The sequence below is a fragment of the Olivibacter sitiensis DSM 17696 genome, assembly GCF_000427965.1.
GTDB classification, from domain to species: domain Bacteria; phylum Bacteroidota; class Bacteroidia; order Sphingobacteriales; family Sphingobacteriaceae; genus Olivibacter; species Olivibacter sitiensis.
The window spans coordinates 1-57,671 of the sequence record NZ_ATZA01000011.1; the positions used below are offsets into that span (position 1 = coordinate 1).

General features: G+C 44.3%; 42 protein-coding genes (1 of these 42 running past the window's edge). 5 read left to right on the forward strand and 37 right to left on the reverse strand.

Translation table 11 applies throughout. The annotated features are described in order from the left end of the window. Window positions 1-510: 510 nt before the first annotated feature. The 5 genes from A37S_RS26160 to A37S_RS0107735 form a co-directional block, all read right to left on the reverse strand. The gene (locus A37S_RS26160; RefSeq protein ID WP_169719457.1) at window positions 511-1,854 is read right to left on the reverse strand and encodes a TlpA family protein disulfide reductase; all 1,344 of its coding nucleotides are present in this window, start codon (window positions 1,852-1,854) and stop codon (window positions 511-513) included. A gap of 17 nt (window positions 1,855-1,871) precedes the next feature. Continuing rightward, on the reverse strand, window positions 1,872-3,239 hold the full coding sequence (locus A37S_RS0107720) for a RagB/SusD family nutrient uptake outer membrane protein (RefSeq protein WP_084163794.1): 1,368 nt from the start codon (window positions 3,237-3,239) through the stop codon (window positions 1,872-1,874). Between the two features lie 11 nt (window positions 3,240-3,250). Next, entirely contained in the window at window positions 3,251-6,712 is a 3,462-nt protein-coding gene (locus A37S_RS0107725; RefSeq protein ID WP_028296500.1) for a SusC/RagA family TonB-linked outer membrane protein, read from the reverse strand. Between the two features lie 150 nt (window positions 6,713-6,862). Beyond that, window positions 6,863-8,068, reverse strand: coding sequence for a FecR family protein (locus A37S_RS23900; protein WP_051292816.1), 1,206 nt, complete (start codon window positions 8,066-8,068; stop codon window positions 6,863-6,865). A 70-nt stretch (window positions 8,069-8,138) separates the two neighbouring features. Then, entirely contained in the window at window positions 8,139-8,729 is a 591-nt protein-coding gene (locus A37S_RS0107735) for an RNA polymerase sigma-70 factor (protein WP_028296501.1), read from the reverse strand. Between the two features lie 553 nt (window positions 8,730-9,282). On the opposite strand from A37S_RS0107735, the gene A37S_RS0107740 reads away from it, so the two are divergent. Further along, window positions 9,283-10,203, forward strand: a complete 921-nt coding sequence (locus A37S_RS0107740) for a hypothetical protein (protein ID WP_028296502.1) — start codon at window positions 9,283-9,285, stop codon at window positions 10,201-10,203. Window positions 10,204-10,421: 218 nt separating this feature from the next. Here the strand turns inward: A37S_RS0107740 and A37S_RS0107745 are convergent, their stop codons facing one another. The 14 genes from A37S_RS0107745 to A37S_RS0107810 all read right to left on the reverse strand — a co-directional run bounded on the left by A37S_RS0107745 (window position 10,422) and on the right by A37S_RS0107810 (window position 28,262). Beyond that, window positions 10,422-11,609 carry a TlpA disulfide reductase family protein gene (locus tag A37S_RS0107745; protein ID WP_028296503.1) on the reverse strand — a complete coding sequence of 396 codons (1,188 nt, stop codon included), beginning with the start codon at window positions 11,607-11,609 and terminating at the stop codon, window positions 10,422-10,424. A gap of 21 nt (window positions 11,610-11,630) precedes the next feature. Further along, the gene (locus A37S_RS0107750) at window positions 11,631-13,007 is read right to left on the reverse strand and encodes a RagB/SusD family nutrient uptake outer membrane protein (RefSeq protein WP_169719458.1); all 1,377 of its coding nucleotides are present in this window, start codon (window positions 13,005-13,007) and stop codon (window positions 11,631-11,633) included. Between the two features lie 11 nt (window positions 13,008-13,018). After that, on the reverse strand, window positions 13,019-16,555 hold the full coding sequence (locus A37S_RS23905; protein WP_084163797.1) for a SusC/RagA family TonB-linked outer membrane protein: 3,537 nt from the start codon (window positions 16,553-16,555) through the stop codon (window positions 13,019-13,021). Between the two features lie 126 nt (window positions 16,556-16,681). Then, on the reverse strand, window positions 16,682-17,944 hold the full coding sequence (locus tag A37S_RS0107760) for a FecR family protein (RefSeq protein ID WP_028296505.1): 1,263 nt from the start codon (window positions 17,942-17,944) through the stop codon (window positions 16,682-16,684). A gap of 89 nt (window positions 17,945-18,033) precedes the next feature. Next, window positions 18,034-18,621, reverse strand: a complete 588-nt coding sequence (locus tag A37S_RS0107765) for an RNA polymerase sigma factor (protein WP_028296506.1) — start codon at window positions 18,619-18,621, stop codon at window positions 18,034-18,036. A 103-nt stretch (window positions 18,622-18,724) separates the two neighbouring features. Continuing rightward, a complete protein-coding gene (locus tag A37S_RS0107770) occupies window positions 18,725-19,465 on the reverse strand; it encodes a sugar transferase (protein ID WP_036601733.1) in 741 nt (246 codons plus the stop codon). 187 nt (window positions 19,466-19,652) lie between these two features. Then, window positions 19,653-20,567, reverse strand: a complete 915-nt coding sequence (locus A37S_RS0107775) for a glycosyltransferase family 2 protein (protein WP_028296508.1) — start codon at window positions 20,565-20,567, stop codon at window positions 19,653-19,655. Window positions 20,568-20,612: 45 nt separating this feature from the next. After that, complete coding sequence (locus A37S_RS23910; RefSeq protein ID WP_051292820.1) at window positions 20,613-22,109, reverse strand: right-handed parallel beta-helix repeat-containing protein; 1,497 nt, start codon at window positions 22,107-22,109, stop codon at window positions 20,613-20,615. Between the two features lie 24 nt (window positions 22,110-22,133). Next, on the reverse strand, window positions 22,134-23,180 hold the full coding sequence (locus tag A37S_RS0107785; RefSeq protein ID WP_051292821.1) for a glycosyltransferase family 4 protein: 1,047 nt from the start codon (window positions 23,178-23,180) through the stop codon (window positions 22,134-22,136). Window positions 23,181-23,226: 46 nt separating this feature from the next. After that, complete coding sequence (locus tag A37S_RS0107790) at window positions 23,227-24,411, reverse strand: O-antigen ligase family protein (RefSeq protein ID WP_084163807.1); 1,185 nt, start codon at window positions 24,409-24,411, stop codon at window positions 23,227-23,229. Then, complete coding sequence (locus A37S_RS0107795; protein ID WP_028296511.1) at window positions 24,411-25,622, reverse strand: glycosyltransferase family 4 protein; 1,212 nt, start codon at window positions 25,620-25,622, stop codon at window positions 24,411-24,413. The genes A37S_RS0107790 and A37S_RS0107795 overlap by 1 nt, the downstream gene beginning before the upstream one ends. After that, window positions 25,619-26,698 (reverse strand): glycosyltransferase, encoded by a 1,080-nt coding sequence (locus tag A37S_RS0107800; protein ID WP_028296512.1) that lies wholly within the window; start codon window positions 26,696-26,698, stop codon window positions 25,619-25,621. Before A37S_RS0107800 ends, A37S_RS0107795 begins: the two co-directional genes overlap by 4 nt. 152 nt (window positions 26,699-26,850) lie before the next feature. Then, window positions 26,851-27,228: a GxxExxY protein gene (locus A37S_RS0107805; protein ID WP_028296513.1), complete on the reverse strand. Its 378-nt coding sequence runs from the start codon at window positions 27,226-27,228 to the stop codon at window positions 26,851-26,853. An 83-nt stretch (window positions 27,229-27,311) separates the two neighbouring features. Further along, the gene (locus tag A37S_RS0107810) at window positions 27,312-28,262 is read right to left on the reverse strand and encodes a glycosyltransferase (RefSeq protein ID WP_028296514.1); all 951 of its coding nucleotides are present in this window, start codon (window positions 28,260-28,262) and stop codon (window positions 27,312-27,314) included. Between the two features lie 131 nt (window positions 28,263-28,393). On the opposite strand from A37S_RS0107810, the gene A37S_RS27450 reads away from it, so the two are divergent. Further along, complete coding sequence (locus A37S_RS27450) at window positions 28,394-28,570, forward strand: hypothetical protein (RefSeq protein ID WP_169719459.1); 177 nt, start codon at window positions 28,394-28,396, stop codon at window positions 28,568-28,570. A gap of 20 nt (window positions 28,571-28,590) precedes the next feature. Here the strand turns inward: A37S_RS27450 and A37S_RS28280 are convergent, their stop codons facing one another. The 3 genes from A37S_RS28280 to A37S_RS0107830 form a co-directional block, all read right to left on the reverse strand. After that, window positions 28,591-28,887 carry a type II toxin-antitoxin system RelE/ParE family toxin gene (locus A37S_RS28280; RefSeq protein WP_028296515.1) on the reverse strand — a complete coding sequence of 99 codons (297 nt, stop codon included), beginning with the start codon at window positions 28,885-28,887 and terminating at the stop codon, window positions 28,591-28,593. Further along, entirely contained in the window at window positions 28,874-29,104 is a 231-nt protein-coding gene (locus tag A37S_RS0107825) for a hypothetical protein (RefSeq protein WP_028296516.1), read from the reverse strand. Before A37S_RS0107825 ends, A37S_RS28280 begins: the two co-directional genes overlap by 14 nt. A 325-nt stretch (window positions 29,105-29,429) precedes the next feature. After that, on the reverse strand, window positions 29,430-29,726 hold the full coding sequence (locus tag A37S_RS0107830) for a hypothetical protein (RefSeq protein ID WP_157278501.1): 297 nt from the start codon (window positions 29,724-29,726) through the stop codon (window positions 29,430-29,432). A 177-nt stretch (window positions 29,727-29,903) separates the two neighbouring features. Between A37S_RS0107830 and A37S_RS0107835 the strand changes: the two genes are divergently transcribed. Both A37S_RS0107835 and A37S_RS0107840 read left to right on the forward strand, forming a co-directional pair. Next, the gene (locus A37S_RS0107835; protein WP_028296518.1) at window positions 29,904-31,436 is read left to right on the forward strand and encodes an MATE family efflux transporter; all 1,533 of its coding nucleotides are present in this window, start codon (window positions 29,904-29,906) and stop codon (window positions 31,434-31,436) included. 93 nt (window positions 31,437-31,529) lie between these two features. Then, complete coding sequence (locus A37S_RS0107840) at window positions 31,530-32,726, forward strand: polysaccharide pyruvyl transferase family protein (protein ID WP_028296519.1); 1,197 nt, start codon at window positions 31,530-31,532, stop codon at window positions 32,724-32,726. A 3-nt stretch (window positions 32,727-32,729) separates the two neighbouring features. On the opposite strand, the gene A37S_RS0107845 is transcribed toward A37S_RS0107840, so the two are convergent. From A37S_RS0107845 to A37S_RS0107880, 9 genes are all read right to left on the reverse strand, one after another. Further along, window positions 32,730-35,990: a glycosyl hydrolase gene (locus A37S_RS0107845; protein WP_028296520.1), complete on the reverse strand. Its 3,261-nt coding sequence runs from the start codon at window positions 35,988-35,990 to the stop codon at window positions 32,730-32,732. Window positions 35,991-36,179: 189 nt separating this feature from the next. Further along, window positions 36,180-37,217, reverse strand: coding sequence for a GntR family transcriptional regulator (locus A37S_RS0107850; protein ID WP_028296521.1), 1,038 nt, complete (start codon window positions 37,215-37,217; stop codon window positions 36,180-36,182). A 56-nt stretch (window positions 37,218-37,273) separates the two neighbouring features. Beyond that, window positions 37,274-39,184, reverse strand: a complete 1,911-nt coding sequence (locus tag A37S_RS23915; RefSeq protein WP_084163798.1) for a glycoside hydrolase family 127 protein — start codon at window positions 39,182-39,184, stop codon at window positions 37,274-37,276. Between the two features lie 23 nt (window positions 39,185-39,207). Further along, the gene (locus tag A37S_RS0107860; RefSeq protein ID WP_051292824.1) at window positions 39,208-40,881 is read right to left on the reverse strand and encodes an FAD-dependent oxidoreductase; all 1,674 of its coding nucleotides are present in this window, start codon (window positions 40,879-40,881) and stop codon (window positions 39,208-39,210) included. After that, on the reverse strand, window positions 40,868-42,346 hold the full coding sequence (locus tag A37S_RS0107865; protein ID WP_028296523.1) for a RagB/SusD family nutrient uptake outer membrane protein: 1,479 nt from the start codon (window positions 42,344-42,346) through the stop codon (window positions 40,868-40,870). Before A37S_RS0107865 ends, A37S_RS0107860 begins: the two co-directional genes overlap by 14 nt. Window positions 42,347-42,363: 17 nt before the next feature. Next, complete coding sequence (locus A37S_RS23920) at window positions 42,364-44,205, reverse strand: SusC/RagA family TonB-linked outer membrane protein (RefSeq protein WP_051292826.1); 1,842 nt, start codon at window positions 44,203-44,205, stop codon at window positions 42,364-42,366. Between the two features lie 139 nt (window positions 44,206-44,344). After that, a complete protein-coding gene (locus tag A37S_RS23925; protein ID WP_169719460.1) occupies window positions 44,345-45,931 on the reverse strand; it encodes a SusC/RagA family TonB-linked outer membrane protein in 1,587 nt (528 codons plus the stop codon). 196 nt (window positions 45,932-46,127) lie between these two features. Beyond that, window positions 46,128-47,300 carry a FecR family protein gene (locus tag A37S_RS23930; protein WP_084163800.1) on the reverse strand — a complete coding sequence of 391 codons (1,173 nt, stop codon included), beginning with the start codon at window positions 47,298-47,300 and terminating at the stop codon, window positions 46,128-46,130. Window positions 47,301-47,482: 182 nt separating this feature from the next. Next, the gene (locus A37S_RS0107880; protein WP_028296524.1) at window positions 47,483-48,061 is read right to left on the reverse strand and encodes an RNA polymerase sigma-70 factor; all 579 of its coding nucleotides are present in this window, start codon (window positions 48,059-48,061) and stop codon (window positions 47,483-47,485) included. Between the two features lie 394 nt (window positions 48,062-48,455). Here A37S_RS0107880 and A37S_RS0107890 point away from each other — a divergent pair, with 394 nt between their 5' ends. Continuing rightward, on the forward strand, window positions 48,456-49,796 hold the full coding sequence (locus tag A37S_RS0107890) for a sugar porter family MFS transporter (protein ID WP_036601737.1): 1,341 nt from the start codon (window positions 48,456-48,458) through the stop codon (window positions 49,794-49,796). Window positions 49,797-49,885: 89 nt separating this feature from the next. On the opposite strand, the gene A37S_RS23935 is transcribed toward A37S_RS0107890, so the two are convergent. The 6 genes from A37S_RS23935 to A37S_RS23955 all read right to left on the reverse strand — a co-directional run. Beyond that, window positions 49,886-50,536: an RNA polymerase sigma factor gene (locus A37S_RS23935; RefSeq protein WP_084163801.1), complete on the reverse strand. Its 651-nt coding sequence runs from the start codon at window positions 50,534-50,536 to the stop codon at window positions 49,886-49,888. A 170-nt stretch (window positions 50,537-50,706) separates the two neighbouring features. Beyond that, window positions 50,707-51,897 (reverse strand): glycoside hydrolase family 99-like domain-containing protein, encoded by a 1,191-nt coding sequence (locus tag A37S_RS23940; protein ID WP_051292834.1) that lies wholly within the window; start codon window positions 51,895-51,897, stop codon window positions 50,707-50,709. Window positions 51,898-51,910: 13 nt separating this feature from the next. Beyond that, complete coding sequence (locus A37S_RS23945) at window positions 51,911-52,882, reverse strand: RagB/SusD family nutrient uptake outer membrane protein (RefSeq protein WP_084163802.1); 972 nt, start codon at window positions 52,880-52,882, stop codon at window positions 51,911-51,913. A 13-nt stretch (window positions 52,883-52,895) separates the two neighbouring features. Then, complete coding sequence (locus A37S_RS0107910; RefSeq protein WP_166670819.1) at window positions 52,896-53,909, reverse strand: IS110 family RNA-guided transposase; 1,014 nt, start codon at window positions 53,907-53,909, stop codon at window positions 52,896-52,898. Between the two features lie 202 nt (window positions 53,910-54,111). Next, entirely contained in the window at window positions 54,112-56,421 is a 2,310-nt protein-coding gene (locus A37S_RS23950) for a SusC/RagA family TonB-linked outer membrane protein (protein WP_051292838.1), read from the reverse strand. A 216-nt stretch (window positions 56,422-56,637) separates the two neighbouring features. Then, window positions 56,638-57,671, reverse strand: partial view of a FecR family protein gene (locus A37S_RS23955; protein WP_051292840.1) — the 3' portion only. The gene runs 154 nt beyond the window's last position; 1,034 of the gene's 1,188 nt are visible here — the last part of the coding sequence; its start codon lies off the right edge, out of view; its stop codon occupies window positions 56,638-56,640.

The following is a 57,671-nucleotide window of genomic DNA, read 5'->3' on the forward strand; positions in this document are numbered from 1 at the left end:
TTTCCCGTTTGAATCAAGGAAGTTCACATCGAACTTCTCCTTTGATAAATCTATTCCATATACTTGCATAAACTTTACGTTTTATGCTCCGTATTGAGTGGCTAACATCGTGATAATGGGTTCTGCCCTAAATACTCTCTGGCTTTGACTCAATGAATCTGCTGTCCTTAATATGAAGCTTGGGTTCTACCCATGGTTTAAATAAAGTTAGGGCAGCAGATGGAGCTTTTTATCCAAAGATATACCTCACGATTTATTCTCATTGCTTGTCTTTATTCTTTAGAGTTCAAACTAACGATGATCTATATTTCGTCTCTAATCGAATATGCGTATTAATAACACCATGCAATAATACTAAAAAAAGGGGAAATCAGCTGTGAAGACGCGTAATTCTGCCTTTTAGAGAATATAAGGGATACTTTAGTCCGTAAAAAAACAATAAAAACAGCCCTTGCTTTACGAATAAAGCAAGGGACTGTAAACAAACACACATGAAAAAAAATCGGCAGGTTAATCCGTCATCCTATCCGTCGATGCCGACAGGTAACCTGGCTCCTCAATGACCAAAAAATCCAATTCCCGCTCTACCAGTACGAGGTCTAGCCCTTGCTTTTGAAAGCTCGCCCTGAACGCTTCTATGCTTGCATTGTCTTTCATGGGACGTCTGAGATCCACGTGTCCCTTGACGCCCGTTCCATCAACGATGATAGGACCGCCCTTATAGTTGAGGTTATTAATGATAATATCCAGCGGCATATTGCTGTAGACATACTCCTGGGCTTCGTTATCGACAGACATTCTCCTCGTATTGCCTTTTGTAGAAATGACTATTGTGTCACGGCCAGTCAGGGGTACCAACGCATAACAACTGGTGCGTATCTTTTCCAAATGACCATTCAGCCGCAAGTTGGTATTAATGGTTTGTAGAAAATAATGGGTCCAATCCTCTGTACTGGCATGCAAAGGAAGTGTTACCTCGATACAATATAAGTTTTTTTCTTCCCACCCCTTATCATAAACGGCTGGCCGCACATAATTTTCCATATCCTTTACCCGCCAAATAGTTCGGTTATCTGGATTGAAACGGAATGCGACCGCTCTTTGGTACAATTGTTCCACCGTGCTATAGGTGTAGTAAATGCGTTTGGTACCTAAAGTGGTATCCACTTCGTTACCAGCTACACCCGGCAAACCAGGAATATAGTGGGAGAAGCCCGTCTTGGCCATTAAAGGCTTCAGATCCCTCAGATTTCCGTTTTCGAATATCGGACGACTACGGTCAAATTGGATCTGGTCCTCCTTGTTCGTTAACGGCAGTAATCTTCCTTCGAGGACGCTTTTGATATTTGCGTAGGTGATATCTCTAAAATCGGTCGTATATAACAACTTCCCCTCAGGACTAATCCACACCTCATGCGGAACCATTCTATGAGGAAAAAGCTGATTAGCTACATAGGTTGAGTCTTTGGCTAGTGCAAAAGGGATTTGCAGGTCTAAACCCGACCACTTTTGCTTGATGAACTTGTCAACCGTCTCTATATCCTTATCATGGCAGAGTACAATGACTTGGATCTGGTTGCCGAAAACTTTTTGCAAACTATCCAATTTCGGAATACCTGGTATACAGCTTCCACACCAGGTTCCAAAGAAATCCAATATCACTAGCTTGCCTTTCAAATCCGACAAACTGACAGAAGTTTTCTCACTATTTACAAGGCCTTCCAACTTAAAATCAGGCACTTGTTCGCCAAATTTAACAGGCGCAAGACTTTGGTCTTGCGCGAGATTTATTTTTGGCACCCCCATGCAAAGGGCTACGGCAAAGCAGCCATATACTATTTGAATGATCTTCATATTGCTTTTCTTAATTATCAACGGGGATTTTGTTCCATTCCAGTTATTTCTACCACATCCTGCGGTAACAAAAGTGTCCAGCGCAGGTCGCCCGGAGGCAACGTATACTCCTGTCCATTGAGGAAACGCCTTAGGGTTATATTCCGACCTTCTTCGTTCAAACGCCTTAAATCGTTCCATTGGGTACCCCGAAATACCAGCTCCTTACGTCGCTCCTCTAAAATCTTGTCCAGTACCGCTTGACCGTCATTGGATGAAAAGGGGCTATAGGTGCCTGTCCTCCACCTTGTCTTCAGTAAATGGTTCAAATCTGTCAGTGCAGCTTGCACATCATTTGTCCTTGCTGCACATTCTGCGCGTGTCAAGTATAATTCGTCCGTAGCTAAGCCTGTAAATAATGCGGGACCATTACTATAACTTCCCTTAAACTGAATGGTAAAAACATCTATTTTATTAAAATACAGCTTTTTACGCATGTCATCTCCATCGTAGGAGATATAAAGAAGAGTATCCAAATACATGACCGATGGCGAGGCAATCGGATTGGCATAAAATAACATTTCGGAATTAAAGGCCGGCAAGGGATAATTGGCTGTGCTATCCAACAAATTGTAGTCCATTAATTCACGATTTAATGCCAATGCTTTATCGGCAACATCTCGCGCAGCGGGATAATCCCGCATGGCTAGGTAAACTCGGGCTAACATCCCATACGTAGCCGCTTTGGAAGGCCGCATGACATGCGCTGCATAATCCGGCAGTAAGAGAAGTGCCTCCTGCAAATCCGCCAATACCTGGTCATAAACTTCCTTTAAAGATGCACGGGTAGAAAGTTCATTGAAATCTGTGCCCATACGGATAGGTACTCCCAAATCCGTAGCGGCAGTTTCCGCATGGTAAGGTTTTGCCCATATGCTTACCACTTCAAAGAGCGCCCTCGCCCGCTGGAAATGGGCGGTTCCCTTTACATTATCCCAAGCATCCTGATTGGATGGCGTACGCGCTATACCATCTATATTCTCCAAAACTGTATTTGCATAGTTGACCAAGCGGTACGCAATGCCCCAGTCACCATTGTAGGCGTCCATGTCGTAGAGTTCCACATCGGATTTCCAATAATAAGTTTGCTTTTTCCACTCGCCATAAGTATTGACCCAATTCGCATCGGTCAGGTAATAATCGTCGCTTTGCCAAAGGCCTAGGATGGTAGATTGGTTCATCCACTGGTTCATATCCATCAAGGCCTGCAGCTGTTCCAAACCATTGGGTAATATCATAGAATCGCTCGGCTTAGCGTCCAAGTAATCGGAACAGGAGCTAAAACTTACCCCTGTCAAAGTCAGCAGACCAATAAAGTATCTATATCTATATGTTCCTTTTCTCATTTCTCAATTTACTAGAGGTTAACATTTATTCCGAAAGTAAGGGTTCTTGGACTTGGCAGGTTACTACCAATCAGATCTGGATCCAAATCGTGTTCATTTGCTCGCCAAAGGATGCCCAAATTGGTGACATTCGCCCGTAATTGCAATGACTGAAACGGAAATCTTTGTAGCTTGCTTTTTTGGATGGTATAACTGAGATCCATGTATTGCAAGCGAACATGGTCGCCCTTTTCCACCAGATCGGATGAACTGCCATAAAATGAATCTGCACTACTGTCATAGGGATATACAAAGGCTGGAATACGAGTAGTCTGTTCATCACCAGGTTGCTGCCATCTTTCATAATAATCTGCATGACCATACAGGTTAGCAATAGTTGAATAATTATTAAAAGAACTGCGACTAAAATAATAGTTAAGCTTATAGGTCGCATTTATGGTCAATGCAAACTCTTTCCATAGGAACGTATTGGTCCAGCCGCCATACCATTGGGGAATAATGGGCCCGTTATATTCCAACCCCGATAAATCTGTACCATACATAATATCCGAATAAGCCGTGCTTGGTTGCCCGTTTAAGTAGCCCTGAGGTTTCCCTTCAGCGTTTAAACCTGCGGAACGATAGCTGTACATGGCATAGATGGGCTTTCCTTCAACTAAAGGCATCATGCTTATATAATAGGAAAGATAGGTGTGCTCATATAAATATTTAGTTACTTTCCCTTTATTAAAACTAAACAACAAATTGCTATTCCAAGAAAAATCATGCGTATGGAAAACTTCTGAGGCCAAGTTTAAATCCACACCTTTAGTCGCCGTGTTGGCGACATTCCTTGTTACGTAATTCGTGCCTAATCCAGCTGTATAGTCTATCAAAGAATTACCAAAAAGGTCATCCCCTTTCTTGACATAATATTCCAGACTACCGCTAAGCAAATCATTTTTTAAGCGAAAATCCACCCCAAGGTTGGTAGTCCTGATGGTTTCCCATTTTAGTTGGGGATTGGCATATTGCGAGAAAGTAGCCGTGCGATAATTGGTATATTGCGCAATAGCCGAATATCGCAAGGTAGTAACACCTGATTTTCGCGTATCCACATTGCCGCTGTAACCATAAGTGGCTCGCATCTTCAGATATGGCAACCAATCACTATGGTAAAAAGCTTCGTCCGACAAATTCCAACTTGCCCCCATCGACCACATGGGTTGCCACTTCTCGTTGGTGTTAACCCCGAATAGGTTGGAGGCATCGCGTCGCATGCTTCCCGAAAGTGTGTACCGTTTTTTGTAGGTATAGGCGGCATTGGCAAATAAAGACACATAACGGTTCAAGGTACCTCCTTCGGAGGTATTGGCTGGTATATACGCATTTGCACCTGTAATGAAGTTTTTATATGGATTGACCACATCTGCTTTTCCCACCGTTTTCACCTCGTCGTCATAACCATATACTCGGTATCCATTGCTCCTGCCACGGATATCCCGCAGCTCCGCACCAGCCAAAGCATTGACATCGTGATCCCCAAACTGCTGATTGTAGTTCAATTGGCCGCGTACGTTGTGACTGAACAAGTTGGTATAGGAACGATCTACAATGCCTCCCAAAGGAACGTTTCTGGTTACATTGCCCGTATTGGAATCTATTTGGGTAAACTGGTTAATGAGATTACGTGTATAATAGCTATCCTCGTCTTGCATATGGATACGCTCCTGACGTTGGCGTTCATATTGGTATTGTACTTGTGCGCTCAGGTGCAGGGGCAAATCATATTTCAATTGCATATAGGGTCTAATATTTTCAATGATCGTCTCGTAGTAATCGTGCTGATAATTTGACAATGGATAAAATTTCCAATCAAGCAATTTGCCATTGCCTACCGTATCCAAATAGGATTGTCTATTTAGATAAAGTGGAGATTCATTCCCGTCCAAGTCTACAAAATGGGCATAATTGCTAAACCAAGCAGTTCCAGTGAGGCTACCCAAAGCGGTCCTACCCGTCTTGTCTTTTGAGCGGTTATAATTGAGCTGCAAATCTACCATGAGGTTTTTAATGGGGCGAAACGTATTGACCGATTTCAGGGTCAACCGTTGGTAACGTTCATCCAAATTGCCCACATTACGATCATAGCCGCCTGACAAAAGATAAGAAGCTTTATCCGTTCCCCCACTAGCTGTCAGGTAATGTTGCTGGTTGGTTCCTTTCTGCAAGTAATATCGGTCATACTGGTCTTTGATGTCGTATTGCGCCAGTTTATCCAGCTCAGCATCTACGTAACTTGCATCCACCTGGCCTAATTCCTGCTGTCGCAACAACTCATAGACGGGCGAGATATAAGGTTTTGAAACACTAGTGAAAAAGCTAGATTCAAAACCGTTGGCATACAATATTTTTTCGATATCGATGATGTCTTTGCTCTTTATCCACTTCAGGTAGTCTACATCCGGTTTGGACACCAATTGAACGTTGCTGCTGTAATTCAAATGGAAAGGAGTGTTTCTCTTGGCCCTTTTTGTTGTAATGACAATGACCCCATTGCCTGCGCGACTGCCCCAGATGGATGCCGCTGCGGCATCTTTCAAAATGGTCACACTTTCCACATCATTGGGATTCAAGGTATTGATATTGCCTTCAAATGGGAAATTATCAACGACAACCAAAGGATCTTTAAGGCCATTGATAGAGCTTATGCCACGGATAGTGTGATTGGGTCTTATCGTATTGGTATAAGCCTCGTCAAAAAGCACGCTGCTCACGCCTTCCAGCCTACGCCAGATATCGGTACTTACGCGCTGGGAAAGCGCTTTTTGGCTGACGACCTCAAAACTCCCCGTTGCCCTTTCCTTGGGAATCTGCTGGTAACCCGTGTTGACCATTACGGACACTTCCTCCAGTTCGCTGGATAGGGCCTTCAGCACGATGGTGCCTATATTTGCCACGGCAGATACCTTTTGAGAGATATATCCCACGAACGTAATCTCCAGCGTGGCATCCTCGGGTACGTTGTGCAGCAGGAACTCGCCCTGCCTGTCCGTAGTGGTTTGCAAGGTGGTGCGCTTGCCCTCGGCATTGAGCACGCGGATGCTGGCACCTTCCAAAGGGTGGCCCACGCTGTCCCGCACACGACCGCGCACCTCTGGGTAAGCCAGGATGAGGGAATTGGGAATGACAAGAGGTGTGGATTTTCGAGATAGTATAATGGTTTTGTCCTCCACTTTCGCTTCCAGCGGCTGGTCGCGGAAAATGGTATTCAGGAAATCGGCCAAAGGCATTTGCCGTGCATCCACCGTAACGGGGTGGGTACCCACTAGGATACTGCCGGCACCGAATACGGTGTAATCTGTCTGCTGGCGGATGGCCTGAAGTACGGCTTCCAAAGGAAGCTTTTTCCCTTTTAGGGTGATTGTTTGTGCGTTGCCGGCGGCACTAACATGCAGGAAACCGGCGAGTAAAAAGAGTATAAGTAGCCTCATTACTCTCAAAAAGTAACGTAATTTCATTAAATTTGTCAAGGTTTGGATAATGATTACTTTAACGGGTAAAATCCAGGCTGTTTAGGAGGGGTGTTGGAGCACCCTTCTTTTTTTTGAGACGCCAGCGAGACGTCTATGGCATTGCACTGTCTAGGGTGTACCTCCTTTCTTTCCAGTAATGATCAGTTTTTTACCTTTTTCAAGTCTGTATCCGATGTCGGCACTTTTTAGGGCACCTAGTACGATAGATAGGTTCGTATTTCGATAGGCATCCCCAAAGAAGGTTTCTCTGGGTACAGCTCCTTCGTAAACAAGCTCTAGGTCATACCAACGGGCCAGCTCTTTCATAACCTGTCCGAAAGATTTGCCCTCAAAGGAAAATTTGCCTTCTTTCCAAGCGGTAGCGGCGGCGACATCCACGGTTTTTACCTGAATCCCTGCTTCGCTAATGATGCTTTGCTGGCCGGGTTTTAACAGTTGTGGGTTGCCAGTTGTGAGTTGCGAGACTTTGACAGCGCCGCTCACCAGCGTGGTTTTGGTATCCTCCTCATCCGCATAGGCCGAGATGTTGAACTCCGTGCCCAACACCTGCACCTGCTGACCTCGTGTATTCACGATAAACGGAGTTGTGCGTGTTTGCCGATTGCCGACAGCCGGCAGCCGGTGGCTGACATCAAAATAGGCTTCGCCTTCCAATTCGACTATTCGTTCTTTGCCATCGAAGCGAGAAGGATATCTTAGCTTACTGTCCGCATTGAGCCATACCCTGCTGCCGTCCGGCAAGGTCACCTGATAGGTGCCGCCCTTGGGAGTATGCAGTTCCAGTACCATGCTGCCGTCCAACCTCCCCCTATCCCCTCCAGTGGGGGATAATGCTAACGAAGTGCCATCTGTATAACGAATATCCCCATCACCCACCACGATTCCGCTCTGGGCTTCGCTCAGTTCCACCGTGCGGCCATCGGCCAGGGTGAGGGTGGCGCGGTTGCCGCCTGGCAAGATATCTGCTGCTGCGTAATGCATTACGCCTGTGCCACCGCTATTCCCGTCGGCAACATAGAGATAGATCCCGATGCCTAGGGCCAAAAAGATGATGGCGGCTGCTGCGATATACCGCCACAAGTAAACGGAACTTTTCCTTCCCACCACCTGTTGGATAATGTGATTGCGCCTTTCATGAGGCAGCCGAAATGCTTTTTCTGCGAGAAAAGCTTCCCCAAGCGCCTGCCGAACAAGCTCTTCCAGCGAAGGGTCGTCGAGGTAGTTGGCCAACTCCTCTTCTTCTAGCCCAGACAAGTTATCGCTAAGATAGCACTCCAAAAGAAATTTCAGTCGGCCGACCACGCCATTTTCCATACCGCCGTTTTAGAAGTACGACGTACGAGCGGCAAAAAAGGGTAGGTCTATTTGGAAAAAAAATTAAAATTTATTGAAACATGCGAAAAATGATCCCCATATAGGCAAAACCATAGCGCACAAAATGATTTCTTATACTTTTCAGCGCCGCTTTCATATGGAAACGCACGGTATCTACCGAAATACCCAATTCGTTTGCCGCATCTTCGTACTTTAAGCCCTGTTGATGGCACAAATGGTAAACACGCTGTTGCTGCGGACTTAGCCCCGCAACGGCTTCATCCAAGATACGCTGCGTCTCCCGGAAGTCGAGCTGCCTGTCCAAGTCAAGCTGCTTCTCGCCCGTTTGGTTGGACATGGATTCATATGCCTTCACTTGACGCATTTGTTTCCGCAACACAGTATAGGCCTGATTGCGCACTAGTTGGGTGAGATAAGCTGCAAAGTTATGTATTGCCGGCAACTGCGCCTTGTTGACCCAAATCTTGACGAAGATATCCTGTACGATCTCTTCCGCCTGTTCGTCAGAACGCGTCAGCTTGCGCGCAAAACCATAAACATAAGGATGGTAGTGGTCAAACAGTTGGCAGAAGGCACGGTGATTGCCCTCGGACACGTAGACCAATACGCTCAATTCGTCATCTAACAGTTTTAGCGCCATGTTGTTTAATGGCGCTAAAAGTACAATTTATTTTTATAAGAGGATCCAAAGACTCCCTGCACACCCACAAATTAGCAGAGTAGCACAAATTGGGAAAAAACCATCCGGCTTCCTTGTAGCACAGACGTCAGATCCTGTACCCTATTAAGTACCGGCATGGCCCCACACCCTATCAATATGAAAAGGAACGGAAATATACCGTGCACTTTTCTTGCACGGAAAAACATTTATCTCTATATTGCATTGCCTACCTAAAGAAAACCAAACATTGGGCACTCCTTAACGTATATAGCACGCCTGTTTTGACGAGCTAGGCTAATATCAACGGGGTATTCTCTTCGTATCTTCTTCGAATTGAGTCCAGGGTGAGTCCAGTATAAGTCCAAGGTAAATCCAGCTTTTTCTAATAAAGCCTGTATAATCATAGGACTATTAGAAGAAGTAAAGAACTGTGAAGCAGAAGAAAGTAGGTAGTTATCTCCTACTTAGTCTGAAGCAATAAAAATCGGTAATGGAAAAGAAGCGAATAATGGGTTATAATAAGCTCTAGGCTATGGCGAAGATAAACAAAAAAGGGGATTTCAAAGGAAAAGTAGGCAATTTAGTCTATAGGGAAATCAACGGGAAAGCGATTGTGCAATCAGGACCCGGCAGGGTAAAACAGACTTTGGCATCCAAACTAGCCGCTCAGGAATTTGCCATGGCCAGCAATGCGGCTGCCATTTTGCGAAAGATAGGCATATTCCTGTACGAATACAGTGACGGTCAGGTCAGCGGCCGATTAAATGCTGTATTACGTCACTGCCTAAAAGAAGTAGATAGAGCGGTAGGTGAACGCACTGTGGCCGATATTGACCCGTCGCCACTGGCCGGCTTTCAGTTCAATATGGATGCTCCCTTCGAACGTTGTCTGAACAAAGCCATGCAGGTGAGCGTTTCCAAAGAGGGCAGCATAACGGTATCCATAACAAAACTCTCCCCCAATATGGATATCCCCTTTCTGGAGATTATGGCCAAAACCACGCTTACCGTAGCCTGTTCATTGCGGCTAGCAGCCATATCCGTAAACTATCGTGCTGGCGAGTGGAACATGCTTCAGCTGGATGAAATGGAGCTAGCCACTCGTACAAACTGGAAGCTAGGGCCGCGGGACATACACTGGACCTGCCTGAAAAGGCTGGAGGAAAAAGATTTCGTACTGCTTTATGGCTCGCTGCACTATTATCGGGAAGATTTTCTTGGACAGAAGAAATATGTGGCCGAACGCCAATATAGCCCTGCCGCCATACTAACGGCTTTCCGTGTGGACGAGCAAATATATATGCTCAACAAGGCCCTTACCGCTGAGGACGAGCAATACCTTCCATTTCGAGCAAAGGAAAAGTTTTATGATATCACCGACGAAAAGCTACGCATAATGGCGGATATCCAGGCAAAAGAGGAAAAGAAAAAGAAGAGGAAAAAGACAAGGTAAATTAATCGATCCATGGATTTACCCCCTTGACACTGGCATTTACCCATCGCCTCTAAGATTGGGCTATGCACTGGGTTAAGACTGATTAGGCCCGACAGCTATTTCTCCACTTCCCTTAGTCCTTGAAGACTGGCTTGTTTTATTTATCAAAAAGGCAGCCCCTATACTTTTAAATAAGGACAGGGGCTGCAGGGACACATGAAAAAACATGTTGCTTTTCAGCGATAAATCTCTTCCAACTTTTCTTCTAAATACGGTCCTCTTAAATCCTTTGCGACGATTTTACCATCGGGATCAATCAGGAAATTAGCGGGGATACTCCGAATATCGTAAAGTAATGCAGCATCACTTTTCCATCCCTTCATATCGGCAAGTTGAGCCCAAGAACCAGTACCATCTTCTATAATAGCTTGTTTCCATCGTTGTTCATCCTTTCTGGTATCTAATGAGATACTTACTATATTAAATCCACTTTCGTGATATTTTTTATATGCTTTGGTCAAAAAGGGAGATTCAGCCCTACAAGGGCCGCACCATGAAGCCCAAAATTCCAAAAGCACATAATGCCCACGGAAAGATTCCAAACTAATTACTTTGCCTGATGTGTCAGGAATACTGAAATTTGGAGCTTCGCTATCAATACCCAATGCCGGTATTTTGTCTAAATATGTTTTAAACTCACGTCCATAATGGGAGTTTTTCAATGAGTCACTTAAATTTTCAAACAATAGTGCCGCGCTTGGAAGCATACCAAAAGAAGTATTGTTCATCCGAAAAACCAAAAAAAGGCTGATCCATGAATCCGGATAGCTTCTGATAAAGCTCTCCCATATCGGTAATTTATTCCGATCATTTTCCTTAAATATGTTTAAACTGTAACGGTGATATTCATCACTCCTGCGGATGGAATCAGGCAAAGAACGAAATTCCTTGTTTAAAGCGGTTACACGTTCGTTACAAAGAGAGTCTACGGTGGACATCCTTCTCTCAAACAATAATTGGTCAAAATTAATACGGGAATTGTACACATGGCTTTCAGCCAATGAAGAATCTGCCAACAACAAAATTGGTTGGCTATCTATATAGAGAGGACGCTCAGCATATCGCTCGCCAAATGACATATCCCCTTGCTTGTCCTTAAACGTAAATAGCTTGGCTTCGGTAGGTGATAAAGGTAATTTCCCTTTAAATGTGAATTTTCCATCTATAATTGCTGTGGAATCCGTAAATTGGGGATTTCTAGCCAATGCGGTGGAATACACCGTCAGATAAACTTTATTTATCCCTTTTTGCACCGATCTAAAATGTCCTTCTATAGAAAAATCCTGTGCACTCAAACAACTAAATGCGAATAAACTGAACACAGTCAATAAAAAACGTAAGTTGTAACTTTTTATATTTTTCATTATCTCGATCTTAATATTTGATTACAATGGATTTTGTTCCATACCTGTCAAGGCAATTACATCTTCGGGAATAGCCAAGGCGTATTTAGCATCATTAGGATTTAGCGTATGTTTTATTCCACCTACTGTCCGCGATTGTGTAATACCATACCCTTCTTGGTTTAATCGGCGAATATCTATCCATCGCAATCCCCTAAACAACAATTCCTTACGTCTCTCCGTTAATACTTTCTCCAACAATTGATCTCTCTCGTCAACTGTTACCGGCACGAATGTTCCACTTCTAAACCGCTTTTCCAGCAATTGATTCAGGTATGCTCGTCCTGATTCTAAATCTCCCACCCTAACGCGACATTCTGCTTTAATCAAGTACAATTCATCCGTCATCAAACCCACAGGGATTGTATAACTTCCTGTATACTCTCCCTTGAACATATAGCTGCCATCCGCATTTACTTTAAAATAGATAACTTTACGGAGATCAGAATCATCATATAATGCAAGCAAATCGGGAACGACACATAAGTTCGCGGCGTATAATGCCTGATATACAGACATGGACGCCCAAACCAACATTTCGTTATTTAAGTCCTTGATGGGATAGCTATCTTCTGGATTCAGATCATTATAATCTATTAGACTGTTGCCATAAGCAAACGCAGAATCGGCATATAGATCTGCGTTGGAATAGTCACCCATGGATAGGCTTATACGGGCAGCAAGCGCATACGCCGCGGCACGTGAAGGACGCGCTTTTGTGCCCGTAGTTTCGGGCAACCGAGCAATGGCCTGATGTAGATCATCCCAAATAAGACGATAAGTATCAGCCATGCTACTCCTTTGACTCGGGAGATTAAAATCAGGGGCCGTCCGTAAGGGCAGTCCTAAACTAGATGTGGCCGAATTCACATCATAGGGCAAGCACCAAATCTGTGCCATATGAAAATACCTGAAGGCACGCCAGAAATATGCCTGACCTGCTATATTCATTAAACGATCTTCCATTCCAGATATCTGGCCGGAAAGCGCCTCCAAAATGGAATTACAATAATAAATAGCTTCATAGCCATATTGCCAGTCATTCTTTGTGGTGTTCGCAGGCACAAAGAGATTCTTTCCGGCCCATTGATACATGCTTTTGTCTTGGTCAAAGCTAAAGCTTTCATAGACTTCATCTTTTACGTAAAAATCCGTTGTACTGACTTCTCCAGCTCCAGAGAAATTCGTATTCATAAAGCTATAATTGTCAAGTAGTGCCTGCAAGTCGTCGGCCGACGACAGCGTGGACAATGATAAGTCGGATTTTTCTTCCAGGTACTTGTCACATCCCATAGTAGATAACAAAATCCCTAGAAAAAACAAACGTATTCCCAGAAACCTGCGAGATATTATTTTCATTTTCATCTATTTTATAAGTTCAATTTAAGACCAAAAGACACCGTGAGAGGTGAAGGTGTGTCATATAAGCCAAAGGAATAATCTGGATCTATATGTTGATCATTTTTTTGCCATAGGGTCCCTAAATTAGTCATGTTCATGTAGAATTGACATGACCTTACATAGTTGATTCTCCAAAGCGCAACAGGCATATCGTAGCTCAACGTAATATATTGCAGGCGTACATGATCCCCGGGTTCTATCAACATTTCAGATCCCGTGTAAAATTTATCGCGCGAATAATTGGCAGGATACACCAGTGCTGGAATATCTGTTACTTTCTCGTCGCCCGGCTGCTGCCACCTCTTTTCGAAGTCCGAGTGTCCCCTCCATTGAGAGAAGAGCTCATAGTAATTTATTGATTGCCGTCTGAAGTAGTACCCCAGTTTATAGAGCAAACTGAAACTGACGGAAACACCTTTATATGAAAAGGTATTGAGTAGATTACCATATGCTGTGGGGATTGCCGATCCATAATAGACCAAGTCGTTTACTGTAGTCCCACTCCCCGTCAACGAAGAATAATCTTCACTCACTTCTCCCTGCAAATAGCCTCTGGGCTGACCTGTTTCCGGATTCAAGCCTGCCCATTTGTAACCATAAATAGCATAGACCGGTTTCCCTTCCAATCCAGAAATGGGGAAATAGGTACCAGAACCAATAAAGTTACTACCTTGTAAGTTATTGATATAGTATTCCGTTACCTTGTCGTTATAGAAACTTGCATTCAGCATCGTAGTCCAAGTCAGCGTCGGGATCTTCATATTTATCGATTGTATTTTTATGTCGATCCCGTTTCCTATCATAGAGGCTGCATTTTTGGTAACCCCACTTCCTATCCCATTAGTATAATCATTCTGCACTGTACCAAAAAGATTATCGCCATTCTTACGATAATACTCGAAGCTACCACTGAATCGCTGCCCTTTCAACTTCCAGTCCAGCCCAATGTTGAACATTTTCGCTGTCTCCCACTTCAGATCAGGATTGAAATAATTGGAGATTCGAGCCATATTTTGTCCGTTAAACGGCGAAATGGAAGAATAATATGTGATAGTACTTTGTGCCACCATCAATGGATTGATATTTCCACTGACACCGTAAGTTGCACGCAATTTTAAATAATCTACTTTGTCGGATTTCCAAAAATGTTCGTTACTCAGGATCCAAGCTCCCCCTACGGACCAAAAAGGATTCCATTGATCATTGGTATTCAGCCCGAAGAGGTTGGAAGCGTCACGTCTTGCGCTAGCAGATAAAATATATCTTTCATCAAAAGTATATGCGACATTGGCAAATACAGACAGGTAGTTTCTTCTAATATCAGAAAGGCTCGTATTATCGGGAATATACTGCATTGAACCCGTTACGTAATGCTGGTACTGACGTGTAAAGTCTACTTTTGCAAACGTCAAGTTATCGGCGTTGTAACCATAAAAAGAACTACTTTGTTCAGTAGTGTGTGCACGCCTAATCTCGCCGCCTGCAATGACCACAATATCATGCTTATTGATCTTCCTAGAGTAATCCAGTTGACCTCGAATATTTTTGCTTTCCATCAGGCTGTTTGCAGGAATATAAACGCCTCCTTTCGGGACTGCGTAACTAATTGCTCCGTCAGAGGCTACTTGGGTAAATTGATTAACCAAATTTCGCCCATAGTAGCTGGATGCATCGTATATAGTTTCATTTATTCCTGACTGTCGTTCATATTGGTAGAGCAACTGAGCTTGTAATCCTTTGATCAATTTTTGCTTGAGCCCTAGATTAACCAATATATCTGAGGTTCCTCCTTTCGTACGAGCATACTTATAATCTTCCAATGGATAATACGTCCAATCTTGGAGATAGCTATTATCCAAAGAAGCGATATATGTTGCCGAATAATCCTTTATCATGGCTAATGCATTGCCCTTCTCATCGGCAAAACGCATATAAGGCTGGAAAAAACCATTATAGGACCCAACATCTCCGTAACCTGGACGGCCAGACTTCGTAGTGCTGTTTGTATAATAAATCTGGGTGGTCAATTCTGTATGCTGAAATGGCAGAAATGTGTTTTGTGCCCGGAGATTAATACGACGATAATTCATGTCAAGCTGGTCTCTGTTGTCATCCAGACCCGCAGATAAACTCCAATTTACTTTATCATTTCCTCCTCGAGACTGGAGTGCATATTGTTGATTAAAGGAATTTTGATACATGTATTGAGCATATTGATCTCTAACATCAATACCTTTTAGTACAGCAAGTTGCTCGTTGACTTGTATTGGAGAAAGTTGTCCATTACTTTGTTGCATCAACAACTCTACTACAGGAGATAGCGCTCTATGTGAAGAGGAGTTAATCCAACTACTATAGTAACCTTTTTCATAAAGCATCTGCTCTACCCCTATGAAATCTGCCGAAGACATTTGTTTTATATAGTAAAGATCTGGCTTTTTTCCAACGGTAATATTACTATTCAAATCAAGTGTATTTGACTGTTTATATTGTCCTTTTTTCGTATTTATGACGATTACTCCGTTACCTGCCTTCGCACCCCAAATAGATGTTGCGGAGGCATCCTTTAATATCGAAATGCTTTCTATATCATTGGGGTTGATATTGCCGACATCGCCATCATAAGGGAAATTATCCAAAATAACCAATGCATCTTTAGGTCCCTGTATCGTACTGAGCCCTCGTATCATAATTCGTCCCGAGTAATTGGTTCCGCGGTCGACTACAATACTATTGGATACAGCTTCCAACCTGCTCAGGACATCCGTCCCCGTCTGCTGGTTGAAAAGTTTGTTATCAACCTGCTCAAAACTCCCCGTCGCCCTTTCCTTGGGCAATTGCTGGTAACCCGTGTTGACCATTACGGACACTTCCTCCAGCTCGCTGGATAGGGCCTTCAGCACGATGGTGCCTATATTTGCCACGGCAGATACCTTTTGGGAAATATATCCCACGAACGTGATCTCCAGCGTGGCGTCCTCCGGTACGTTGTGCAGCAGGAACTCGCCCTGCCTATCCGTAGTGGTCTGCAGGGTGGTGCGCTTCCCTTCGGCATTGAGCACACGGATGTTGGCGCCCTGCAAGGGATTGCCCAGGCTGTCCACCACGCGGCCGCGCACCTCGGGGTAGGCCAGGATGAGATTCGACAGATTGGATTCTCCCTGCCTCTGGATGATAGTGGGATTAGATTTGCGCGATAAGATAATGGTTTTGTCCTCCAGCTGTGCCTCTAGGGGTTGGTCACGTAGGATAGCTTTTAAAAACACATCGATGGGCATGTTTTTCACGTCTATAGTGACGGGTTTGGTCAGTTTGAGCAGTGCTTTATTGCTCGTGATGGCATAGCCGCCTTGCTGTCGTATGACATCAAGAACCTGTTCAAAAGGGATGTTTCTCCCACTCAACGAGATGTTTTGCGAATAGCTAGCGGCAGATACGTGCATAAATCCCGCCAACAAAAAGAGCATAAGTAGCCTCATTACCCTCAATAAGTAAGGTATATTCATTAACTTTGTTATGGTTTGGATAGTGATAAATTCGATAATATGTCTGATCCAAGCTGCTTGAGGGAGGTGTTGACAGCACTTCCCTTATTTTTTGGACGCCAGCCGCACGTCCATCTTATTTTGTCCTTACTTACTTGCCTCCTTTCCTTTTTGGACTATAACTAAGGTATTTCCCTCCACACGGTAATGCAATTCTGCGCTCTCCAACATGCGAAGTACAATGGAAAGGTTGCGATCCCGGAAGGCATCGCCGTAAAACTCCACCTGCGGTATAGTCCCTTCGTAACGCACGTCGATATTATACCAACGAGCCAGCTCGCGCATGACCTGTTCAAACGACTTGCCCTCAAAGCTAAAACGGCCGTTCTTCCAGGCCGTGGCGGTCGTGATATCCACAGTTTTTACCTGAATCCCTACTTCGCTAATGATGCTTTGCTGGCCGGGTTTTAGTATGCTATACCTCCCCCTTCCAACGCTATTCCCATCGCGCGCCCCTCCTAAGGGGGACAGTATTGGCGTACTACCTGCATAGCTGGCTACCTGTATGGCGCCGCTCACTAGCGTGGTCTTGGTATCGGGTTCATCCGTATAGGCCGAGATGTTGAACTCCGTGCCCAGCACCTGCACCTTTTGCCTTGGTGTAGCCACAATAAATGGCATTGTGCGTGTTTGCCGATTGCCGACAGTCGGCAGCTGGTGGCTGACATCAAAATAGGCTTCGCCTTCCAATTCAACAATTCGCTCTTTGCCATCAAAGCGAGAGGGATATCTCAGCTTACTGTCCGCATTGAGCCATACCCTGCTGCCGTCTGGCAGGGTCACCTGGTAGGTGCCGCCTTTTGGTGTTGTAAGTTGTAGGTCGTAAGTGGTAAGTGGGTTATTAGCTTGCCCTTCGACAGGCTCTGGGTCCGCGATGACAAATCCCAGATCGGAGCCGTCGCTGTAGCGGATATCCCCATCATCCACCACGATGCCGCTCTGGGCTTCACTCAACTCCACCGTGCGGCCATCGGCCAGGGTGAGGGTGGCGCGGTTGCCGCCAGGAGCGATGTCTGCTGCGGCGTAATGCATTACGCCTTTGCCACCGCTATTCCCATCGGCAACATAGAAATAGATCCCGATGCCTAAGGCCAAAAAGATAATGGCGGCGGCATAACGGAGCCAGGGGCGGATACGTTTGGTCTTTGCGTCATTCTTGGCTAAGCCTGCGCGCCAAAGGGTTCCCTTCCATATCGCCTCTTTCAAGAAGAAGAAGTCCATCTCTGTCTCTGGCAGGCGCTGCCGAGCGAGTTCCAGATGGTACCAGCGTTCGAGCCTTAAGCGTTCATCGTCCGTAGCCAAGCCATGCTCGTACTTTTCAAACAATGCAATTACTTCCTCTCTGTCCATGTATCTGATGGTCTTTTATTATAAAACAATTGAGGAAGTGGTATAGGGTAGATGAATATGAGATTTTTTTTTAAAAGGAATGGTGCTTTTCAGCGTAAGCACATGAGTATAGTTATGCCTGCACCCAAGGCTTGGAGTCTAGGCTTCAATATGCGCAATGCGTTCTGTACCTGCTTGCGCACGGTTTGTTCGGAAATACCCAAAAGGGCTGCAATCTCTTTGTGACTTAGATTTTGCTTACGGCTCAGTTCAAAAACTTGGCGCATCTTGGGCGGGAGTAGCGAAATCTCGGCTTCTATGGCAGCAGCCATATCCCGCTCGTCCAGCTGATCCAAGGTCTCTGTGGCTACCTCAGACATATAGGTGGCCACCGCATCCAGATAATCGTTTCTTATTTTGTTCTGCTTTATCAGGTTGAAGACCCTGTTGCGTGCGGCGATATAAAGGTAGCCCGAAAGCTTGGTCTCCACATTGATGGAATCGGCACGAAGCCACAACGCGCTGAAGATATCCTGCAAGATATCCATAGTTTCTTCACGATTGCGTACCATTTTGTACACCTGAGCATATATGGCAGACCAGTAACGATCGTATATCTCCGCAAAAGCCTCTTGATCTCCTGTTTTAAGCAAAACAAGCAGTTCACTATCCGAATAATCCACATAAAGAGAGACCATTTGCCAAGATTAGGGTTTGACTAGCCCAAATTTCGGCAAATGTTCTCAATTCATTGGTATATTTTTAACAGAAAAAGAAAAAATCCAGTTGTTGACCTACCGATTATTTTCCCTTTCCTTGCACCATGACCTTTAAAGTCCTAAAGATGATGTTGATATCTGAAAAGAAATTTACGCCTTTAAGGTAATGCAAATCAAGATTTGCCCTTTCACACATTTCATCTACGTTCTGAGCGTATCCATAACACACTTGACCCACTGAAGTAATACCTGGCTTGATATTCAGAAGCCTTCTATAAACGGGCGACTTACTTTGCATCATCTGTACAAAGTGCGGTCTTTCTGGCCTTGGGCCTACCACGGACATGTCTCCTTTCAGCACATTCCAAAACTGAGGAAGCTCATCCAGCCTAGTCTTGCGCATAAACTTGCCCCATTTGGTGATGCGAGGATCGTCATCCGACGCCAGTTGTGGTCCGTTGGCTTCAGACTCCACCACCATACTTCTAAATTTGTATATATTAAATGCCTTGCCGTCTTTGCCCAATCGCTCTTGCTTGTAGAATATAGGGCCTTTGGAAGTAAACTTCGTTATAGCCATCAACAATAAATAGATAGGTGCTCCTACCAAAAGTGCGGTTGCCGAGAAAAGAACGTCAAAGCTTCTCTTAAAAAATTCCGTTTGAAAATCTATCGCTTGCTTCTTACTTACTTTGAGCAATTCCGCCAATTCGTGATAATGAATTGAAGAACCAGGGAAAGGCGCATTGATATCATAGTTGTATAGCAAGGCACTTTGATCTGTGTTTCTGTACTGTATGTTTTCTATCTGCTTATTTCTCATGGCACATATATTTTTGTTCTCGTTATTGTATTCTCAATATCTGATAGCCAATCGAGGCCAACACTGTACATCTAAAGCCAAGAAATATGCCAAAGGGACAAATAGCCTTTAAAAGGCCCCTGAGGTTAAAATGGAATTAAAAAATGTGGATTTAGGAGAAATGAAGTATAATTATGTGGAATTTTCGCTACAATTTCCAATAGCGTGGTTGCATGGACAATGTGGGCAGCCACCTTTTAGGCAAACTGTGGTAGCGCAATCCCATTTTATAGCCAAGCCATTTTGCCAGGGTAGAGAAAAAAGACTGTGGCAATGACAAAACACGGTGATTCAGCACATAAGTGACTTCCGATTTCAGGAAACGAAACCCTTCGCTATCGGCCTTGCCAAAATGTTCGAATATAAAGGGAGTATCGGCATGGAACACCCCGATATCGAAATAGCGCTTAAATTCTTCGCTCACGGTGTAGTCGTGTGAATGCTTTGCTTGGGCTTCCGCCACATAGGCCATTTCCCAGCCTTGCAATAGCATCTTCCCCGCTATCACTACATCCTCGCCCAATATGATTTGCGTAGGGAAACCGCCCACTTGCTCATAGGCCTCTCTGCGATATGCCGCAAATGAATTGGAACAGCTGATGGTCTTGATTCCCATCTCGGCAATGTCGTTCATCGATTTCACCTTACTATGGGGCGGATAGTTGAACAACCGGGCATGTGCTCCCAGCACCTTGGCATCATCATGTGGCAACTGCCTCCCATAGGCCATGCCTATTTGCGGCGCGTCAAAAGCCTCTATAAGAGCAGCCAAAGCCTGCTCGTTGGCTAAGATGGCATCGTGGGTCATGAATACATACACTTCGGCATTTGGGAAACACTGAATGCCATAATCGCGTGTGCCTCCATGGTCGAACGTTCCTTTTGCGATGGGGACAATCTCAAATCCGGCGCTTTTTGCCAACTCGATCGTTCCATCGGTAGATCCGGAATCCAGCACGATTACCTTTTGTGGAACCAAGCTTTGTTCTTTGATGGAACGTATAAGTTCCGGCCATCTTTTGCCGGCATTGAGCGTGGGAATATATAAGTTGAATGTTTTCATTTTTTAGACGTGAGATATTAGATATGAGATGTGAGACCTCATACCTTACTTAATCAGCTGAAACCGGTTTGCTCGCAATACTAGCCCTTCAGCATTCTTGCTATATACGTCCGCTTTCACGGATTTGATGTCATTGTCCTCTATGAGCACATTTCGTGCCGATGCTTCTACGCTAATTGCCGGAGCTTTGGTCGACTCTATTTGATTGCCCTTGATCGCTGCGCCGTCAACCTTAGTGAGCAGCAGCGCCCCTGCCGCAGACGGGCTATATAAAGTATTGCCCCTAAACAAAAAAACACCTTTCATATTCACGTTCACCACGCCTTTCAATGTATTATTGTAGAGCAAGAGGCTATCCACTTGTATGCCATTGGGAAAAGAAAGCGTCCTGATATCGTTATTGGTCAAGACCAATTTCTTGGTTTGCACGTTTTGCAACAAGCGCACACCTGCCAGTTTATTCTTATCCAGCGTTACCGTTCCGTTTTCCCCCACCATTTCCATGACCTGATCTGCCTCATTGCCATGGGCATATATACTGTCGCAATGCTGCAAGTAGATAGCCGGCCTGTTGCTACGCGTTGACTTGTTTCCCTTTATGTGGACGGAACTCACTCCTACTAAAGTAGCAATACCCGATCCGTCCACCGTGCTTTCGCCCTTTACAAGGCCATTGTCATCCGCCACGTTATCCTGAATCCGTGCATCGATGGATGTTCGAAAGCTCTTGTCTGGCTGATTGATGTCTATGGCATCGGCGGCATTATGTTCTAGACGGTTGTGATTGATGGTATAATCGTTCTCTATTTTGTTTCTGCCAAATGCCACCTGCACTCCGCTCATGCCGTTATACGAAATATTATTGCCCTCCACATAGGCCTGGGCACACTCGTGAAAGAATATTCCGTTCTCCCCATTGTGGTGTATATGACTACCCGTTACCCTTATGGCGCGCGAGGCTAAAAAGCGTAGTCCCGTACCTGGTTGGTACTTTTTAGCATCTTTCCTTGCCATACCATAATAGGCTATTTCGCTGTTCTCTATCGTGATGCTATCGCAACCATAGAAGAGCATACCCGCAAATGAACGCAGTTTCGTAGAGTCGCCATACATCTTGGATTGTTTAATGGTAATAGCCTGCGAATTGTGGCAGTAAATGGCCTCTTGTCTTGTTTCCGCCTCAAATTGCAGGTATATGTCCCTTACCCTGTCGCCCCGAAAAAGTGGTCGCCCGGAACTTTGCTTCTCTATGCTATATGCCAATTCCTCTGTATGGGGCAGTTGCTTGAGCAAACCTTCCGACACGATGCTTACTCCCGTACGGAGCCTCAAGGTACGTACATAATGGGTACCTTTCGGAAGATACACCGTATCGCCGACCTGTGCACTGTCTATCCAGCCTTGAAACAATTTGCTCTCGTCTTCTCCAAAAAAAGTGCTGTCCGACTTTTCACTGGCTGTTTGGCTAGAGGAGCAACCAAAGCCCCAAGAAAAACTACCAAGAATAAAGACGACTATAACAAAACGGTATATTTTATTCATATTCAATATTTACAATCAAATTTCTTATAGACAACTTCTGATCAATTCCCATGTCTGGGCTGCCGTGTCCTCCCAATCGAATTCCCTGGCGCGTACTTTTCCTTTTGCAGTTAGTCTTTGCAACAGTCCATCGTCAGCCACCAATCTTTCCATAGCCTCTGAGATGGCCGCGGGCTTATGCGGGTCGACCTCCAATGCCGCTCCTGCGGCCACTTCGGGCAGTGAACTGACATTGCTGGTAATAACGGGTGTTCCGGCAGCCATGGATTCTAAAATGGGCAGACCAAACCCCTCCATCAGTGACACATAGCAGGTAGCAAATGCTCCTTTGTACACCGACGCCAAATCTTTCTCTTCCACAAAACCCAAAAACTTTACTCTATCAACGATGCCTAATCGGTGTATCAACTGATGGAGTTCGGCATCGGAATGGCCACTCAAGGCGAAAACAAAATCATTGGGAATGTTTGCCTTGGCAAAACCTTCGAGCATATTTTGTATATTCTTGTTCTTTCGCCTGTTGCCAATATAGAGGAAATAAGGTCGACCGACTAAAGAAAACGTACTTTCCTCCTCAAAAAAACGCTTATCCACGCCATTGTAAATAACCTTAATGCGGTCAGCATCCAGGCCCAGCAATTCCACAAGTTGCTGCTTGCTGAAATGCGACACAGTAATTACGTATTTGGCTTTCTTTGCCAACCGAGATATGACTTGCTTGTAATATAACTTGTGGGCCCACGAATAGTAAAAAAGATGCATCAAATCGTGAATAGTAATAATATAGGGAACGGAACTGCTTAGCGGTGGCATGAAGGAAGGGCTATAGAACAACCTGCAGTCCGTCGCTTTTTTTATCTCTTGAGCCAACTTTATAGGACTCCACAGGCTCCCGAGCGGAAATTGCTCTTGTACATGCTCTATTTCGATATCTGCAGGCTTCCTAGAAATAATCTCTTGGTACATACGCCCTATGCCAGTATCGCCCGCCCATCTACCATCTACCAATATGTTGTGTGTTGTGCGCTGTGCGTTGCGAGTTGTAAGTTGTGAGTTGTGCGTATCTTGCATGTGTCCTATTTGAGTTGTAAGCTGTACGTTTTAAATAGTCTAGTCGCTATGATGGTGAGAGGACATAACTTCGATATTGTGTAGTCAACAAAGTTGCCAAAGCCAAATAACATACCACATCGTTATCATAGCCCGAATAGAGTATCATCATAATAGCCAATAACGGCGCGAGCACGAGCCACATCCATTTCATGGAAGAACTGACAAGGTAGATATCCCTGAAAAAAAGGATCAAAAACGCTAGGTAACTGCCCAGTCCAATCCATCCAAAATCCATGTAGCAGGTCATGAAGGTATTGTGTACATGCGGTTCGCCATGATAGTATCGCGCATATTTCGCTAAAAAAGGCCCACCTGCATTCAGTCCGTTGCCCCAAATGGATATTTCGTTCCAGTGGGAGAAGAAAGCTCTCCAATAGGTGAGCCGCACCCCCATACCGTCGTTTGAGGCCGTTATGCTATCTACCCGCAGTAACTTCACGACCACAACTGGAACTGCCAAGGCCATTAGCACAATCAATATCAACCTGGCCTTTTTGGGCAAGTAAAAGCATCCCAATAAAAACACACCAATCAGTAGCGCCACAATAGGTGTGCGCGATAGGGACAGAAAAGCCAGTAAGCCTATGGCAAGAATGCGCCATAGCACGATTTTCCTCTCCTTCACAAACGGTATCAGGATATAAGCAAAACCCAATAAGGCGATGCGCGCACCAAACATATTTTTATCTGGCAAGCCCCAGAAAAAAAGTCGATAACGATAAAGCCTACTTGTTTCGCCCGAGGATGCCCCCCCAAAAACAAGCTTATAATCCCAAGCTTGATGATATATCCACAACTGCACGAAACATAATAGCAACACCACATGCAGACTACGATTTACCAATGTCAGCAACTCCCTGTTGTCCCTATTGTACAACCAGTGCGTCGCGCTGGCGAGGAAAAACAAGTTGACAAGCAATTTGATTTCCCCTTCTAATAGCACTTTTTGCCCACCATAGTCCAAGGCAAAACGCACCAGCGTATACCCGGCAAATATGCCCAAAGGCCAATACCAATTGGTTTTCGACCAAATGCCCGTTTGCCACAGGAAAAACAATCCTGCCACTAGAAACACCAGGGGGTAGATTTTTAATGGAAGAAAAATCGTTACCAAACACAAGCAAAACAGCCATTCGCCGATCTTGTTGGCGGCAATGCTATGTTTCCATATAGTCTTTTCCCTGACCATCAATCGTATACTTCTTTATTATCATTTACTACCTTGTTCAATAGCTGTTCATATTCCTGAGTCATACGCGGCACACTCAAAAAGTGCGCTACGGATTTTCTCGCATGGGATGCCAGCACTTCATATAAGGATGCATCTACAACCAATCGATTCATGGCGTCGCCCAGAGAGTTGGGGGCATCGCCGTGCACGAGCAAGCCATTTTCTTGATGAATGACCGTCTCGGCAAGACCTCCCACTTCATTGGCTATGACGGGAATATGGTGCGCCAAAGCTTCAATAGCGACCATCCCCAGAGGTTCCTCCCATAGCGAGGGGACAACCAATACATCTATCTCGGCATAGAACTGATCGGATGGCTGATGCCCAAGGAAATGAATGCGTTGATCTCCCAGAGCCAACTGATGCAACTCGCATACATAGTCATCCTGCCCGTTGCCCGCAATGAATAACTCGGCCTTTCTAGCGGGCTTTACCCGTTCTTTAAATTGCGTAATTAACCAGTTCAGGCCCTTCTTGGGAGACAAGGTCCCAAGATAACCTATCCGAAAGGTCTCCGCCTTGGCGTGCCTGCCTTTATCGGCTATAAACCGAGCATTGTATATCACTTCCTTCGGTACTTCCTGAAAATATCCAAAACGCTCAAAACGCCGAAGTACGGTGTGACTAATGCCTACCACGGCATCCAATTGCCTAGATTTTCGAGCGTGGGACAATCGCAATACCTGACAGCTGAAGCAACGTCCTTTACAAGGCTTATCCCCCTTGAACATATCGCTATTGGCGCACAATAGATACAGGTCATGCAATACCTGCACCACTGGTACGCCCTGCTCTTTGGCGGCATCCCATACAGCAATGGACCAGCCGGCCAAATTATGGCAGGAGACTACATCCGGCCGTTCTCTTGAAATGATATCGGCCAGTTGTCTCTTCATCTCCTCATTGTACCGATCTTTCCAATGCCAGGCCAAGCGTATGGGCGCCTTGGGCCTTTGCGGGACATAAGGCCAATAGAGATTGCGCAAGCCACATCGATAAACGTGCACGCCGTCCACTACATCTTCTCCCTGCTGCCCCTCTGGCCGCAAGGCTGCCACCACTACCTCATGTCCCTGCACCTTCATTCCCTCCACCAATAGCTTGAGGCTAATCTCTGCTCCCCCTTTGATATCAGGGCTGTATAGGGTATTGACGTAGAGTATCTTCATTTCTTCTTGTCGGATTTAAGGAGTTTTTGATACAATTCGTCCAACAATTGGATACTGATATAGGGATCGTGCTTTTCCAGCATCTCGGCATACAGGAAAAGCCCCATTTCCTCTAGGTACAATGGACTTTCTTTCTTTAGCTGTATAGCCTGTCTGATATTGGTTTCCAGTTGCTGCTTGTGGATAGCGTCGTTCTTATAACTATAGGTCAGTACCTTGCTCTTGGCTTCTTCGCTCAAATCCATGATGGAACCTATGCTCGGGCATATCACGCTACGTTGGTAGGAAAAAGCGAGGTATACCGAACCTGAGTTGAGACTGCTCGCCAAATCATAGGGGAATACCAATAGGTCTGCCTCGGCCATAAGGTCTGGAATTTCCATATCGGGGATAAACCTGAAATCGAAGGTAATATTGAGGCTGTTGGCGGCTCTCTTCTTCAATTCATTGGCATAGTCCTTAGCACTGGGATTGCCGCATATCTTCAGTTCCACATCCTTGCCTATGCGTGCACATACGGATAGCAGCATTTCTATATTCTTATAGGGCTTCACTGCTCCCAGAAACAACAGGCGCAATGGCCCTTCGTGTATACGTTCCTGCTCCAATGAGGAGCCATAAGCATCCACAAAATTGGGATGTGGCACATATATTACCTTTTCTGCCAGTTTCTTGTTCTTGATAGCCAATATTTGCAATGAAAGGTGGCTGTGTATCACTATGGCATCCGACCACCTGCAGAGCAAGTTGGTGAGCCAATTGCTCCATTTTCCCGTATCTTTCTCATGGCTCTCGCGGTTGTGCATGGTCCAAACAATTTTTTTGCCGAACAATTTCAGTACAATAAGCACAAAGAACTTGCGGAACAGGCTTTTATACATCCGATCTTTGTGTAGGTTTTCAAACCAATTGAGGTGCACCAAATCGATGGATCGAAAATGCGCCCAACTGGAAAACAGATCGTCCAAGGCACTGACCTGATACCCTCGCTCCCGCAGGCCGCCCACGAGGGTCTCTATGTATTTGTTCTCGGGATTGCTATCTGGACTGAATATGATATTTCTTTTCTCTGGCATGTTTTAATTTTAACCGCTAAGATATTATGTATTTTTACCGCTAAGATCGCAAAGCATGCGCTAAGGTCGCAATGATAAGTTCTCTGACGTCAACTTTTGCGTTCTTTGCGCTGTCCCTTTGCGTTCCTTGCGGTTTATCGCCAACGAGGCAGCTATAGATTATTCACTACTCTTTTTACCCCATTTTTAATCAATGTTACATTAAAGTTTATTAACAAACCAAGTTTACAACCAGACAATTTCAAATAAGTCAATACCTGTGCTAAATGAACGTCATTTAAGGCGTCTACAGCTTTCACTTCAATGATTAGCTTGTTTTCTATCATTATATCCACTCTATATCCTATTTCTAGTCTTACATCCTCGTAAAATAATGGTAATGGTTTCTGCTTTTGAACCATAAGCCCCGTTTTACATAATTCATAAAAAAGGCATTCTTCATAAGCACTTTCCAAAAGACCTGGTCCTAAATGTTGGTGAACTTTTAGTGCTGCATTAAATACTAATTTCGACAACTCATTCTCATGCATTTATTTTCAATCCGTTTAATAAATCACATCTTATCTAATTTAATTTTCTTTTCACTTTGCGGCCCTGCGGCTTTGCGAGACACTCATTGATTCCGTTTGATGGCCGTAAACAATGCTGTGAGCACTTCCTTTGCGGAGATGCCAAACTGCTTGCCGTGCTTCAACCAGAACAAGGTCTTTTTCCACGGTTGCTTTTGCATGGATACGGTCATGGTATAGATTCTTCGTTGCTGCATATAGAAAGACTGTCTGTCGACCAGATGGCGATATACTACCCGGTCTGCTTCATCACTGGGCATCTGCGTGAGATAGGTACCCAACCAGGCGGCATAGCCCATTTGGGCTTCCATCTTCTTCAGGTCGTTCCCTGTTGAGGTGATGGACAGCTCATTGCTGCGGTAATGAAATACGGGCTTGTTGGTATGTGCTATCCCTTTATCCTTACTGGCTATGAATGCAGTAATATCGTCCGTACCCCATGCCAGGGGCAGGTCATAGAAGCCTCCTCTTTGCCGCAATGTATCTGTACGGTAGACGTAATCGGAAATATAGTTGGACCGCAATTGATGCAAGCGGTGCCAAATGCTGTCATACACTTGTTCGTAGCTGGGCAATGCGGGCGTGAGCATTACGGGCTCGCCCTTGGAATTGATAATCGTGCTTCGGCAATGGTATACATCCAAGGCAGGATAAGATTGGATAAGCTTTTCAAATTCGTCCAAATAATCGGAAGCCAGCATATCGTCATCTCCCATGATCATGATAAACTCTCCCTTTGCCATCTGCAGACATTTGTTCCAATTGTCTACCAAACGCACTGCACCCACGTTCTTATCGTTCTCCTCGTATCTAATGCGGCCATCCTTAAAATTGCTAGCGATGCGTTTTACCGGCTCGGGGGAACAGTCGTTCAAGATAATGAGCTCGAAATCGGTATAACGCTGCGCCAATATGCTTTGAATACATTCTCTTAGAAACCTACTTTTATAGGCAGGGATGCAAATGGAATACCTGGGAAAATTATCTTTAAGCATATTCTTTTTATTAGCAACTAGCACAAATAACGCCGAATTTAGGATTTTCTTTTACATTTGGTCTATTAGGCTATTTGCAAAAGCGGGTATAGCCTCCATGTTCCTTCCTTTTTCCTCAACATGGGTAAACTATGCTACATACAAACAAATGTAACCTAATGTTTGCTTTGACGGGGACAGGTAGGGAGCCGTTCATCCATGCCAAGCAGACCGCGGTTCAGTGGCTGGCCAACTGGCCTGGCAGGAGCTTTATGCGGTCACCGAGTGCACCATACGGGCTCTTCGTCCTCAATATGATGCGTTTTTAAAAGCGAAAACTCCGCCCCAATCACCGATCCTGAATAAAAGGCTCTCTGCTTGTATGAAAAACAGAAACAACAAAAACGGTGCTCAGATTATCATCGAACCAATAAATAATAACAAATGGGAATTTCTTCAACGGAGAGAAGCGTAGGTTTCCATTTCCCCGTACTTGATACAGTTTAGGGTTTTTTGCAATCGTATTGAATCGAGCATAGACCTCTCTCAAAAAACGACGGGCTAATCCTTTTCGCTTTTCTTCATACCACTCACAAGCTTGATAAAGTTCGTTTTCTGCTCTTTTTAGCAGTTTAAGGGTATACACGGTTTAGGCCTTTTTTAATATCTTCCCAATCACGGACACTGGTTTTGCCTGCAAAGAAGTCCTGTTGGGTACGCTCGAAATCCGCCATTTGAGTCTCTGAAAAAACATAGTCCTCCGCAGGTTCCTCAATGGTATAGTTTATGCCAAAACGCTCCAAAATCTCCTTAATCAACTTCACATCCTTTTTCTTAGAAACCGTTGCTGTGATCGTTGTCATATATCAATAAGGTTATCAATCCACACAAATATAATACAAAATTGTCAGATTGTAAAAAAGCGATTAAGGTCCATCCATCTTGATCACCTCTTTTTCCTCAACATGGGCAAACTATGCTACATACAAACAAATACAAGCTAATGTTTGCTTTGACGGGGAATGGCAACACTGGAAACGAACTTGAAATAGTTTAGGGTTTTTACTTATTGTAGTAAGATATTTATTTATTTCTTTGAGTAACCTAGAGCCTAATCCAGCTAATCGTTCTTCATACCATTCATAGGCTTTGTCCAGTTCCAGTGACGTCTTTGGCGAAAGTTCGATTTCATAGAAGCCCATAGCGCTTTTTAACGGTGTTCCAAGCGACGGGTTCGTCTTTGCCAGATTGATAATCGGCTTTACGTTGCCTAAACTCAGCGACATCAGCATCCGTTACCCCATATGAATTCATGAAATCAGTTGTCGGGATGTCCGGGGCATCTTCCTCCAATAGTAAATCCACATTGTCCAATGTGATATCTTGGGAAGATACATCAGTGGTGACCTTAAAATTGAGCGCCTTAGCCATGGATAGTAGCCATTCGTAATCACGCTTACTTACGTTATCTAGTATCAATTGCATAATTGCTCCAATCTTTTTAACAAAAATAAACCTTAACATACTTAGTTCCAAATTCACGCATATTGCACAGCGATCTTCAATAGACGGATAGCCTGCTTTGACATAAATTTTCCATCAAAACCCGAATAACCCACAAAAAGGCATACTTTTGGCTAGCAGCAAGCATCATCTAAAAATATGACACCAGCAAATCGAGTTGCTTTAAATACCGCCATACTTTACGCACGCATGCTGCTTACCATGGGCATTTCGCTCTACGCGACACGTGTCACCCTGAAAGCCTTAGGCAGTACCGACTATGGCATTTTCAACCTGATTGCCGGCATCATATTGATGCTGTCCTTCCTCAATACCACTATGGCTACCTCCACCCAGCGCTATCTTTCTTACTATCAGGGCAAGGACGACCCCTCCATGCAAAAAAAGGTCTTCCAGAACAGTTTGTGGCTGCACATTGGTATTGGTTTGATCCTTTGTCTGCTATTGGAAGTTGCCGGGTTCTTTCTATTTGACGATTTCCTCAATATACCTATGAATCGGATGGGAGCGGCCAAAATCATCTACCACTTCATGGCCGCTACGGTATTTTTTAATGTGCTGGCCGTACCTTTTAATGGTACACTGGTGGCACATGAAAATATGCTTTGGGTGGCGATAGTAAATGTCTTGGAGGTAGTATTGAAATTGGCCATTGCCTTAGCGTTATTGGTATTCAGTGGCGACAAACTCATCCTTTACGGTTGTCTTACCGCTGGCATCAGCGTGGCGAGCTTTCTTCTGTATGCCGTTTATTGCTATTCCAAATATGCTGAATGCGGCAGACTAACCGTTCAGGCCATCAACAAAGATATGTTGAAAGAGCTGACCGGCTTTGCCGGTTGGAATTTGTTTGGCTCGCTCTGCTTCCTTGGCCGTACACAAGGATTGGCCGTTTTGCTCAATCTTTTTCTGGGCACCGTGGTTAATGCCGCTTATGGTCTTGCCAATCAGGTATCGTCACAACTCAACTTCTTCTCCGCTACGCTGCTGAGGGCGCTCAATCCGCAAATCATGAAAAGCGAGGGAGCCGATGATAGGGAACGCATGCTGCGCCTATCCATGATGGCCAGCAAGTTTGGCTTTTTCCTGCTGGCCATCTTTGCCGTCCCCTGTATTTTCGAAATGGATGCCATATTGGGCGTATGGCTAGAGGAAGTCCCCCCTTACACGGTAATCTTTTGTCAATATATCGTCTTGGCTACATTGGCCAACCAGCTGACTATCGGCCTCCAGTCGGCCATACAGGCCATAGGCAATATCAAGGCCTATCAAATGGTGGTGGGCGGTTTGCTGCTGATCAATCTGCCCATTGCATACGTTTTGTTGAAGATGAATTATCCAGCTCACTATATTCTGGGTAGCTATATCGCGGTAGAGCTTTTGGCCTGTCTGGCGAGACTTCTGCTCTTGAGGCATCTTGGCGGGCTGTCCATCAGGGTATACACCCAAAGGGTCTTCTTAAAAGAAGCTGCCCCAACTTTACTGGCTATTGCCGCCGCCTATCTTTGCACCCGATATTTGGACATGCCTTGGCGATTTCTCATTACATCGGCCATAAGTGGCCTTATATTTGTCATCAGCATATTGCTTTTTGGGCTATGCGAAGATGAAAAAGTGCTGGTATGGGATGCCATTGGGAAGATAAAAAATAGACTAAAGCTGAAAGACTAGCGACTTTTAGTTATAAGGCATAGGGAAATAAGGCATGAGGGGGATACCTTACTCATTGTACGTCTTGATACTAGAATCTTGATACTATAAAACATGAAAGAAATACTAATCATAGGTGCATTTGACCGCTACAATTACGGTGACCTGCTGTTTCCCATCATAATTGAACAGCAATTGAAAAGTTATGGCGACGATATTACATTCAACTACTACGGCATAGTAAAAAGCGATTTAAGCGCATTGGGGGGCAAGCCTACGGAAAGTATCCAAGACTTCTACCAGCGTTGCGACGACATTGCCGCCGGCAAGGCAAGCGTTATCGTAGCCGGGGGCGAAGCCGTGGCCGTGACATGGAATTCCCTCTTGGTGGCACTCAATAAATATTTCAGACTTACCAGACGCTATCAGCACCACATAAACCGCATCATAGATCTTAATAAGACCGCCAAAGCAATTTTGAAAGGCCGTACGGATTTCCCTTTTGTATTCAACAGCAACGATTTCAAAGCGGTTGACCATGTGCTGCTCAACTCTTTGGGGGGCTCTGAAATAGACCCTGCCTTGTTCACCAAGGAAAAGATATTGAAACAAAAACTACAACAGGTTGATTACTTCGCCGTGAGGGATAAGACTACACGGCAAAATCTTGGCAATGCAGGCATAAATACACTATTGTTCCCCGATTCGGCGATTCTGATGTCTAAGTTCTTCCCTAGGGAGGTATTGGCAAAGCGGGTGTCCCCCGAGGTAAGGGACTTTGTCGCCGATCATGCACAAAATTATGTCTTCTTCCAGACCAACCGCAACCACGCCAAAGGGCAGGAGTCCTTGATAGCCAATGAGCTGAACGCGCTGCAGCAACAACATGCCGTTAAGATATGCCTTTGCCCCATAGGTCGGGCACTCAACCATGACGATCATGAGGCATTGGAAAGCATCCGGCCATTATTGAAAGAAGATGCTGCCTATTTTGGCGATTCGCACATCTGGGATGTGATGTACCTCATTGCCAATGCCACATCCTATATTGGCACCAGCCTACACGGCGCCATCACAGCCATGAGCTTTGCCGTACCTTACGTGGGATTGAGGGTAAAAAAGCTGGACAGCTACCTCAAGACATGGGGCGTGGAAGCGCTCAATCATGTCGTGAACCTGAATGAAATTGCGAGTCAATATGCCAAGGCCATAGCGGTCTCCAAAAGCGAATTGCAAAGAACGCTAGACATCCAAATAAGGGAAAGCGAAAGGTCATTTGATAGGATGAGGGAGATAATTACCTCATCCTAGCTTTCAATCCATGGCTTCGTATTTTGTTCGTTTCAACACCACTGGTCCCAGCAATCCGGCTGGCACGGGCTTGCTATCCTTATGGTAGGGACTTGCAGTCAATAACCATGTGCCCCGTTCATTTTCTGGCAGGAAGCTATCGCCAATCAATCTGTTGATCCATGTATTGACCACCCTCACTTCAACCTCGTTTTTCCCTTCCTTGATAAAATCCGTAATGTCCACACGGTAAGGATATGTCCACACTCCTCCAGCTTCCTGCCCATTGATCTTCACTTTCGCTATGGCTACTACATTGCCCAGATCCAATGTCACCCGCTCTCCGGGATTTATCTTGTCTATCTGAAAAGAGTTGTGGTACCGTGCATGCCCCGAATAATATTTTATCTTCGGATTGTCGTGAAGCGACCAATCACCTAGTTGGCCAAACACCACAGGTTCAACCGGCCCTCTTGCCAAGGAATCGAAAACCACTGTCCATGAACTGGCAATTTCCTTTTCTTCTATCAAATGTCCGTAATTGGAACCGGTTCCCTCGGGCAATTGCGTTGCCACCTTATTGCGGAAGACAATAAACGCACTCTCAAATGGCTCTAAACTCAATGGGATTTTCGTCGATCCTTCATCCTGAACAAACTGGGGCAATATCCTTATTTTTCCCGTTGTTGCGTCCCATAATTCGGGTTGAAGATCACGCACCTTAAATTTGGGACTTATATCAATACGTTCATTCTTTTGATTCGATACGAAATAAATATCCCCATTTCCTACCTTTCTATGTATATACAAGGCTTCTTCACCCTGCGGCAAGCCGAAATCGGGTTGCATCTTCAATAGTTCAAAAACTTCCTCCAGGCGCATGCCATCCATGACCTTTCCCTTACCGTATGCGTTGACCTTGATGTTTTTACCATCGATTTTGCCCCAGAGTTTTGCTGCCAGCTCCTGCACTTGCCTATCGGCTGCTGGATAATCCTGTAGGCTGGGGGACCGCAGGGGGCGAGGCCCAAGCACCACACCTCCTTGCGCTACCAATGCCGCTATCTTTTCCAGCAATTGGGGCCGCATGGTCTCTAGCTTTGGCAGAACCAGCACCTTGTAGCTCATGCCATCTGGCAATACAAACCTCCCGTCTTTTACGGTCAACCTATCCCTAATCACCTCGCCATTGATATAATCGAAAGCGTATCCTTGAGGCAGCGCAGGTTCTTGAATGCCCGTCATTTTTGGTACGTCCTCTCCTATAAAGTAAGCGACGTCTGCCACGTATTTACCCTGTTGCAGCATGAAATTGCATCGTTTGAGGTATTGCAAAAACAAATCCATATCGTAAAACCAGGTATTGAAGCGATTGAACTCGGCACCAAACCAAGCATTGACACCTGGTTTTTTATCTTCATATGGTTGATGTATATATACGTGCAACAGCGTATTGTTGATACCCTCGGTAAAGAAACGATCTCCTCGTTGCTTCATCACGGCGGGATAACGGCCAAAGTCATTTCCCGCGGCCGTAAAGGACTCTGCAGATACCTTTGTTTTACCATAGATATGCGCGGCAGACGATGCCGCCCTATTTTCTATGTTGCCCAAATCCCCTTCGCTCCAAAATTCACCGCCAATCTCGTCCGATTGCCCACCGTACTGCAAAAACTCACCGGGGAACCCCCAATGTCCATAGTTTTCCAACCAGGTCGTTAGACCATTTTTGTGGCTCACATCCCGTAAACCACCCACATAATCATAAGCTACCTTGTCTGCCACCAAACGTCGTACATCCCATAGGAAGCGATCCGACTGTTCCTGATTCCCGACAACATCTCCTCTAAAAACCGGCAGGTACGGCAACGGATCATAATGATAGGCTTTCTTGAAATCTTCGATAAAACCATCGGTCCAATTCTGTCCCCCTGTTTCATAGCTATCTTCCACAACCACTTTCCAGGTTTTTCGATCTTCCTTAGGGATGCGCCTGATGATTTCGCCCAAAAAGCCGTCGAAATGCGAGGCAACGTGCTTTTTGCTCATTTTGTCTACTTCCAGTCCCGTACCTTCTGGCGAGGCAGGCGCATTGGTAACCAAGGTAGGCGTCATACCCGTACGCATAAGCGTCCAGGTACCTGTCGGAGCATTCCATTTCAGCGTCCCATCTGCCGTCATAAACGAAGTGACATCGACTATTTCTTTAGGATCTATTGCGTAGCTTCTATCGCTTATTTCTTGCTGCATTGGCCATTGATATTCGTTCCAATAAGGCAGGGGAGAGTGGAACATCTTGGCCAGCGTTTTTTCGATATAGCTTTCTACTTTGGGACTGCTAGAGAGGATAAGCTCCGTGATCCCACTATTGGATGTATAATTGTCGAATGTAAGACGGAAAGAGCTTCCCTCTACCGAAGGAAACGAAACGGCAACTGGAGCATGAGGGTAAAATCCTACATTCAAAGCATCGTTGGAACGATTGATGTCAAATGCCTTGATCGTCTGATAGCCCGTATCGTTCTTGACCTCCAGCTTTGCCCTCGCAGTCATACGCATGGCAGCTGGATAAAGGGTCAGGCTTTGTGCGGCAAAACCTGAGGAAAGATCAATATAAATCTCCTGTTTTCCTTTTTCGCTAAATCTAACCGTTTTTGTCGTGTCGCCATCCAAAAGTACACCAAGTTGTTCTACATGGGGCATGGCACTAAGTTTTGGCGAAAGCTGTCCGACGTTGCTACCGTAATCTTTTGGCGTACGAAAGGCGATCACCCGCTCGTCCTGAAATTGATCGATTGGCTTTTTCAATTTCACCTCTATCGGTTTTCCACCCTCGACAACTGTTTCCAAAGAAATAAAATAGCGCATGGACTCTTCGGGTTTCACCCAGGGACCTCCCGACTGGCTCCAACCCGGACTATTGAAAATACCAATTTCGATACCCAAATCGCCTGCTGTTTTCAATGCTGTATGCATGATGTCCCACCATTCATCGGAAAACAGCTTGACATTGCCATAGGGCGTTTCTGTTGGCCCCAGTCCGATGTTGCCGATAAAGGCACGGTTGATCCCGACTGCCTTCATGGCCTGCAAATCTCTTATCACCCCTTCCTTTGATAAATTGTCGGAAATCCAATACCAATAGACGCTGGTCTGTATCGAGTCGGGCACCGACTGAAAGCCCTGTTCGATAGCCGAAAATGAAGTGTCAGACGGGCGACTACAGGAATGGAGCAATACGGTAATGAGTATTGCGGCCAAATAGCAAAGGAGATTTTTTGCCATCGCTACTCTGCGGCAAACGTTGTCGCAATGATCGAAGGTCTTGAGCAAGGTTTTATAACTATTGGTTAGCATATCGGACTTAAAATAAAACAAAAAGAATTAGATAGGCGTCCTGTACTTACATGATTAAACAATAAACGGATGATGGTTTATAACGGTCCTCAAAAAAGCAAGCCATCCCATTGCCCATTAGATTGATGCACGTACTTTGAGTGAAAACGGCACTGCAACCTGTTGTGTCGAATTGGTGAGTATCAATTCGGCGGCCATTTTTCCAAGTTGCTCAAAATCTGTTGAGATCGTCGTGATGCCGTTAAGAATATATTTTTTCATGGGAGTCTCATTATAGGAGATAACCCCTACATCTTTTCCTACCTCCAGACCGAGGTCTATGACCCGGTCCAACAAGGCTATCAAATCATCTTCCATGAGATTAATATAGACCTCTCCTTGCTGTATCTCCTCCTCCGTTACATCGGCCACCAGCCAATGTTCAAAGGCATACTGCTGACAAAAGCGGTAAAAACCTTTAATGATATCTTTAGGGTAATAGCTCTTATCCGGAAATATCAGTTTCAACGTATGGTACTTTCCGAGTAATGGAAGCGCCTCTTCCAGAGCGGTATAAATATCCTTTGAAAAATCTTCATAGACAGCGGCGTACTCATCGGATATAACTGGCAGAAGCTTATCCAATATCAATAACTTGGCCTTCGGTATATCCCTGAGAATTTCACCTACCTTATCTCCTCCACCATCAACAAAATGAGGAATAATCACATAATTGTCGTAATCACGCTTCCTGTTTTGCAGGATACGTTTGAAGAGTATGAAATCATTGTTATAGACATATAGGTCTACCAATGTATCTGGCCCCATTGCCTTAACAAAAGCATCATAAATAATTTTTTTATGCCCGCTCAACTTGTTAAAGAGCAATATAATGTGCCTTTTATCTCGCAAGTCGCCACTGGCAATATAATAGCCTTTGCCGGGGAAGGAGCCAACTAGCCCGTTCTTTTTCAAATAACGATAACTTTTCTCCACTGTGTCCCTGGAGATTTCAAACATATAGTTCACCTCGTTGATAGAGGGCAACAAATCGTCTTTCACCAATACCCCCTTTTTCAACAAGTCAATAATGGCATTGGCCAGTTGCAGGTATTTTGGTGTAGAAGACAATTCGTCTATCTGAATCTGCTCAAAAAATAGATGGGACTTTGTCATAATCGGTAAATAGCCTGTGCGAATCCACAAATTTACGTTTTACTGAATGAGATTCCCTAAAAGTTTTGATTTAACTGCTGGGGCTCTATCAATTGAGAAAACCAAACGGAATAAAACGGTAAACCTGGCGCATGACCGGCAGATGCATAGTCGCACAGTTCTACTTCTACGGGTTCGGCGCCCGTTTCCGTATAAGATTCCGGCAAGAATTTGGCCTTAAATTTCAGCCAAATACCGTCAGTATTAGTTTCTACCGGTTCTATTTGGATGGTGCCCTCTGCAAGGTGTACCGGAGCCAGCGCTACTCCAACGGGTGGCCCTATCAATCGACTATCCCGAGCCAACAATATCGGGCCTCGGAACAAGGCCAATTGCTTTTCTGCTCCCCCTCGCTCTTCCAATCTCGCAGACATATCCAACTGGACGGTAATTTCGTCGCCCGATTTCCATTTCCTCTTGATCTTTACATAGCCCTGGCTAGGGAGTTCATTTAATAAATCTCCATTCAATTTCACTTTACTATCCTTGCTCCACGAGGGTATGCGGACAGATAGCGTCATATCTTCTTCTTTTTTCAGTCCTACACGTATAGCAATCTGCCCCGACAAGGGATAACTGGTCTTTTGGGTCAGCAATACCTCTTGTCCAATGGGACTTTTCAGCTGATAAACACCATCCATGAACAGGTTTACCGACAGGCCATCCTGTGATGCCGTAGACACGTACGGTGGAACGGCAAAAAGGCCGCGGGGACCGCTGGCTTCGCAACAGTTTAGGCCCATGCCGCACTGCTCACTACCGGGAAGACGCTGGCCCTTCAGTGGCGTGTATTTTGTCCAAGTGGCTCCATCGGCAGTCATCGAGCCCAGCAAGGCATTGTAGTACGCGTTTTCAACGGCATCGGCATACTTCGCCTCTCCGGTAAGCCTGAATAATTGCAAACTTAATTTTATCCAGGTCACCGTGACACAGGTTTCCTGGTAATGAGCTATCATATTTGTCTGCAAGGCCTTGCCCCCAAACCACATCTCTGCCGCCGCGCCAGAACCTGCCAAATTGATTTCTGTGTCCAAGATGTTTTGCCAAGTGTCTTCAACAGCCCTCTTATACTCGGTTCTACCCGTCAACCTGTAGAGCTCCAAGAGCCCCTCGTAGCAAGACATCATCTCATAAGCCTTTTGCCCTTGCTCCCAGCTATACCAATATTTAGGCTTGGGAAAACGTTTTCCTACATCGATGGATGCCTTGCTTATAAGCTGCGGCCCTGTAGCTGTCTCCCATTGGGAGGCAATCTGCTCGGCAAAGTCCAGGTATTTTTTATTTGCTGTTCTTGCATACAATAAACATATCGGTTCCAATATGGAAGAAGCCGCCATACCTCGATAGTTTCCTTTCGTGACTATAATACCATCTGTTTTTTTGAGGTCACTCATCAAGTTGTCTGCCGCCCGTGATGCTGCCTGCAAGCTCTTTTTGTCGCCGGTCAAGTCATAGTAGGCAATCAACCCAAGCAAACAGTATTTCCGTCCCCATATATCCCATTGTTCCAACAAATGGTCTGGGGCATAGTTGCCGATATAACCGTCTTCCGTTTGCGTAGCCATCAAGTCTTTTGCGGCCTTATCGATGACCTTTTTGAGCGCCTCGCTGGGACGATACTCATAGGCCTGCACGGCAGACGTAAACCATTTGCCCCAGAATTCCGATTGCCACATGTGATCTTCCGTCCTGTTTTCCTTTCTGAACACCGCAATCAGCCGATCCACATCCTGGGCCAGGATACGGTGCTGGTAGGACGCCATCAGCCTTTGCCCTATTTCTCCGTTAATTTCCAATTGGCTCGTTCCGGAAATAAAGTCTCCGACATGCCCTTTCTGCCTTGCAAAAGAGATGGCGCTACAGCAGCATAACACGCAAAAGGCTAAAAACCTACCGTATTTATTACATTTGAAAGCGATATAGATCATGATTGTTAGTGGTTATGATGACATCAATTTATTGTTTCAGGAAGATGCAGCACCGCCTTTTCTTCCAGCAATATTTTTTGGAGCTGGACATATGGAACATCTTGGACTGGCTTCTTCCCGTCTATGGCGAGGCTTGCCGCCACCGCGCTGGCTTGTCCCAATGCCATGAAGGTAAATTCTATCCGGATGGCGCCATATGCCACATGGCTGGAAGAGGGACAGCTTGCCGTAATCAAATTGGTGCATTCGGAAGATTTTGGCACTATGGCCTCATAAGGAATGCCAAAAGGCCGCCACCAATCGCCACCAAAGACGAAACCTTCGTTGTATGCATAGCCATCTTTGACTATTCGCCGTACACTGTGCAGATCGGGCGGCCAAAAGGCCATGGCAACGGGATGCGGCAATAGTGCAGGTTCCAGCTGCCGGATATGATGTTCTGTGATCACAAAATCTGACACCATTCGCCGGCCGTCCCTGACATAAAACTGCCTCGGCCAGCCGCCGTTATCCAAGAACTCATCCTTGGCCAGTCCCCAGCTTGCCCATTCCTTTTGCAAGGCGCCATCCAGCTGCCCCACTTCCCGATCGTTTGCCAGAAAATAAAACAGACCTTGTGTGAAATTCCGATGGTAACGTAAAATGGAATCCCTCAAGGCATATCCTCCTTCGGGATAGCCCCTATTCATGCCATAGAGATTATGCGACAAGTCATGCCAAGCTCCCAAATCGGTCTTGCCATTGGGGATAGAAACTTGTGGAACATATAACTTTCCCCCAGCTCTTAAATACCTCAAATAGATCTCATAATCATTTCTGTCATAACTTTCAGGTTTGGAAAATGCTATTTGGTTTTCTTTGTCCTTCGTGAGGCACATCCTGAAACAATAGGCCTGAATATAGTTGTCCCCGTCGCCAGGTGTTCCCAATTCATCTGCCACTATGGTAGAAATAAGGCCACTATGTGGATCATTTGGCACTTTGTAAGGATCTACCTTGACCGCAAACTGTGCATGGGTGGTTTCTCCCCTGATGCCGTTATTGGTTTCTCCATATTGGCTATTGCTTTCACGGCCAACCGCCGTACTGACGCCGGCGTGGAAAAGCAAATCGCCCTCTATACTGGCATCTATGAACACTTTTGAGACAAACGATTGACCATCGTCCAAGTGTATTCGTTTTATTCTATTGCCCGCTTTTTCCACGCCTCGCTTTTCCTTAAGCCGCGCACCATAGAAAACCGCTATCGGATATTCTGCCACCCATTGATCAATTACCTGTTGCGCAATATGTGGTTCGAACCTCCACAGGTCAAACCGTTTGGCTTTTTTGGAAACCATGTCTTCAAATTCATGCGCTCTGCCATAGGTCTTCGCTATCCGGCGGTAAAACTCCAGAGCAAGCCCCCCCACAGCCAAGCTATTTTGAAACTCGGCATGATTGTCTATGTCGGTACCGCCAAGCCCCTCTATGTTCATCCCCCCCAAGTGTTGAGATGGTTCTAACAAGGCGACCTGCTTCCCTAGCTTCGCTGCCTGGATGGCAGCAATGAAACCAGCAGAACCGCCTCCGTAGATGACGATATCATAAGACTTTTTGGGCACAGCGTAACCGCCAGTCCCAAAAAGCCCTACGGCAACAAACAAGAAAATAAGTTGGCGCCAGATCATGGCATTGCTTTTTTTAATAACCTTCATTTTGAACTAATGATTCATTTATGTCCATTTCTCTTTGCGGTATAGGAAAACGAACGTTGATATTGCTGATTGCCGCATTTCTGGAGAAGCTATTTTCATTTTTCACCGCCTCCACCAGCTGCCCTGTCCTAACCAAATCGAACCACCTATTGCCTTCAAAACAAAGCTCCTTACGTCTCTCCGACAACACTGCTTCCTTGAACTGCTGTTTGCTTAAGCCAGCCAATGAGGTCAATTGTGCCCTATTGCGCACGCGGTTGATGGCCCAGTAAGCCTCCGCAGTGGGACCATTGTTTGCTTCATTTAACGCTTCGGCATAGATTAACAATATATCGGAATAGCGCAATACAGGGAAGCTCTTGCCACCGGCACCGCCTACTGTGGATGTCAGGTCTGCCAGTTTCCAAAAGGACACGGCCAGTGCAGGGTCGGTATTATCTGCCGACAGCTGCACGAGCGCCCCACTGGAGGGATTGGTGTAGGAGGTCAGAAAAGTGACCGCTTTTCTACTGTCGGTGTCCCCATAGCTGTCAAACAGGTCTTTGCTTACCCGCAATATGCCACTTCCGGTACCAGGAACGATAGGTGCTCCTCTCGGTGCATAGCCAGTAGTAAAATTATTGCCAGAAAGATTGGTTATATAAAGTACCTCAAACAAGGATTCTTTGCCGCAGCGATTCTGCAAGCTAAAGACTTGAGCGTAGTCATCCCAAAGATCATATATCCCCATATCAATAAGCGTCTTGGCCTGACTGGCAGCCTCTTGCCAATAAGGCGATGCCCCATCCGTGCCTGCCCTCGTGAGGTACACTTTGGCCAGTAAACCTCTTGCAGCCCCTTTAGTTGCCCTACCAATATCTGTGCCCGTGTACTGTGTAGGCAACGTGTTTATAGCTTCCTGCAAATCGGCTATGATCACGTCATACACTGCATCTACACTGGAACGGGGCAAAGCTACGTTCTCCAAGGAGGTTACCTCATTCAGTTCGATCGGCACACCGCCATAAAATCGTACCAGATTAAAATAATGCAGTGCGCGCAGAAATCGAGCCTCGCCCAAAAACTGATTCTTCAGGGTCTCGTCCATTGCAATTGGCGAAACCCGATTCAACACCACGTTTGACCTTTGAATGCCTGTATAGGAGCTAGCCCATATACTGCCAATAAAGGTATTGACGGAGGTAATGTTATAATTCCACAGGGCCACGCGGTCTGCATTTCCCGTGAGAAAAGGGATGCCGTCGTCCGCGGCTACTACGTTGGGTACATTGATGACCTCATCGCGATAGAGATCCCTGATGAGGCCGTATAAAGCAATTGTGGCAGCATTGGCATCATCCGCATTTTTGTAATATGAATTGACTGATTGTGCGTCCAAGCGATCCAAATCCAGGTTTGGCACACAGGAGGTGACCATTATCACCCCCAATAAATAGGCAAAATATCTTGTTATTACCGTTCTCATTTCTTTCATGTCTAAATTTATAACCCAATATTCACTCCCAATAAGAATGTCTTGGCCGCAGGATATCCACCATAGTCCATCCCTTGGCTGATAGATGACGTTCCGAAACGACTAACTTCCGGGTCATAGCCCTTGTAATTGGTGATGGTCATCAAGTTTTGCGAGGAGATGTAGACCTTGACGTTTCTTCCCCCTATCCTGTCCACAAATGCCCTTGGCAAATTGTAGGACAGTGACACATTCTTCAGCCGTACATAAGAACCGTCCTCTATATGAAAGGAGGAAAGGATTCGCTGTCCCCCCTGTGAGTTGGCTCTGGGGATCTCGTTGGATGGATTTGACGGAGTCCATCTATTGAGCACATCTTTTGATTGGTTGTTATTGCCATTCAGGTTGTACAGATCAAACCGGCCATAGTTCAGGATATCATTGCCGAAACTACCCTGAAGGAACAAATTAAGTTCCAATCCTTTATAGGAAAATGTATTGTTGAACCCGGCAAAATAATTTGGGTATCCGTTGCCTATAATAGTTCGGTCGTTGTCATTGATTACGCCATTGCCATCCAAATCCTTGTATTTGACATCTCCTGGCTTGGCATTTGGCTGTGCAGAAGCGGCCACTTCCTCTTCAGTCTGAAAAATGCCCTCGAACACACGTCCGTAGAAATTGCCCAATGGCTCGCCCACCTTCATCAAAATGGTATTGAAGACCTGAAGGTGCGATACGCCCGAACCGGTTAAAAACTCCGGTCTTCCGTCCAGTCTCAACACCTTATTTTTGTTGAAAGAGATATTAAAATCTGCATTCCACTGCAGGGATTCCTTATTACCCAGGTTTGTGGACAAGGTGAGTTCGACCCCTTTGTTTTGCACTTCTCCAATATTGCTAAGGGAAGAACTGTAGCCCGTAGTTTGGGGAACATTTACGGAAAACAAAAGGTCTGCCGTATTTTTCACGTAGTAATCTGCCGTAAAACGCAGTTTGTCGTTGGCAAAACTTAGATCGGCACCTATATCCAATTGCTTGTTACTTTCCCAACCGAGGTCTAGGTTGCTGATAATGTTGGGTACACCACCAATTCTCAAGCTTGGATTTGCCCCTCCCAGTATTGCCGTACTTCTGACAATGGTGGCCAAATAAGCGTAGTCGCTTATTGCCTGATTGCCTGTCAAGCCATAGCTTACGCGCAACTTGGCATCGTTAATCCAAGAAATTGCGCCTTTAAAGAACGGCTCGTTAGACAAACGCCAGGCGAAAGCACCGGATGGGAAAAATCCGTATTTGTTGTTCGGTCCAAATCTGGAGGAGCCGTCGCTCCTAGCGGTCAAGGTCAACAGGTAACGGCTATCATAACTGTAATTGACCCTGGCCAGATATGAAATCAGGGACCATTCTACGGCTCCCGATGTGGGAGGAATCAACGTGGCGCCTGTACCGAGGTTATTAAACAGCGCAAAATCATTGTTGAAATTGGATGCCGAGGCACCAAAATCCTCATTATGATAGGCCTGTGCCGTATATCCGATAAGTGCCGTAAGATCGTGCTTATCGGCAAAGAGATGCCTATAGGTTAGCGTGTTTTCATTGAGCCAATTGACATTTTGCGAAGATGATATGCTGGCTGTACCGTTGGAATTAGCTCCAAGTGCAATCAAACGGGTGGCGTAGTAATTCGACTTGGCATTCAACAAATCGGCGCCAAAGGTTGATCTCAACACCAGATCGTCCCAGAATTTAACCTCGGCATATGCATTGGTCAACACGCGGATGGTCCTATAGTTATCGGTCACTTCCTTTGCAATCCCCAAGGGATTATCCACTAAATTACCATTCAACCCAAAATGTTCATTAGACATAATTCAACTTAAAAAACATAATTATTCTATATGAATATTCAATTTAAATAACTGATAATTAGTTCTTTAACTAATATGTTTTCTAATGACATTCATTAGAAAACGAACAATAAACAATTCAGATAATCAAAGAGTTAACTTATAATGAATAATCTGGGTTCAACGAACTTACATCTCGATAATACACTCCGTTAGCATCGTATATCGGGAAAACAGGTGCAAAATTCAATGCGGCATTTGTGACCCCGCCACTTGCACCTCCTTCCGTCTCGGTTCTGGAGTTGTTTGAATTGGTATGTGCCCCTTGCATGGATATACCCACCTTCAACCACGATTTTACTTCACGGTCCACGTTTGCCCTCATGGCATATCTTTTGAATTCGGAATCAACAATGATACCTTGTTGCCCATAATATCCCCCGGAAAGCGAATATTGGGTCTTACTATCGCCACCGTTAAAGTTGAGCTGATAGTTTTGTATCGGAGCATTTTGGAAAACCACATCTTGCCAATCCGTTCCCTCTCCCAGTTGCGACGGCAATGGCCTGTCTGCCGACGAACCATCGAAATAGGCCTGTCCACCGCCATTTATTCGCGCTTCATTGATAAATTCAGCATACTCACGCGCATTCAATAGTGGGATTTTGTGCCGCAAGGACTGAATACCATAATAGGCTTCCAGATTCATATTGGATTGCCCTTTTGTACCCCGTTTTGTGGTAACAAGCACTACGCCATTGCTTCCCCTAGATCCGTATATAGCCGTTGCAGAGGCATCTTTCAAGATCTCAATAGATTCGATATCTGCCGGATTGATGGAGTTCAGGTCTCCGGTAGGAAATCCATCAATGACATACAATGGGTCATTCGAAGCATTGATAGATCCTGTTCCACGGATACGAACGGAGGTGCTGCCTCCTGGTCGGGCAGAATTGGTCGTTACTTGTACACCCGCAATCCTACCCTGCAATGCCCTGTCCAAGGCCACAATGGGCATGGACTTGATATCTTCTTCTTTTACCGTAGAGACGGCACCCGTAATATCCCTTTTCTTGACGGTGCCATATCCTACTACCACTACCTCTTCCAGGTTGTCCATGCCTGGCTCCATCAAGATGTCCAATGTGGCTGATTCGGTTCCCAGCTGAATCACCTTTTCAAGGTAACCCAGGCTTTTGAATACCAGGGAAGAATTGGGTAAGACTTTTATCGAGAAATTACCAGTACCATCTGTCGATGTTCCTTTATTGGTTCCTTTTACCAGTACGGAAACACCGGCCAGCGCTCCAGATGAGGCATGTACCACACCATTGATAGTGATCAACTCTTGCGCCGTTTGCTGCGCCGGGATGGAACTGATTTCCTTTCTTTTTATAGCGATGATCTTGCCCTGTATTTCATACGCCAATGGCAGGGAACCAAACAGTTCGTCCAAGACCTGCACTAGGGTATATTTTTCGACATGGATGGAAATGGGCTTAACGGACTGGACGTCCTGTTTCTTGTAAAAAAAGCCATACCCGCTTTGCTTTTCTATATCATGGAGTATTTTTTCGATGGTCGCATTGTTTTCCGAAAGTGAAATCCCCTGTGCACGCGCATATACATCACAAAAAGCAAAAGTGAGCGTAAATAACATCACGATGACGTTCAAAGACAGATATTTTCCTTTGAAAACGGAATCTCCGTTGTGATGAAAAATGGAATGATTAAAAGTCCGACTCAAAAAAAATTTTAAGCGTACAAATTGATTTAAATACATAATTTGGTTTTACTTAGTTTTATATCATAAAGTTGAATTGGTTTAAACGCAGACCATAAGATGGAAAATTGCCTCCTACGGTCAATGAAATATATTCATCCCTCAATGTTGTCCTCCTTTTTGAAGTTTATACTGTTTTAAGTTTATCCTATTTTGTTTATTAATTTATCTTCAACACGCTTCCTTCTATATTAAAAGAGACACCGGCAGTCTTGAGCACTCCTAAGACAATAGATAGATTGGAATCTTTCGGTATTTTCCCGGCAAATTTGTCCGGTATGTCCATGCGCTCGTACTGAACTTCTATGTCGTACCATCTGGCAAGCTGGCGCATTACCCCATAAATATCTAGGTCATTGAAATAGAAATAACCGTCTTTCCAAGCAGTAAACTCCTCCACATCTGTTTTTGCCATTTGCAGAAAGACCTCATTGTTGCGAATGCCAACCTTGCTTTGATGGCCAGGAAGCAATATTTGCTCTTTTTCCTGACCTTTGGTTGTTACTTGTACCCGACCTTCGACCAAAGTTGTCGTCTCCGCCACTTCGTTGTCATAGGCATTAATGTTGAACTGCGTACCCAATACTTTCACATCTTGTCTATCGGTACTGACGATAAAGGGAGCCTTATTGTCCTGTTTGGCAACATCAAAATAGGCTTCGCCTTTCAGGTGCACCCTACGCACCTTTGGATCATATCTTGTAGGATAAGTGAGGGAAGAAGAGGAATTCAACCACACGGTAGTTCCATCGACCAACACCACTTTATACTGTCCTCCCTTGGGCGTCATAATAGTGTGCTTACTTGTCAAGTTGCTTTTCTCCAACGCTTGATCAGAAACCGTATAGGTGATTTGCCCATCGCTACCCTTTGAAATAATGAGACCATCATTTTGCGCGAACTCTCCGATATTGGCCGTTTCCAAGGCGATCTTTTTCCCATCACCCAATATAAGTATAGCTTGATCCTTGCCGGGAGGGACGTCATTTGCTAAACTGAGCATTTTTTCCTGCTGGAGATCATTTTTTCGGTTATCTGTCCGAATCAGGAAGAAGATGGAAAATCCCGTAATTAAGATGACAGATGCGGCAAGGCTGACCCATCTCGCGACAAACTTCTTGGGCTTTTGCCGTCGGCCAATTTCATTCCTTATATTATTCAATAGCTTTTCCCTATGTTCTTCTTCACTTCCAGCGATATAAGGAGGTATGTCCAGGTCTTTATCTTGCTCCGTATTATACCAAGTTGAGAACTCTTCTTTTTCAGCTTGGCTGATTGTTCCTTTCAGCCACTTTTTGGCCAATTCTCTATATCTGTACCAATCTTTCATCATAAAGTCGGGTCTCTGGTTATATCCTTAAGTCCTTTCAGAAACGACAATCCCTTATAGGTCCCTCAAAAAAAATTTAATTTTCTTTTCTCGACCTAGGATCAACGACATCACATTTCCTTATCTTAAAAGGAATTAAGGGCTATATTGGACCCAACTTTCGTCTGTAAAGAAGATAAGATGATTTAGGAAAGAAAAAACAAGAAGACGGACACCATTATGTGCGCTAGTTTTGCACGGAGTACTTTGGTGGCCTTGACGATATGCGCTTCTACGGTCTTTTCGGCTATATTTAGGTGCTGCGCTATCTCTTTTTGTGAAAAACCGACTTCGCGACTAAGTTGATAAACTATTCTACATTTTTCAGGTAGCTGACCGACCCAGAGAGACAATTGATTTTTTAATTCTTCAAATTCCAACCATTCCCTCGTAGAATCGTCCACATAGCCGTTACTGCCTAGATAAGCTATGTATTTCTGTTTGTTGCTGTTCTTGTCAAGCGCTTTGATCACCTTATACTTAACGGCAACTGCGAGATAATGGTCGAGCGAAGACTTGATTTCAATGGCCTCCCGTCTGTTCCAAAGGCTAACGAATATATCTTGCACGATCTCTTCTGCATCTTCTATCCGTTCAACCTTATTTGCGGCGACCGAGAGCATTCTCTTCCAATACCTGTTGTATATTTCTTCAAAGGCCAGATCATCGCTGCTTTTTACCAAAGCAATCAATTCATCATCAGACAAACCTTTATACTGTTGCATTTCACAATCGGTTAGTGTTTCATAGAATATCTCACGGGAACCAAGGCATCCTATTATTTTTCAAACTTATTAAGTTGGACAATCAATGCCATCCTGCACTGTGATGACCCAGTAAAAACCATCCATTGTCTATATCTTTTTTTCGTCGCCACAAGCCATTCTATTTTGATCGCATTCGGTAACCAATTAAAATACTCTCCCGAAATGTGGTCAATAGAATCGCAAGCCCTTACGTCTCCCATATCTATTTAAAACCCGTATCTTTACACCCTATTAAATAAGCAAGCCATCTCAATTTTGCATTATTTAATTTCTTCTTTTTATCATAAAATCAGCCACATAGGTTTATTGATATATTCGCAGACACACGAATACCACAAATTTTAACATAAAAATGGACAATAAAAACATCTACTTAATAACATTTATAGCTACTAACGGCGGATTGTTGTACGGTCTTAATATGGCTGGGATTTCGGGATGTGTGGATACCATACAATCTATCTTTGGGTTGTCTAATAACAGCATAGGACTGACGGTAAGTGTCTTAATATTAGGCTGCTTAATCGGTTCCCTTTTCGTGGGAAAACTAGCCGATTTGATCAGTAGAAAAAATGTGTTCATTATAAGTGCCATCATGATGGCACTGTCTTCCTTGGGACTGTTCTTTGCCAATCATATATTGTTAATTATCTTGTTCAGGTTTATCTCGGGGCTGGCCGTTGGAGCCGTATCGGTTGTATCGCCCATGTATATTTCGGAGATTGCCCCTTCTGACAAGAGGGGCACACTGGTATCTTTCAATCAGTTTGCCATTACAATAGGTATCCTAGTTGCCTATTTGTTCAATTATTACTTCGAGAAATACCTCGATTCCTCTATCGCATGGCACTATATGCTGGGAGTACCTTTTATTTTCAGTGTTGTTTTCTTGCTTCTTACCATTGCCATTTTACCAAAAAGTCCTCGCTGGTTGATGGGGCAAGGACTTGAAGAACAAGCTCACAAGGTGTTAACATTTACGCTCGGTAAAAAGCTGGCAAAGCAGGAATTTGACAGTCTAGTCAACTCCTTTTCAGATAGTTCGAACAAAACCAAAGTCAAATTTGGAGATATTTTCAAGGAAAAAACGGGCAAAGTCGTCTTACTGGGCACTGTATTGGCCGTTTTGCAACAGGCCATGGGTATCAATGCGGTGGTCAACTATGCTCCCGTTATTTTTGCAGAGACAGGCTCGCAGTCCGATCCTTTTTTCCAATCCATCCTCGTAGGGCTGATAAATACTGTTTCCACTGTCATCGCATTGAAATTTGTCGATCGCTTGGGACGTAAGTTATTGCTGCTCATAGGTTCCGTTGGCTCTATGCTATCCTTGTTTTACCTGGTCTTTGCCATGCTATACCATTTGAGCCCAACGAGCATTCTAGTAGCCGTTTTGATTTTCATTGGATTTTTCGCGGCAACTTGGTCGCCCATCATGTGGGTAGTCATTTCGGAGATATACCCCAATAGGATAAGAAGTACGGCCATGTCTTTTTCTACTGCCATGAGCTGGACTTCTTCTTTTCTTATTGTCCAGTTTTCTCCCAGTATTCTTGCGTCCCTTGGCAGTGAGTTTCTATTCGGACTGTTTGGTCTTTTTGCCTTGGCGTCCTTCTTTTTTGTATGGAAATACATTCCCGAAACCAAGAGCAAAACATTGGAGCAGATAGAAAAGGAATTGGGTTTGGATTAGCTCTTAAATTGCCTAGCACTGCAATCAAATCAAAATTTTTGAATGTTTGATAGCAATATCATTCTTCGTAAAATGGATATCGTTGAGGGTTAATTTTCTGAAACAACAACTTCCGGCACAGTACGAAGAATAGGGGACAAACGATTAAGAGGATTGGCAAAATGGATACCGGCAAACAAAATGCATAACAAAATAAAGCCTTTTATAGTTCTTAATGTATTTAACGCATTATTCATTTGTTTTTTTACGGTATTCTCTGATATATTCAATTCACTTGAAATCTGTTTATATGAATAGTCAAAAAAACGGCTAAGCTCAAATACTTTACGCATCTTTGGCGGCAGCTTATTGATGCCATTTTCAATGATATTTTTCAGTTCTTTCTCACGCAAGGCCATTTCAGTCGATAATTCGCCTGCATTAATATAATCCTCCAACGATGACAAGTACTCGTTCCTGACCTTAGATTTTTCAATATTGTTTAACAGCTTGTTACGCAACATGGCATACAGGTAAGAAGACAGTGATTTAGAAATCACTATATCCTGGCTTTTGGTCCACAGGGCCACGAATACATCTTGCGTAATGTCTTTTGCTTCATCCTGGTCCTTCAAAAATTTAAAGGCCATTCGGAACAACTTTGGCCAATAGCGATCGTAAATTGCCTCAAATGCTTTGTAGTTGCTCTCTTTTAGCAATTGGATTAATCTAAGATCATCAAATATCTTTTGATCAGACATACAACCATTTTTAGGTATAAAATTGGATATACAAGTATATGTTTTTTTTTCTTAACTGCCATCACCATCCCGTACTGTGCTGTTAGCGCCAGGTCTTTTTCCCGTGTTCAAGTTTTACTAATATTAAGCAATATGAATATTAAAATGAAGGACTGTACCCACAAATACTCTTATTTTTCAAAGACCTCCTTTATCACCTCTAAATAGTCATATTTATGAATTGTATCTGGCTCTAAATAACTTCCTTCTCCCCATTCATTCCAAGCATTGAGCATGATAATTCGGTCTAAAGGAGATTTTTTCAGCGTTATTTCCTTTGCCTTTATCAAGGCCTTTTTATAGTTATATGGTGTATTGTTGACCAAAACGGCGCCAAATGGGTATCCTTCTTGTCTATTCATCCAATCAGCCGAGTTCCGGGTGCGGGGAGAGGCATCCCAACCCATGGTCACGTTTATATAATAACTTACTGGGAAACTACTGACTGGATTTTCTAAGCCACTCAGTCCTCCACCATATGCCACACTTCGAAAATATCGATCTGCTTCTATATTATAATCAGAAGTGGGAAACCCCTGTAGCTTATTGTGTTGAACCCACACATACGATGCAGTGCTTTTCATTGGGAAGTATTCTATCAGATCGTTTAGTGACCTCCCCCTAAGTCCTGATATCACGAGATTAAGATGTAGGTCAGGGAAACCTGCTGCCTTTACTTTTGCTCGAAACCTCTGCAACGCTTCTCCTGCCTTCTTCACATCATCCCCATAAGATTGTATAAATGTTTCGGGTTCGTAGATAGAAAAATACGGACATCCCTCGATCTTCCAATAGGTATCTTCCTTAAAGTAATGTGCTATTATATAATCTGTCATCTCTTCAAAAGTTTCTGGCATAATCGCTCCTTTCATAGCGTCTACGTCGTGATTGGCCCACATTAAGGCAAATTTCATATCCGATCGATTGGCGGCTTTCAAAAAACCCTCCTCCAAAGCCTTATACAGATATTTCCCGCCAGGCTTTCCCAATGAGGCTGGATCAAAATAATACCAACAGAAAATAAATGAATTAATGTGATGGTCTGCAGCTGCCTTAATTTTCCTAGTCATAACTATTGGATCCTCTTCATTCTCATATCCCCACAACGGGGTCTTGGGCTGTTGATGACCCTCAAACCGTGGCAAGGCCCTTTGAATCAGTGGCCATTCCGATTGATCAAAAGGCCCCCAATTAGGGAAATAGTATGCCGCCACTTCTACTTTTCCCTTTGGAATTTTCAATGGGGCAGTCTGTGCTTCCGACGCTATATAACATCCGAGTACACCTATAATCGTTAACCCGATACCGATTAATTTCTTCATCTATTATAAAATTTTATTGATAACCTGGATTCTCTACTAAATTAGGATTGCTAGACGTCCTGCTCTGGCCAATGGGCAAATAATAATTTCTTTCCACAAAAAATGGACTGTGCATACCAGCAACATTTTCTACAATATACAACCTGAATTTCTGATTTGACGGATCGTATTCTCCTTCTGTGAGTGAGGCCCCGTCGATGATGAAGCGCAGTCCCGAAAAGCTCCTAGTCAAATCGTCTACAGCAGTTCTCCATCGGCGTAGGTCAAAATACCGATTGCCTTCAAATGCTAATTCCACTTTCCTTTCATGACGTATTTTCTCCCTATCAATATTATCAAGAATTGGAATGCCGGCCCTACTTCTTATGGCATTTATTGCCGTAAGTGCTTCATCCATAAATCCCAACTCGAAGGATGCCTCCGCCAAATTCAAATAAATCTCGCCCAATCTGAAGATAATATAATCTGTATCTGAATAATATCGTTCTTGGATAATCCCTTTGGATTCATCCAAATACTTCAATATACCAAAGGGTGTAGGCCTACCGTAACTTCTTGATCGGCTGTTTACTCCTTTATAAGCTCCCACGGTTTGTAAAGTACCGTTTGGCAGCAAAATAGCATCGTGATAATCCAATATACCTTCTAGCCAAGGCGTTCCATGTGTATAAATAGATGCCCTGAAACGTGGGTCTTTTTTGCCCCATAGTTCATCCAACGTCCAAAGATGATCGGCACTGATTTTCTCCCTGTCTATTTTTGGTGAGGAACCATCCATGTTTTCAAATGCTTCTACCATTTCGAGATAAACCGTTGATTGCTGTCCCCCAGCCCATACGTTATAACTAAATGGATTCTCCCACATATCCCAGGAATGCCCTTTTCCAGTGATTCCCGTATATTTTTCGGCAAAAATGACCTCACTATTATCTTTTTCCAGAAAAAGGCCACGGAAATTCTGAGTTTTGTTTTCATATACTCTAATAAATTACAAGTTTCTAGGCCACTATTTTTTCGGAGCCGTTTACATTTTTGTTAATTTCTCTTGGGTCTAGGCATACATAATCCTTATCATAAGGTTTTTTGCTGTTTACTACACTGTAGACCGTTCTTAATAATTTATTCATAACATTGTTCATGATCAGGTAATGAGGTTTACCCTCCTGTTGCTTTTTCTGATAATATAACCTGTATTCCTTATTATGCTTCACTGCGGATTTTGCGCCCATGTACAGCAGGGATTTAAGTTCTTTATCTGCAAATGGGCTTGTCCTGGGCTTGCCGACCATATTTCCCGAAGCATTGGGGAAGGGACATACGCCGGCGTATGAAGCCGCTTTTCTGGCCGTTCCGATTGTCTTGAAGTTGCCCGTCTTGATAATCAGATCAGTAGCTATGACCGGTCCTACGCCCTTTACCGAAACCGCCAGCCCATAATTCCCGGCCAGTTCCCTATCATTCTTTATGATCAGTTCCATTTCTTCATCTACGGCTTCTATCTGCTGGTCAAGGGCGTTGAGGGAAGCTTTTAGGATGAGGTTCACCTTGATGCTCTGCATGGGCATCTGCTCCCGGGCATGCTCACCTGTCCTTAATTTTTTACGGGATTTAACCAACTGTGAACGAAGCGAATAAAGTTGACGTAATTCAGAGCCGCTTTCGCTCTGATACGTTTTGAAAGATAGCTTGTCAAAGAATCTCTCCCCGTATTCCCGTAACCGCGAGGCATCTATTGGGTCTGACTTGCCTTTAAGGATACCCAGGCTATGTTTTACCGTATAGCCCGGAACAAGTGCTATCGAGACTCCGCACCGGTTACACAGAAAGACTAACAGATCTCCATAGCTACCGGTATTCTCCGCACATAGCACAGAACCCTCGGGTACTTTCGATAGAAATTTCGATATGGAGTCCAATCTGTTTTTCACTGTCCTGTTTTTTTCTTTACCGTCTGTATCAAAGAAGTTTACGTCAAACTTTTCTTTTGATAAATCTATTCCATATACTTGCATAAATATTTTATTTATGCTCCGCATTGAGTGGCTAACATCGTGATAATGGGTTCTTCCCTAAATACTCTCTGGCTTTGACTCAATAGATCTGCTGTCCTTAATATGAAACTTAGGTTCTACCTATTATTATTTTAAAGTTAGGGCAGCAGATGGAGCTTTTTATCCAAAGATATATTTCACGATCTATTCTCATTTCTTGTATTTATCCTTCAGAGTTCAAACTAACGATAATACTCTGTTTTACCGCATTGCCAAAGACATAGCCCGTACCAAAATTGTACCCAGACAGATACGGAAAATTCCCTACTGCTGCATCGTTCCCCGTCTGACTATAACTCAGTCTCAATTTCAAATCGTTTACAAATGGCAACCCCGTTTTGATAAATTCTTCTTCACTGAGTCGCCAACCAGCAGAGATACTCGGGAAAATACCCCTTCTGGAATCTTTATTAAACTTTGCAGATTCGTCAATCCGTATTGTACTTTCTAGCAAATACTTTCCCAAGAAGCTATAATTCAGCCTGCCAACGTAACTGGCTCTTCCCATTTCAGCGGCGCTTCCGTCTGCCCGCTGAACGGCCACACCGCCCGCAAACAGGTAATCTACTGTGGATGTAAGGTAATTTTCCCTTCCTGCCAATATATTGTCTGAATAATAATCTATAACTTCATATAAAGCCATAGCTGAAAGGTGGTGATCGACCGCTATTTCGCGATCAAAATTTACGTAAAATTGCCCCGTCAACACACGACTCCTATTATCCCTATGTGTCAGTTTGGGGCTATTACCCGATCCTGCAAGAGTATAAATGTCACTCTCGTGATTATAAGTCCAAGTATCAACCAATCTTTCGAATACCTTTTGGAAAGTATAGTCCTGCCGATAATTGCCCAACGCTTTTAGGGAAAGTCCTTTGACATATGGCACCTGATATTGAAGGGACACATTGCCAGTCAAGTACTGCGTATTCGTTTTGCGGTAACCTGAGATTTCACTGTTTGACGTGACGTGTACGCCTCCCGTACCACTGCCATTTGCATATGGAATCTTGGTGGGATCGGGCAAACTTGATGGATAATAGGGCTCAGTATTCCAAAAATCCTGCCACACAGAGCTTTCACGTTCATCGCTTCTCCAAGGAAAATCACGGTCACTAATGATAGAGGCTAAATCGATCTGCAGTTTCAGTCCGTTAGAAATATTCGCATCTACATTGGAACGTATATTATATCGCTTATATTCACCTCCATTATGTTTAAACATAGATTCTTGATCCAAGAAACCCAAGAATCCATAATAATTCACTTTTCCACTGCCGCCTTTCACCGACAGGTTATATTGCTGCTGAGGAGCATATTTACGAGCTACTTCTTTCAACCAATTTGTATTTGCATAATCTGGATTAGTTCCAGCGTAAAATAATTCCACTTCCTCTTGGGTAAAACGAGCGGTTTCTTCCGGTTTACCAGACTGCAAATGCTCTTCGCGAATTAATTCCGCATTCTGACCAGAGCTCGCTGGTTTCAACATATTTGTTACAGACTGAAAAGTTGCTCCTTGATTGAACATAATAGTAGGAGCAGTTTCGCTGCCTCGCTTTGTAGTAACCAAGATGACGCCATTTCCAGCCCTCGATCCATATACAGCTGCCGAAGCATCCTTTAAAAAGGTAATGCTCTCGATTTCGTTTTGGTCCAAGGCATTCATATTCCCTTCCACATTGTCAATCAAGATCAGCGGGGCACCAAATCCTCTGATATTCAATGAAGAAGCATCACCACCAGGTAAGCCCGAACTTTGAACAGCGACGAGACCAGGTACACGACCGGCTAACATATTTGAAACTTGAGCTATGGGAGTTTTAGTAAGCTCATCACTGTTTACCATAGCTACGGAACCAGTTACAGAAGCCTTTTTCTGCGTTCCATAGCCTACTACCACTACTTCGTCCAACCCTGCATTGACTTTTTCCATTTGGATATCCATAGTCGATTGCGTAATTCGAATTCGAAGTTCTTTATACCCTATATTTCTGAAAATCAAAGTATCGCCATTATTTGCCGCTATGCTATACTTTCCCTCGGTATCAGTAGAAGTGCCTCTTGAAGTTCCTTCAACCAAGACTGAAACACCTGGGAGGGGACCCTCCAAATCTTTTACCACACCAAACACTATATCCTGTATCATTGGCTTAGCCATCACGTCCTTATTCAGCTGGTGCTGATACTGAATGATAATAGCTTTATCCTTTAACACATACTTAAATGGTTGTCCCGAAAATATAATGGGCAAGGCCTCCTTTATAGGTACATTCCTTAAATCGACTGTTATGGGCTTTGCTTGTTTCATATAATCTGCCTTGTAGAAAAAAGAGTAATTGGTTTGCTTACGCAATTGTTGGATAACATCCTCAAGGTGCCCGTCCCTCATGGATATAGATATTTCTTGAGAAAGGGCCGCAGCGTACATCTGTATGAAAAATATACAGACCAAAATAGTTGTCAGATTCATGGTTAGGAAAAATCGCTGTATAGGTTTATTCCAAGAAAAATAAGGCAGACAATACACCCTACTTTTTCCTATTGGAAAAAATACTTTCATATATTTGTATAATTAGGTTATTAGATAATATTGGCTATTTAATTGGTATTTTTTAAGACCTAATGTTTCCGAAGTGTTCGTAGCACTTCGGTTTTCTTTTATGTAAGTCTTCTTATATGATCTGTGTCAGTCTATCCTTATCAACCTCCTTTCTTTTCTATTTTTCTCTTCCACTAATTTGAACTTGATATTACCGGCTATTTCTATCATTTCCAATAACTGCGACAATTTAACGTCTCTTGACATCTCACCGCTGAACTCATCGTTTGGCAGGCCTTTTGTATCTATCTCCACGTCATACCACCTTCCTATTTGTCTCATTAAGATGGGAAGGCTTAAATTATCAAAAACGAACATTCCGTTTTTCCAAGCTGTCACTTGATGTAGGTTGGCAGACGAAACGTTAAACATCTCTTTCTCCGCTGGTGATGTTTTATGTAAAACAGCCTGTTGCCCTGGTTTCAGTTCCTTAGCAATACCCGCTTCGGGACGAGAGACTTTCACCTTTCCCTCAATCAATGTGGTATGAACAAAAGCCTCTTCATCATAAGCATTTACATTAAATTCCGTACCAAGAACCTCTATATTTTGATAGGGCGTATTCACAATAAAAGGGACAGGTGTTCCCATATGCCTGTGTTTTTTCACGTCAAAATAAGCCTCTCCCCTCAATTCCACAGACCTAGCTTCTTTCCCAGAAAAATAGGAAGAAAATTTTATGGACGACCCTGCGTTCAACCATACCAACGTTCCGTCTGGTAGCGTTACCTGATATTGCCCTCCTTTGGGCGTTCTGATTTCATTTTTAAGGTTTTGTTCAACATTGTTTTCTTTTAACTTATCGTTGCTTACAGCGTAATATAATTGTCCACTTGTTTTTTTCTCTATTGTTGAAGTACCTTGTTTAATCACAGCACCTTTCGCTAAACTATCTAATGAGATTATACTTCCGTCAGCCAGAATAAGCTCTGCCGTATTACCTCCCGGCTCGACATCCAGCACATCACTCATAGCTATTTTGTCATCCTGTCTTACAATTATCGAGAACAGCGAGCCTATTACCAATACCAACAAAATAACTGCGGCAAGGCCGTACCAAATCTTATGCACAGCATGACTCTTCCTCTTTACGTTCAGTTTCAGCTCTTTTTTAGCATCTT

Bases quoted from the DNA above. Each gene is read 5' to 3' on its own strand.
- A37S_RS26160 (WP_169719457.1), bottom strand. From the start codon at position 1,854: ATGAAGATCATTCAAATAGTATATGGCTGCTTTGCCGTAGCCCTTTGC.
- A37S_RS0107720 (WP_084163794.1), bottom strand. From the start codon at position 3,239: ATGAGAAAAGGAACATATAGATATAGATACTTTATTGGTCTGCTGACT.
- A37S_RS0107725 (WP_028296500.1), bottom strand. From the start codon at position 6,712: ATGAGGCTACTTATACTCTTTTTACTCGCCGGTTTCCTGCATGTTAGT.
- A37S_RS23900 (WP_051292816.1), bottom strand. From the start codon at position 8,068: ATGGAAAATGGCGTGGTCGGCCGACTGAAATTTCTTTTGGAGTGCTAT.
- A37S_RS0107735 (WP_028296501.1), bottom strand. From the start codon at position 8,729: ATGGCGCTAAAACTGTTAGATGACGAATTGAGCGTATTGGTCTACGTG.
- A37S_RS0107740 (WP_028296502.1), top strand. From the start codon at position 9,283: ATGGCGAAGATAAACAAAAAAGGGGATTTCAAAGGAAAAGTAGGCAAT.
- A37S_RS0107745 (WP_028296503.1), bottom strand. From the start codon at position 11,609: ATGAAAAATATAAAAAGTTACAACTTACGTTTTTTATTGACTGTGTTC.
- A37S_RS0107750 (WP_169719458.1), bottom strand. From the start codon at position 13,007: ATGAAAATAATATCTCGCAGGTTTCTGGGAATACGTTTGTTTTTTCTA.
- A37S_RS23905 (WP_084163797.1), bottom strand. From the start codon at position 16,555: ATGAATATACCTTACTTATTGAGGGTAATGAGGCTACTTATGCTCTTT.
- A37S_RS0107760 (WP_028296505.1), bottom strand. From the start codon at position 17,944: ATGGACAGAGAGGAAGTAATTGCATTGTTTGAAAAGTACGAGCATGGC.
- A37S_RS0107765 (WP_028296506.1), bottom strand. From the start codon at position 18,621: ATGGTCTCTCTTTATGTGGATTATTCGGATAGTGAACTGCTTGTTTTG.
- A37S_RS0107770 (WP_036601733.1), bottom strand. From the start codon at position 19,465: ATGAGAAATAAGCAGATAGAAAACATACAGTACAGAAACACAGATCAA.
- A37S_RS0107775 (WP_028296508.1), bottom strand. From the start codon at position 20,567: ATGAAAACATTCAACTTATATATTCCCACGCTCAATGCCGGCAAAAGA.
- A37S_RS23910 (WP_051292820.1), bottom strand. From the start codon at position 22,109: ATGAATAAAATATACCGTTTTGTTATAGTCGTCTTTATTCTTGGTAGT.
- A37S_RS0107785 (WP_051292821.1), bottom strand. From the start codon at position 23,180: ATGCAAGATACGCACAACTCACAACTTACAACTCGCAACGCACAGCGC.
- A37S_RS0107790 (WP_084163807.1), bottom strand. From the start codon at position 24,411: ATGGTCAGGGAAAAGACTATATGGAAACATAGCATTGCCGCCAACAAG.
- A37S_RS0107795 (WP_028296511.1), bottom strand. From the start codon at position 25,622: ATGAAGATACTCTACGTCAATACCCTATACAGCCCTGATATCAAAGGG.
- A37S_RS0107800 (WP_028296512.1), bottom strand. From the start codon at position 26,698: ATGCCAGAGAAAAGAAATATCATATTCAGTCCAGATAGCAATCCCGAG.
- A37S_RS0107805 (WP_028296513.1), bottom strand. From the start codon at position 27,228: ATGCATGAGAATGAGTTGTCGAAATTAGTATTTAATGCAGCACTAAAA.
- A37S_RS0107810 (WP_028296514.1), bottom strand. From the start codon at position 28,262: ATGCTTAAAGATAATTTTCCCAGGTATTCCATTTGCATCCCTGCCTAT.
- A37S_RS27450 (WP_169719459.1), top strand. From the start codon at position 28,394: ATGCTACATACAAACAAATGTAACCTAATGTTTGCTTTGACGGGGACA.
- A37S_RS0107825 (WP_028296516.1), bottom strand. From the start codon at position 29,104: ATGACAACGATCACAGCAACGGTTTCTAAGAAAAAGGATGTGAAGTTG.
- A37S_RS0107830 (WP_157278501.1), bottom strand. From the start codon at position 29,726: ATGCAATTGATACTAGATAACGTAAGTAAGCGTGATTACGAATGGCTA.
- A37S_RS0107835 (WP_028296518.1), top strand. From the start codon at position 29,904: ATGACACCAGCAAATCGAGTTGCTTTAAATACCGCCATACTTTACGCA.
- A37S_RS0107840 (WP_028296519.1), top strand. From the start codon at position 31,530: ATGAAAGAAATACTAATCATAGGTGCATTTGACCGCTACAATTACGGT.
- A37S_RS0107845 (WP_028296520.1), bottom strand. From the start codon at position 35,990: ATGGCAAAAAATCTCCTTTGCTATTTGGCCGCAATACTCATTACCGTA.
- A37S_RS0107850 (WP_028296521.1), bottom strand. From the start codon at position 37,217: ATGACAAAGTCCCATCTATTTTTTGAGCAGATTCAGATAGACGAATTG.
- A37S_RS23915 (WP_084163798.1), bottom strand. From the start codon at position 39,184: ATGATCTATATCGCTTTCAAATGTAATAAATACGGTAGGTTTTTAGCC.
- A37S_RS0107860 (WP_051292824.1), bottom strand. From the start codon at position 40,881: ATGAAGGTTATTAAAAAAAGCAATGCCATGATCTGGCGCCAACTTATT.
- A37S_RS0107865 (WP_028296523.1), bottom strand. From the start codon at position 42,346: ATGAGAACGGTAATAACAAGATATTTTGCCTATTTATTGGGGGTGATA.
- A37S_RS23920 (WP_051292826.1), bottom strand. From the start codon at position 44,205: ATGTCTAATGAACATTTTGGGTTGAATGGTAATTTAGTGGATAATCCC.
- A37S_RS23930 (WP_084163800.1), bottom strand. From the start codon at position 47,300: ATGATGAAAGATTGGTACAGATATAGAGAATTGGCCAAAAAGTGGCTG.
- A37S_RS0107880 (WP_028296524.1), bottom strand. From the start codon at position 48,061: ATGCAACAGTATAAAGGTTTGTCTGATGATGAATTGATTGCTTTGGTA.
- A37S_RS0107890 (WP_036601737.1), top strand. From the start codon at position 48,456: ATGGACAATAAAAACATCTACTTAATAACATTTATAGCTACTAACGGC.
- A37S_RS23935 (WP_084163801.1), bottom strand. From the start codon at position 50,536: ATGTCTGATCAAAAGATATTTGATGATCTTAGATTAATCCAATTGCTA.
- A37S_RS23940 (WP_051292834.1), bottom strand. From the start codon at position 51,897: ATGAAGAAATTAATCGGTATCGGGTTAACGATTATAGGTGTACTCGGA.
- A37S_RS0107910 (WP_166670819.1), bottom strand. From the start codon at position 53,909: ATGCAAGTATATGGAATAGATTTATCAAAAGAAAAGTTTGACGTAAAC.
- A37S_RS23950 (WP_051292838.1), bottom strand. From the start codon at position 56,421: ATGAATCTGACAACTATTTTGGTCTGTATATTTTTCATACAGATGTAC.